The following is a 55,775-nucleotide window of genomic DNA, read 5'->3' as shown; positions in this document are numbered from 1 at the left end:
GGTCGGGCGCGTGGAGAACCTCTACAAGGAGGCCGGCAGCCGAGCCGAGGAAGTGCTGGACCGGGTGAACGGCCTGATCGGCCGGACCGGGAAGGCCGCCGAGGATACGGTGCCGGTGGTGGAGCCCGAGGCTCCCGTTACCGCTGATGTGCTCGACGCCGAGGTTGTCGAGCCGGCGCCCGAGCCCGCTCCGGAGCCCGCGCCGGCCGCGAAGAAGGCTCCCGCCGCCAAGAAGGCCCCGGCCAAGAAAGCCCCGGCCAAGAAGGCTGCCCCCAAGTCCATCTGACCTGGTGGTCCGGGCTCGCGCCCCCGTGCACCTGTGGTGTGCGGGGGCGCTGCTCTTATCATGGGGACATGGAACAGGTGTTTGGCTTGACCTGGTGGATCATGGCCGCGCTGTGGCTGCTGGCGATCAGCGCGACCGTTTTCGCGCTGGTGCACGCCGTGCGCCAGCGTTCCGATGCGTTCACCGCGGTAGACAAACTGACGAAACCGATATGGCTCGGCATCCTCGGCGTGGCGGCGCTGTTGCTGCTGGTCACCGCCCCCCAGCTGGGCTTGCTTGCGTTCATCTCGATCATCGCCACCGGCATCTACCTGGCCGATGTGCGTCCGAAGGTGGACGAGGTCCAGCGCGGGCCGCGCTGGTAGGCGCGTTGCCCGCCGCCTCCGGACGGCTGGAAATGGGGTGGGATACCCACCTTCCCGGGTAAGTCACCTGGCGTACCCGAATCCTGCGTATTACTGTGTCAATCAGTAACACAAAGGAGTGTCCATGCGCGCAACGATGCCGAAGGTCCTGACTGCCCTCACTCATCAGATCGATGGGCTGTTCGAGGTGCACCGGGCGGCCCTGCGCGCCCGCGGCGGATACCGGAACGCCGCGTTGAACCCGCCCGCCGCCGAGTACGAGGTCATCGAAGTGCGCGCCGCCGACGGCGCCCGGATCCGGGCCCACGCCTACGGCCCGCGGGATGCCCAGCCGGTGGTGCTCGTACACGGCTGGACCTGTTCGCTCGAGTACTGGAACCCGCAGATCAACGCCTTCGCGGGCGAATACCGGGTGATCGCCTTCGACCTGCGCGGGCACGGGGAGAGCGAATTCGGCGACCCCGAGCAGCTGGACTGCCATCTGCTGGCCGACGACCTCTGTGCGGTGCTGGACGCGGTGCTGCGGCCCGGGCAGCGGGCAGTTCTGGTCGGGCACAGCCTCGGCGCGATGACCTTGCAGGCCTGGGCCGGTAAGTATCCGCAGCGAGTCCTGGACCAGGCCGTGGCGGTGCTGCTGGCGAATACCGGGCCGCATTCGCTGGTCGCCGAGACCACCGTGGTCCCGTTCTTCAACCGGCCGCTACCACTGCTGAACCGGGTGGTGCCGTTGCCGATGTGGCTCGGGCGCGGCGGGCTGAGCGGCCGGATCGTTTTTCCGCCGGTAGCGCCCGTGCGATGGGTCTTCGCGCGGCAGATCATGAGCCTGGCCGCCGATCCCGAAGCGATCGAGTTCGGCATGAACATCGTGCGTTCCTGCCGGTCGTGGGTCCGTTCGGAGTTCGGCCGGTTGCTGGCCGAGATGGATCTCGGGGACGCTGCCCGCCACCTCGCCGTGCCGACCACAGTGGTCGCGGGCACCGCGGACGATATGACTCCGGCAGTGCATGCCGAACAGATCGCCGAATGGCTGCGGGAAGCGGGCAACCTCGCTCGGTTCGAGCTGCTCCCCACCGGACATCTCGGCAACCTGGAAGAGATCGATCGCTTCAACGAGATCCTCGGTGAGGTGCTCGCCTCCGTGCGGGCGCCCGCCGAAGCCGTGGGCTGAGCCCGCTCAGGAGAACACCACGGTGCGCTTCCCGTGCACCAGAACTCGGCTCTCCAGATGCCAGCGCAGACCGCGCGCCAGCACGACCCGTTCGATATCGCGGCCCTGGCGGACCATATCGCTCACCTCGTCGGCGTGGTCGACCCGGATGACGTCCTGTTCGATGATCGGGCCCGCATCCAGTTCCGCCGTCACATAGTGGCAGGTGGCGCCGATGAGTTTGACCCCGCGAGCGAACGCCTGATGGTAGGGCCGGGCGCCGACGAAGGACGGCAGGAAGCTGTGGTGGATATTGATCGCCCGCCCCGCCCAGTGTTCGCACAGTCGCTGCGGTAGCACCTGCATGAACCGGGCCAGCACCACCGCATCCGGATCGTGTTGGTCGACCAGTTCGCGGACCCGTTCGAAAGCCGGTCCGCGTTCGGCCGGGTCCTTGGAAAACGGCACATGGTGGAACGGGATCCCGTGCGCCTCGGTGATCCCGGCCAGATCCAGATGATTGCCGATCACCGCCTCGATCGTGGCCGGTAGTTCCCCCGAAGTCGCCCGGCCGAGCAGATCGTGCAGGCAGTGCCCCTCCTTGCTGACCAGCACCACTGCCCGCCGCCGGATCCCCGAATCGTGCACCTGCCATTCGGTCTCCGGACCGAGTTCGGCGGCGACGCCGTGGAACCGCGTCCGCAGCTCTTCGACGCCGAACGGCACGGTCGACGCTTTGATGGACTGGCGGGTGAAGAACCAGCCGGTGTCGAGATCGGAGTGGTATCCGGCCTCCAGAATGGAGCCCCCGAACCCGGCGATGAACGAGGTGATGGCGGCGATGATGCCGGGGCGGTCGGGGCAGCCCAGGGTCAGCACATATCGGCGATCGTCGGAGGCGCGAACAGCGGAAACCATGAGGTCAGCGTAATTGGCTGTGTTTCGGCGCGCTGGCGCGCAGGGTTTCGTAAGACTCGGCGCCGCCGCTGGGCGCGTCAGGCTCGGATGTCAGCACCTCCGTTCGCCTGCGACTACACCCCTTCTGTGGATCCGGTGGGTCAGCATGCGGTGGTTCGGGGCCCGTCTCGGATCTGGACTGACGGAGCGGGGGAGCGAAGCGGAGGAGCGGAGGAGGGAAGATTCGAGACACGAGGGGGCCCCGAACCCGCGCCGCCGGATGCGGCGCCAAAAACACAGCGCAACGACGGTGGGCGAACCCTGGTCGGCAAAATCATGGTCGCGGATCTAGAACCGCACAGTTCGGCTGGACCGGACACCGCCGCCGGGTGCGCAAAGCGGCGCAGAAACCCGTCTCAGAGGGTGTAGAAGGGCGCGGCGTAGCGGAACTCACCCAGGATCTGGGAGTCGTAGGCGGTGAGCGGCCGGACCTGGAAGTGACTTGCCCAGTCGGGCTGGTCGGGGATTATTCCCAGACGTTCCCCCGGCTGGAAGCCGAACCGCGGGTAATAGTCGAGGCTGCCGAGCAGCCCGATGAGGGGTTCGTCGAGCGCGTCGGCGGCGCCGATGGCAGCGTGCATCAGCGCCGAGCCGATGCCGTCCCGCTGCCGGTCGGCGAGGATCCCGATCGGGCCCAGCGCCAGCACCGGGAAGGGTCCCACCGTCGCGCGGGTGACACAGACATGGCCGACCACGGTCTCGTTGGCCACCGCGACCATGGACAGCGTCGGGATCCAGCCGGGATCGCTGCGCAACTCGTCCATCAGCGCGACCTCGGGCGGATCCTGCGCGAGCCCGGGGTAGTGAGCGGCGAACGCACTGCGATGTACGGCCGCCACGGCGGCGATATCGGCGAAACGTTCGCGGCGGATCAGCAACGTCGTCCTCTCCTAGTGCCGATGGCGAGTGTTCCACTGGCGTTGTCGGCGGTGTTCCATCGTGTGCTGTCGGCGAGTGTTCCCGACGAACCGGAGGCCCGCAACGGAATTCGCACCGGGTGTGCCAGACTCTCGTGCCATGGCCGATTCCGCAGCGCTGACCAGGTCCGAAGTGGCCGAAATGATCGACCACACACTGCTCGCCCCGGAAGCGACCAGCGCGGATGTTACCGCCCTGGTGGCGGAGGCCCGGGAGCTCGGGGTCTACGCGATCTGCGTTTCGCCGGCCATGCTGCCGGTGCGGGCGCCGGGTGTGGTGGTGGCGACCGTCGCGGGATTCCCGTCCGGCAAACATCATTCGCTGGTGAAGGGCGCCGAGGCTCGGCTCGCGGTGGATCAGGGCGCGGCAGAGGTCGATATGGTCATCGATATCGGGGCCGCGGTCGCCGGCGATTTCTCCGCGGTCCTCGCCGATATCATCGTGGTCCGCGAGGCGATCGAGCAGCGCGCCGTCCTGAAGGTGATCATCGAATCGGCCGCGCTCTCCGACGAGGCGATCGTGCAGGCCTGCCGGGCGGCCGAACAGGCGGGGGCCGATTTCGTGAAGACCTCCACGGGTTTTCATCCCGCCGGGGGCGCCGACCCGCACGCCGTGCGGTTGATGGCCGATACCGTCGGCGGGCGCCTCGGGGTCAAGGCCAGCGGTGGGATTCGTACCGCCGAGGCGGCCGCCGCCCTGATCGCCGCCGGCGCCACCCGCCTCGGACTCTCCCGCAGCCGCGCAGTTCTCGACGGCTTCCCGGAGTAACCAATCCCCTCCCGATCAACACATTTCCCCACCTCCCCGAATCGTCCACCCCCAATGGGCGGGGCCCGCCCCTGGTCTGGAGCGACGGAGCGGGGGAGCGAAGCGGAGGAGCGGAGGAGTGAAGACCAGGGGTTGATAGGGCCCCGCCCTCGAGACGCGGAGCGTCTCCAAAATTACAGCCCGCCCCTTCCCGGACGGTCTACGCCGAGAGTCCTTCGCGGATGGTCCACGCCGGAGAGGCGTTACCAGGACCACGACCCGCGCAGTCGGACTCGGCGCTGAACATTCAGCAGGAGGCGCTGCTGCCCTCGGGCGGCGGTGGCAACTCGGCCCGGCCGCCCTGCAGGTCGATTTCGACACCGTTGTCGGTGACCCGCAATTCCGTCGGCTGCAGACCCAGCGGGTAGACCTGCATACTCTCGGTCATCAGGTTCACCACTCCCTCGGCCAGATCGTCCGGCACCCCGATGCCCAAGAACTGCGCCTGACCGACCTCCAGTTGCACTTTCCCGTCCACGATCTGCGGCGTGATCCGGAGTTCACCCAGGCCGCCCAGCACCGCCATGGTGAGCTGACCGGAGGCCGGATCGGACCGGACCTCGCTGACGAGGCCCTGCAGCGTCTGGGCCATTCCCTCGTTGCTCCAGCTGACATCGGCGGTCGAGCTGCCGATCGTGCTACCGCTGTTACTGCCCTCCGGCATCTGGATATCGTGGAATTGCGCGTGCACCTGCATATCGACCGCGGGGCCGAATTCGGCGCCTTCGCTGTCGACATCCATCCGGGAGACCTTCCCGTCCACCATGGTGACGAGCAGTGGTTTGGCCCCGAAGCCGACGTTGATCTTCGAGCCCATCTCCTGCTCGAACTGGGTGCTGATACAGCTCGCGATCCGGTGCCGTGCATAGGCTTCACCGCCGACCAGCGCGGCGGCCACCAGCACAACAGCGGTGATCACGGCGATCAGGGCGGTGCGGCGGCTGACCTTCGGTACCGACAGGGTCTTGGTGGGCATGAGAGCGATTCTTCCGCATATTTCTGTGCCCGCTCTGAGGTCCGAGTATGGGCACATGGTGAACGTGACGACGTCAGCCGCGATAGTGGCGCCGGGTTTGTGAGATGGGACACAGTGCGGGTCCGCATGTCACGCGGGAGCGACGGTGGTCCAGGGGACGGTCAGCACGTTGTCGCGCACCCGGCGCCGTGGGTTGTGGACCGGCCACCCCTGTGCCCGGAGAAGATTCGCCGCCGCGCGCCAGCGCACCCGGGGCCCGTACACCGCCAGCGGCGCGGAATGGGCCCATGCCAGGTCGGCCGCCGACAACAGAGCGTGGACGGGTTCGCCGGGGATATTGCGGTGGATGAGTGCTTTGGGCAGTCGCTCGGCGAGGTCGGACGGGCGTTCGACGGTGAACGGGTCCCAGGCCAGGGTCAGTGTCCGGGGGCCGGTTCGATCGAGTACCACCCAGGCGCAGCGGCGCCCCAGTTCGTCGCAGGTGCCCTCGACCAGAACACCGTTCGGTGCCAGCCCCCGCAGGATCCTCGCCCACGCCTCGGCAACCGCCGATTCCGGATATTGGCGCAGCACATTGAAGGCGCGCACCAGGACCGGTCGCAGACCGGCCAATTCGAATCCGCCGCGGGCGAAACGCACTCCGTCGCGGTCGGGGACCACCCGCGCCGGGTCTATTTCCAGGCCCACCACGCGGATATCCGGCCGGATCGTGCGCAGCCGCGCGGCCAGCTCCAGCGTTGTCCACGGCTGGGCGCCGTAACCGAGATCGACCACCAACGGGTCCGCGACCCGGCGCAGTACTTCGGCGATCAGCGGGTCGTGGACGAGCCTGCGGTCGCTGCGGCGGAGCCGGTTGGTTCCCGTGGTGCCCCGGGTGACCGTGCCGAGCGGGACGGTCAGCTGCCGGTCTTTTGGTCGTCCAGCCACTTCTGGGTCACCTCGGCCTCGGCGCGGAACAGGTCGACCAGGTTCACCAGCATGAGCTGTTCGAGCCGCGGGCCCACCATCGGAATGAAGACCTTGGCCTCCGAGGACATCCGCATGGTGCAGCCGGTCTCGGTGGGGAACAGGCGCGTGGTGCCGGTGAGGCTGCCCGGGCCGGCCGGGATCGAGGCGGCGTATTTACCCTCGACCTCCGGGCCGAACGGTCCGAAGCTCTCTTTGCGGGTGATGACCATATCCTTGCGCATCACCGACTGAGCGACCTCGGGCAGCACCTCGCGCGGCAGGATGTGGTGCAGCACCACGTCGATGCCGTCCTCGCTCACATCGATGCTGATCACTTCGTTGGGCGAGTACTTCCGCATTTCGACCATCCGGGCTTCCCAGTAATCCTGGTTCGTCAGCGCCGCGTACAACTCCTTGGTGGTGTGCAGCGGGTAGCGGGCGGAATAGTCCAGTCGGCGAGCCATGCGCGGTAGGTTACCGCCCAGTTGCGTGCGGGCGATCCGGAGGCGGCCGGACAGCCTGCGCGAGTCAGGCCCGGAGCCGGTGGTGCCGCGTTACCACGCGGGGCCCTCGCTCGTGCTCGAGAACACATCCGCAGGGTCCCCGGTGCGGGTCGTTACTGCTGTTCGGTGATCCAGCTGTTGGTGAACGCGGTCTCCTCGACCAGCAGATCGGTGAGCCGCTCGCCGATGGCTTCCTCGATCTTGCGGCCGAACAGCGGAACCTTCACCTCGATCGTCCCGGAGACCTCGGCGACGGCGCCGGTGGGCTCGTCGGTGGCGATGATGGTGCCGCGTACTTCAGCGGGCGCCCCTTCGACCCGGGCTTCGAAGCTACCGGTGGTGCCGGACCAGAGCTCGGTCCGCGGGATGATCAGATCCCCGGGACGTACGGCGGTGATGGCGGGCGGCAGCGCGTCGGCCGGGATGGACTGCACCACTTCGATGCGTACCTGCTCGCCGTCCACATCGAGCGATACGAACCGGGCGTTCGGTCCGCCCACCGCGGCGATACGGTCCCTCCAGTACTTCTCCGTGCAGAACGCTTCGCGAACCGCGGCGACCGGATGAGAATAGTGAGCCGTATACGCCAGCGCTGTAGCCATGACCGGACACGCTACCGTCTGGTCGTGCGAACTTCTCGGGTTGTCCCCGCGGACGAACTGCGGCAGCTGCTGGCCGGAACGGGCGCGCAGGTGCGGTCCGCTGTCGCCCTGGCGGAGCTGACCACGCTGCGGGTCGGCGGCCGGGCGACGGTCGCCGAATGTTCCTCCACCGAGGCACTGGTGGCCACGGTGCGCGCCCTGGACGCCGCGGCGGTGCCGGTGCTGTTGCTCGCCGGGGGGTCCAACCTGCTGATCTCCGATGACGATATTCCCGGGGTCGTGGTCCGGATCGCCACCGAGGTGGTCGAGCTGGGTGCCGATACGGTGACCGCGGAAGCCGGTGCGAACTGGGACGCGGTGGTCGCGAAAACCGTGCGGGCCGGGTTCGGTGGACTGGAATGCCTGTCCGGGATCCCCGGATCGGCGGGGGCGACGCCCGTGCAGAATGTGGGTGCGTACGGGGTGGAGGTCGCGAACCTGCTGCGCCGGGTCCGGTTGCTGGACCGCGCAACCGGGCAAACCCACTGGGTGGCTCCCGGCGACCTCGCCTTCGGCTATCGCACCAGCCGCCTCAAACAGCGCGACGACGCGGTGGTTCTGGCGGTGGAGTTCGCCCTCGACCCGTCCGGTGCCAGCGCGCCCCTCGCGTACCGCGAACTGGCGGATCGTCTGGGTGCCGCGGAGGGCGAAAGCCGCCCGGCCGCCGCGGTCCGCGATACCGTTCTCGGCCTGCGTGCGGGTAAGGGGATGGTGCTCGATTCCGCCGACCACGACACCTGGAGCGCCGGCTCCTTCTTCACCAACCCGATCGTCCCCGCGGACCAGGTCGAACGGGTGCGCGCGGCCATCCGGCAGCAGCTCGGCGAGGTGCCGGTCCCGGAATTCCCCGCTGCCGCCGGGGTGAAGTTCTCCGCCGGCTGGTTGATCGAACGTGCCGGTTTCGGCAAGGGTTTCCCGGGTCCGGAGGCAGTCGCCCGGCTGTCCACCAAGCACACCCTGGCCCTCACCAACCGGGGCACCGCGACAGCCGCCGATATCGTCGCGCTGGCGCGCACGGTGCGCGACGGAGTGGCCGACCGGTTCGGCATCGTGCTGACACCGGAGCCGGTCACCGTCGGCACGGAGATCTGAGGACGATCCGCACGACAGCGCGGGCTACCTACAGCGAGTACGGCAGGATCGGCCGCGGCCGTTGCGATCAGGTCAGCTCCGGCGGGCGAAACGGCCCGGATCGGCCTGATCACGCGGTTTGACGATGATCTGGTCGAGGTTCACATGGGGCGGCCGGCTTGCCGCGAAGGCGACGATCTCGGCGATGTCCTGGGCGACCAGCGGGTCGATCCCCTCGTAGACCTTCGCGGCGCGGCCGGCGTCCCCGTCGAAGCGGACCAGCGAGAACTCGGTTTCGACCGCACCGGGCGCGATCTCGGTGAGCCGGACCGGCTGCCCGAGCAGTTCACCGCGCAGGGTGCGGTGCAGGACGGCCTGGGCGTGCTTGGCGGAGGTATAACCGGAGCCGTTGTCGTAGGCGTGGAACGCCGCGACCGAGGTGATCGTGACGATCAAGCCGTCGCCGGAGGCGATCAGTTTCGGTAGCAACGCCTTGGTCATCCGCAGGGTGCCCAGCACATTGGTCTCCCACATCCAGCGCCAGTCGTCGAGATCCGCCTCGGCGACCGTGGCCAGCCCCTTCGCGCCACCCGCATTGTTGACCAGGATATTCGCGCTGTCGATCGCCTCGGCGAAGGCCTGTACCGAGTCGTCGGAGGTCACATCGAGCGTGAGCGCCGTCCCGCCGATCTCCTCGGCCAGCTGCTGGAGCCGGTCGGCCCGGCGGGCGCCCACAAACACGTGGTAACCCTGTTTCGCGAGTTCCCGGGCGGTGGCTTCCCCGATACCCGAGCTGGCGCCGGTGACAACAGCGGTGCGAGTGCTCATGACCCGATCCTATGATGCGCCCATGGCTATCCAGGAAGTGCACAGTGTCGACGGGACCAGCATCGTTTACCGCACAGGCGGGGCCGTGGACGCGCAGCCGGTGCTGCTGGTGCACGGCTGGTCGGCGGATCTGCGCTGCTGGGGTCGGGTTTTCCAGGATCTCGCCGCGGATTTCCGGGTGATCGCGGTCGACCTGCGCGGCCACGGGTACTCCGGGGCGCCGGATACGGGTTACGACGAGCCGAAGAACTGGGCGGGCGATATCGCGGCCGTGCTGGCCGCCGAATCGATCGATTCGGGCGCGATCCTGCTGGGGTGGTCCTACGGCGGGATCGTCGTCAGTGACTATCTCGCCGAGTACGGCAGTAGCGCGGTCGCCGGGGTGGTCTTCACCGGGGCGATGGCCAATATCGGCCGGGGCGTGCCGGGTGCGGAGGTCGGCGAGGCGATGCAGCAGGCAATCCCGGATGCGTTCGAGGAGAGTCCGGGGCGGGCGATGCGCGGATTCACCGCGTTCGGCAGTGCCAATACCGGATCAGCCCGGGACAAGGGGGCCGACGCGCAGCGGTTGTTCGGCGCGAGCCTGGCGACACCGCCGTTCGTGCGGAAGGCACTGTTCTATCGGTCGGTGGACAACACCGAGACCTTGCGCGGGCTCGATGTGCCGGTGCTGGTCCTGCACGGTTCGGCGGACCCGGTGGTCCCTGTCGCCGACGGGCGCTATATCGCCGAGACCGCTCCGCTGGGCCGGGCATCGATCTGGGAAGGCGCCCAGCACGGCTTGTTCCTCGAGGACCCCGATTGCTTCGTGACCGAGGTCGCCGAGTTCGCCCGAGAGTGTGCCCCGAGATCCTGAGCTGTGTCTTCGGCGGAGCAGGGGTTCGGGGCCCCTCGTCTCGAATCTTTCTCCCCGCTCCTTCTGCGCCCCGGTCAGCCTTCGATGGCGTTTCACCTTCATGGTTCGGGGCCCGTCTCGATTCTGGAGCGACAGAGCGGGGGAGCGAAGCGGAGGAGCGGCGGAGTGAAGAATCGAGACCAAGGGGGCCCCGAACCCCGCGCCGCCGGAGGCGGCGCCAAAAACACAGTGTGATGACTTTCACCTTGGGGGAAGGAGCTGTCGGGCTGCCGCGTTGCACCGTGCAGTATGGACATCGTGAGTGAACGCCCGGACCGACGGCCGAACCGTATCGCCGTACTGACGGTGCACACCTCACCACTGGCTCAGCCCGGTACCGGGGACGCGGGCGGGATGAACGTCTACGTGCTGCAGACCGCCGAACAGCTGGCCCAGCGGGGGACAGAGGTGGAGATTTTCACTCGGGCCACCTCGTCGAATCTGCCGCCGGTGCAGGAAGCCGCGCCAGGCGTGCTGGTGCGCAATGTGGTGGCGGGTCCGTTCGAGGGCTTGGACAAGCACGATCTGCCGACCCAGCTCTGTCCGTTCACCGCCGAGGTGCTGCGGCAGGAAGCGCGGCAGGTGCCCGGCTATTACGACCTCGTCCATTCGCACTACTGGCTGTCCGGTCAGGTCGGCTGGCTGGCCAAAGATCGCTGGCGGGTGCCGCTGGTGCATACCGCGCACACCCTCGCCGCGGTGAAGAACGCCGCGCTCGCGGAGGGCGACGCTCCCGAACCGGCGACCCGGGAGATCGGCGAGAAGCAGGTGATCGCCGAAGCCGACCGGCTCACCGCGAATACCGCGCGGGAGGCCCGGCAGCTGGTCGAACTGTACGGCGCGCTGCCCGAACGTATCGATATCGTGCCGCCGGGTGCCGACCTGACCCGCTACCGCCCCGGCGACCGCGCGGCCGCACGCGTCGAACTCGGGCTGGCCGCCGGCGAGGAGATCGTCGCGTTCGTCGGTCGTATCCAGCCGTTGAAAGCGCCGGATGTGCTGGTCCGTGCTGTTGCCGAGGCACTGCGCCGCCGGCCGGGCCGGACATTGCGGGCGCTGATCGTCGGCGGGCCTTCGGGCACCGGTCTGGAGCGGCCCGATGCGCTCATCGAACTGGCCGCTCAGCTCGGTATCACCGACCATGTCACCTTCCTGCCGCCCCAGCCGCCCGAACGGCTGGTGCAGGTCTATCGGGCGGCGAATCTGGTGGCCGTGCCGAGCTACAACGAATCGTTCGGGCTCGTCGCGCTGGAAGCGCAGGCCAGCGGTACTCCGGTGCTCGCGGCGGCGGTCGGCGGGCTGGGTACCGCGGTCCGGCACGAGCACAGCGGCCTGCTGGTGGCGGGCCATCGCACGCCCGACTGGGCCGGTGCTTTGGAATACCTGCTGGACGATCCGGCGCGGCTGGCCGGGATGGGTCAGAGCGCGGTAGCGCACGCCGCAGATTTCTCGTGGGCGCATACCGCGGAGAAACTGCTCGACAGCTACACCGGCGCATTGTCCGGTCACGGTCGCGGTCCCACTATCCTCGGCGAGAACCAGGCCAGATCGCGGGCGCTGTGGCGGCGCCGGACGGGAGTGCTCAGATGAGCGAGCCGGAGACCGCACGGATCGTCGAGGAAACGCTGCGGGACCGCGATATCGAATACACGCGCCCCGGAGACGGGGCCTTCGTAGCGGTGCTTCCGGGCGAGCGGAAATTGAAGACCGCGGTAATGCTCACCGTGGGCGGGCACGGGGTGCGGTTCGAATCCTTCGTCTGCCGCAAACCCGACGAGAACTTCGAAGGCGTCTACAAATTCCTGCTGCGGCGCAACCGGCGGCTGTACGGCGTGGCCTACACGCTGGACAAGCTGGGCGATATCTACCTGGTCGGCCGGGCCGCCACACATTCGGTGACAGCCGAGGAACTGGACCGTATCTTCGGCCAGATCCTCGAGGCCGTGGACGGCGATTTCAACACCCTGCTCGAACTCGGTTTCGCCGAATCCATTCGCAAGGAATGGAAGTGGCGGGTGTCGCGTGGTGAATCCCTGCAGAATCTGCGCGCGTTCGAACACCTGGTGGACAGCTCCGAGAAACCCTGAGGCCGTCGTCGGTATCAGCGCGCAGGGCTCGGGACCGCCACCTTCTCGATGAGGCCGAGGAGTTCGGTTCGCCGATGACGGAGATCGTCGAACTCACCTGTGCCGCCGGAATCGCCTTCGTGGCGTTCCTCCCGCTCACCCTGGCGCCGCTGCCACCGGCCGGCGGGTGGCCGAAATCGCGGCCGCGCCCGGAATTACGGCTACCCGCCTGGCGCTGTCGTGGTTGTTGCACCGCGGCGAGCATCTGCTCGCGATTCCCGGAACCACCAGCGCCGCCCATCTGGGGCTGGGTCGTCGATACGCGTCCGCGTGAGCGAGAATCGGGTCGGCGGATCGGGATGTTCAGGAGGCGTGGGTGGCGGTTCTGGCGCTGGATATCGGGGCGACGAAATTCGCCGCGGGACTGGTCGACGATGCGGGACGAGTGACGGCGGTCCGGAGGGCCCCGGTGCCGGCCACGGGCGTCTGGGAGGTGTGCCGGGACCTGCTGCTGGCGGTTGCCGGCGGCGATACGGTGACGGCGGTCGGGATCGGATCGGCGGGGCCGGTGGACGTTCCGGCCGGCGTCACGGGTCCGCTCAATATTCCGGAGTGGCGCTCCGGCTTCGGGATCGTCGCCGCGGTCGAGGCGCTTTTCCCCGGCGCGACCGTGCGTTTCGCGATCGACGGCGCGTGCCTGGCTCTCGCGGAGCGAAATTCGGGCGCGCTTCGCGGCGTCCGCAACGCGCTGGCGATGACCGTATCGTCCGGTATCGGCGGCGGGATCGTCGTCGACGGACGAGTATCGCTGGGCCGCACCGGGAACGCGGGGCATATCGGGCATATCGTCGTGCCGGGCTGGGATGTGCCCTGCGCGTGCGGCGGCGTGGGCTGTGTCGAAGCGGTGGCGAGCGGGATGTCCTCGGCGCGGTGGGCGCGGGAACGCGGGTGGACCGGGGAGACCGGCGCCGAGCTGGCACAGGCGGCCCGGGCGGGCGAGCCGATCGCCGTGGCCGCGTTGGCGCGCGCCGGAACCGCGCTCGGCCAGGCGATCAGCTCCGCGGCCGGCCTGCTGGATGTGGACACGGTGGTGATCGGCGGCGGTTTCGCCCACTCCGGCGAGCCGCTCTGGCAGCCGCTGCGTGCGGCGGTCGAGCGGCATGCGGGTCTCGGTTTCCTGCGTGGTCTCCGAGTCGAGCTGTCCCGGCTCGACGACGGGGCGACGCTCGTCGGTGCGGCCGTTCTCGCGTCCTCGGCGGAAAACCCGTTCGGGGCTGTGCACCCGTAGCTGTCAGAGGCACGTACGGACAGGTGGTTCTCATCGGCCGAGGGCGGTCCGGGCCCACGCAAGACAGGCACGGCCTCATGGCAGGATGACCCGCATGACCTACACCCTCGTTTTGCTGCGCCACGGCGAGAGCGAATGGAACGCCCTGAACCTGTTCACCGGCTGGGTGGACGTGCATCTCACCGACAAGGGCGTCGCCGAGGGTAAACGGGCCGGTGAACTGCTGGCCGAGCACGGCATCCTGCCCGATATCGTCTACACCTCGCTGCTGCGGCGCGCGATCTCGACCGCGAATATCGCGCTCGACGCCGCCGACCGGCACTGGATTCCGGTGATCCGGGACTGGCGGCTCAACGAGCGGCACTACGGTGCGCTCCAGGGCAAGAACAAGGCGCAGATCCGCGACGAATACGGCGAAGACCAGTTCATGCTGTGGCGCCGCAGCTACGACACCCCGCCGCCGCCGATCGACTTGGACGACGAATACAGCCAGGCGGGCGATCTTCGGTACTCCGATATCGAGGTGCCGCGCACCGAATGCCTGCTGGACGTGGTGAACCGGATGGTCCCGTACTGGGAGTCGACCATCTCTCAGGAATTGCTGACCGGTAAGACGGTGCTGGTCGCCGCGCACGGCAATTCGCTGCGCGCGCTGGTCAAACACCTCGACCGGATCTCCGACGACGATATCGCCGGGCTCAACATTCCCACCGGTATCCCGCTGCGCTACGAACTGGACGAAGATCTCCGCCCGGTCCGACCGCGCGAGTACCTGGACCCGGAAGCCGCGGCCGCCGGTGCCGCCGCAGTCGCCAACCAGGGCGGCCGGTAGACGTTCGACGTCGAGCGCCGCAACCCGAAACGGTTGCGGCGCTCTTTTTTTCGGTCCCGCCTCCGGCGGGTCGGCGCCCGGGTGGCCAGGTTCTGCAGGCCTCCGTTGAATCGTCGTGGACATGGGGCGGAACCCGGGCCGGGAATGCTCATCGGACCGAGTGATGCGAGGGGGATGTCGACTTGGATTCTGTGTCCGGGGGGTTGCACTCTTTGTGAACCAGCACGGGAGTCTCGATTCTTTTTGTGAGTGGGTCACTAATTCTCGGCGTGGAACGCAATTCGTCGAAATGGGCACGATGAATTCTCGTTACTCGCGAGTAACGCTGTGTATGCTCTTGATCGTCCGACCAGTTCGAGAGGTGGATCACGGCCGATGAAGATCGTGTTACGCGCCACTGTGGTAATTGCCGCCGCGGTACTGCTGGGGCCATTGCTGGGCGGCGGTGCCGCCGCGGCGCCGGTGGCTACGGGACCCGATGGGGGCGCGGCCGGGGTGCAGTGGGCGGCGACCCATGACGGGCCGCAGCAGTACCCGAATATCAACATCACCTGGGATGTGCCGATCACCATGAGTGACGGCACGGTGCTGAAAGCGAATGTGTACCGGCCCGCCGATGCCGCGTCCCGGCCCGTCGACACGCGCACGCCCGTGCTGGTGAACATGACCCCGTACACCAAACTGGCGTCGAACCTCGTCGACCACATGGGATCCGTGCCGGGGCTGTCCGATGCCGTCAACCAGCTGGCCCGGGATATCGATATGACCGGAACCCCGCTGTCCGGGCTCACCGACCTCACCAAGGCGCTCGGCGGCGGCGCGATGCGGAACTTCGCCGTCGACCGGCAGTTGGTGAAGAGCGGTTACGTCCAGGTGGTGGTGGATGTCCGGGGTACTGGGTTCTCGCAGGGTGTATGGGACATGCTGCGGCAGCGCGAACAGCTCGACACCGTCGAGGTGGTCGACTGGGCCTCGCGCCAGTCCTGGTCCGACGGCAAGGTCGGGATGACCGGTATGTCGTATTCGGGTATCAACCAGTTGCAGGCCGCCGAACAGCATCCGCCCGCGCTGAAGGCGCTGTTCCCGGTGGTCCCGGGTAGTGACCTGGCCCAGGATGTGCTCATGCCCGGTGGCGGTTTCGGCTTCAACTTCATCCCGCTCTGGATGTCGCTGATCAACGCGACCAAATGGATGCCGGATGTGCAATCCATGGTTACCGGAACATTCGATCAGCAGTGGCTGCACGATCGGCTCTCGTCGCCGTTCACCTATCTCGATGTCTTTCTCAACGCCTACACCACACCTCGGGTCGAGGATCTGGATCCGCGGCTGCAGGAGATGATCCGCGGCGACAGCGCGGACCGGCAGGCCTGGCTGGGCGATCCCGCGCAGATCGACGTGCCGACCTTCGTGACCGGTGGCTGGCACGATCTGTTCACCTACTCGGAATCGCAGATCTACAACCAGATCGCGGTCCCGGCCGGGCAGAAACAGCTGCTGATGGGCGATACTTATCACATCAATTCGGGCAGCGAATCGGGCAAACCGGGGCTGCCGCCGCGCCTGGACGTCCTGCAGCGCGCCTGGTTCGACAAGTGGCTGAAAGGTATCGACAACGGTATCGACCGGTACGGCCCGGTGACCCTGCGGCAGCAGGGCGGGGGCTGGGTCACCCGGGACGGCTTCGGGGAGAGCGCTCCGGCCGATCAGCAGGCCGAGCACCGGCGGATGTACCTGTCCGCGGCGCCCAGCGGGACCGGCGGTCACAGCGTGCACGACGGATCGCTGAGCACGGTGGCCGGCAGTTCCGCGCGACTGACCGTCGCCCCGGGGCTCACCGGGGTGTGTTCGAACGATGCCGCGCAGGCGACCGCCGGGATCATCGCGATCATCAACGCCTGTGGCGCGGATTCCCGGATCCAGGAATCCAACGGGCTGACCTTCACCAGCGCGCTGGTCGGCGAAGCCGTCGATATCTCCGGGCCGATCGCGGTGCACCTGGAGACCGTGCAGGACGCGGCCGACGGCTATTGGTCGGTCACGGTCAACGACGTGGCTCCCGACGGGCAGTCCCGGGTGTTGTCGTCGGGGCAGCTGATGGCTTCGCTGCGCGAGATCGACGAGTCGCAGAGCAGCCGGTCGGCCAACGGCGACTACACCGATCCGCGTCCGTTCGTCACGCTCGAGAACCGCCGGCTCACCGTCCCCGGTGAGGTGACCACGCTCGATATCGCGGTTCCGGCGATCGAGGCGAGGCTGGAGCCGGGGCATCGGTTGCGGGTGGATGTCTATGCCGGCAATCCGCCGAAGGGTGTGCCGCCGCTGCCGATGCTCATCGATACCGGACTGAAGCCGCAGCATGTGCAGCTCGATCCGAACCGGCCGAGTTTCGTGAACGTGCCGGTACGCGGAAACCCGGGGTGGTGAATCCCCCGGCGGAAGGCTGACCGAAGCGAACCCCGTTGTGTCCCAGACACAACGGGGTTTTGGTCGGAACGGGGCCGGGCACGCCCGCGGCCGATCCCAAACCCGGCCCCTGCCGAACAATGCGTAAACACCGGGCGAACACCGCCGGAATCGGCCGTGACCTGCACGAAACTTCACCGACCCCGGGTTTGTTTGCGCGTCGTCGACCGTACGATTCCTGATGTGAGCGTTCCCCAGGCCGTACTGCTGGCAGTCCTGGCGGCTGTCGTCGGACTGGCTGTCGGTGGACTGGTGATCCCCTATGTGAACGCCCGGACAGCACAGCGCCGGCAGGCCGACTCCGGTCTCACCATGTCCCAGGTTCTCGACCTGATCGTGCTGGCCTCGGAGAGCGGTATCGCCGTGGTCGACGAGTACCGCGATGTCGTCCTGGTGAACCCGCGAGCCGAAGAACTCGGCCTGGTCCGCAACCGGCTGCTCGACGAACGCGCGTGGGGGGCGGTGGAGAAAGTACTGGCGACCGCTGAATCGGCGGAATTCGATCTCACCGCGGAAAAGCCCACGCCCGGGCGCGGCCGCATCGCGGTCCGGGGCCTGGCCCGGCCGCTCTCGCCCGAGGAGACCAGTTTCACCGTCCTGTTCGCCGACGACGATTCCGAACAGGCCCGGATGGAAGCCACGCGCCGCGATTTCGTCGCCAATGTGAGCCACGAACTGAAAACCCCGGTCGGGGCGATGAGCTTGCTGGCCGAGGCGCTGCTGGAATCGGCCGACGATCCCGACGCGGTCCGGCATTTCGGTGAGCGGGTCCTGGCCGAATCCAGCCGCCTCGGGAAGATGGTCACCGAACTGATCGCGCTGTCACGGTTGCAAGGTGCGGAGAAACTGCCCGAACTCGAGGTCGTCGACGTCGATACGGTGGTCAACCAGGCCGTGGACCGTTCCCGCACCGCGGCCGAAGCGGCCGGCATCACGGTCAGCACCGACCGGCCCAGCGGGCTCGAGGTCCGCGGTGACGAAACTCTGCTCATCACCGCGCTGTCGAATCTGGTGGAGAACGCCATCGCTTATTCACCGCGCGGCTCCCATGTCTCGGTCAGCCGGTCGGTCCGCGGCGCCTATGTGGCGATGGCCGTCACCGACCGCGGTATCGGTATCGCGAAAGACGATCAGGAACGCGTGTTCGAACGTTTCTTCCGGTCCGATAAAGCGCGGTCCCGCGCCACCGGCGGAACCGGCCTCGGCCTGGCTATCGTGAAACATGTGGCCGCCAACCACAACGGTGAGATAACTCTGTGGAGCAAGCTCGGCACCGGCTCGACATTCACCCTGCGCATACCCGCGCACCAGGAGACCGACGGTAACGGCGCCGACGGTCTGCCCGCGTTGACGAAAAGAGAACCCAGCCCGCGTCCAACCGGCCCGGGCCGATCGAATGGTGTGGAGGCACGCAGATGACGAGTGTGTTGATCGTCGAGGATGAGGAATCGCTGGCCGATCCGCTCGCCTTCTTGCTGCGCAAGGAAGGATTCGAGGTCACGATCGCCGGTGACGGCCCCTCGGCGCTCGCCGAGTTCGACCGCTCCGGCGCGGATATCGTCCTGCTGGATCTGATGCTGCCCGGGATGAGTGGCACCGACGTCTGCAAACAGCTGCGCACCCGCAGCGGGGTGCCGGTGATCATGGTCACCGCGCGCGACAGCGAGATCGACAAGGTGGTCGGGCTGGAACTGGGCGCCGACGATTACGTCACCAAACCGTATTCGGCGCGGGAGCTGATCGCCCGGATCCGGGCGGTGCTGCGCCGCGGTGCCGGCGACGAAATGGATTCCAACAGCGAAAACGGCGTCCTGGAAGCCGGCCCGGTCCGGATGGACGTGGACCGGCACACGGTATTGGTGAACGGCAACCCCGTGACTCTGCCGCTGAAGGAATTCGATCTGCTCGAATACCTGCTCCGGAACTCGGGCCGGGTCCTCACCCGCGGTCAGCTGATCGACCGGGTCTGGGGCGCGGACTATGTCGGCGATACGAAAACCCTCGATGTGCACGTCAAACGGCTGCGGTCGAAGATCGAGTCCGATCCGGCACGGCCGGAGCATCTGGTCACCGTGCGCGGCCTGGGGTACAAACTCGAAGCCTGAGCGAGTCAGGCCCGGAGGCGGTAGCGCAGCGTAACCACGGAGGGCCCGCGCTCGGGCTGAATGGGCAGAGCCTGAGCGAGTCAGGCCCGAGGCGGGAGCGCAGCGTATCCACGGAGGGCCCTCCGCTCGGGGCTGCATGGGCAGAGCCTGATCAGGGGAAGTAGACCCAGACGTTGCCGAACGGCGTATCGGTCCGGTGCAGCGGGGCCCAGCCCAGACCGTCTTCCTGGCTGCAGTCGTAGAGCGCCACGGTGATCCCGTTACCGCGGCAGACGATACTGCGCCGGGTCCCGTGCGGGCTGAGCACGAGCTGCTTACCCGAGTCCCGGGCGGCGAGCGCATTCGGCGCGCCGAGGGGGATGAACTCGGTGGTGTGGTCGGAGAACTGATGGGGGTCGGCGGCCGGCTCCGCGATGGCACCGCCCGCCGCGGCCGCGGTCACCGCCATTGCGATCAGGGTAGCTGCGAGAATTCTGGTGATGGCGCCACCTCCGGTGCGGTGGGTTATCGCAGGTCGAGTCCCTGAATACTATCGGTCCGGGGTGGAATTCCGGGGTGGGCGCGCCCGGGCATCGCGGCGGGCCTGCGTGGTCGCGGGATGTTCCGCGACGACCGGTGTGCCCTCCCGGCGCAGCAGTTGCCGTTCGAGTTCCCGGTAGGCGGGTTCGCCCAGTAATTCGATGAGCTCGGCGCGATAGGACTGCCAGACCGGCCGCTCCCCGATATGCGCGTCGGGGGAGCCCGAGCAGTACCAGTCGAGGTCCACACCGCCGGGCCCCCAGCCGCGGCGGTCGTATTCGGTGATCGTCGTCCGCAGGATCTGGACCCCGTCCGGCCGGGTCACCCAGTCCTGGGTCCGGCGAATCGGGAGTTGCCAGCAGACGTCGGGTTTGACCGTATGCGGCTCCAGGCCCCGGCGGACGGCCATGATGTGCAGCGCGCACCCGGCTCCACCCGGGAAATCCGGGCGGTTCAGGAAGATGCAGGCATCGTTGTACCGGCGGGTGCGCTCGGCCGGTTCGTCGTCGAGATCGTCGGTTTCCAGATAGGTCTTGCGGCTGATCTTTCCCTTGTCGTCACGGGCCTGATCCATCAGCTGCCAGTCGGCGGCGGTCAGCATTTTCACGGCTTTGCGCAGGCGTTTGCGATCGTCGTCATCGGAGAGGAACGCGCCGTGCGTGCAGCAGCCGGCATCCGGTTGCTCGGCCAGGATCCCCTGGCAGGCCGGGGTGCCGAATACGCAGGTCCAATGCGAGGTCAGCCAGGTCAGGTCGGCGGCGATCAGATGTTCCTCATCGGCCGGGTCCACGAACTCGAGCCACTCCCGAGGGAAGTCGAGCGGCACTTCCCGGCTCGGCCGCATCTTCGGCATCGGAAGATCGGTCGGAGCGGGGAGGGAGTCGTTCGTGGCTGCGCCAGACGTCACAACCCCTAACGCTAACACCACGACCAGGTCGATCGCTGTTCAGGTGGACCAAGTACCGTGTTCGTGTGCGTCTAGGTGTCCTCGATGTCGGCAGCAACACCGTTCACCTACTGGTGGTGGACGCACACAGGGGTGGTCATCCCATGCCGATGAGCTCCACCAAGGAGTCGTTGCGGCTGTCGGAGAGCATGGACGACGCCGGTCGGATCACGGCCGAGGGGGCGCAGAAACTCGTCGATACGGTGGCCGATTTCGCGAACCTGGCGGCGACGTCCGGCTGCGCGGAACTGATGGCGTTCGCCACTTCGGCGGTGCGTGAGGCGACCAATTCCGACGAGGTGCTGGCGCGAGTGCGTGCGGAGACCGGCGTGGATCTGCGGGTGCTGGCCGGGGCGGACGAGGCCCGCCTGACCTTCCTGGCGGTCCGCCGCTGGTACGGCTGGAGCGCGGGCCGGATCCTCAATCTGGATATCGGCGGCGGCTCGCTGGAGGTGAGCAGCGGCGTCGACGAGGAACCCGATGTCGCGTTGTCGCTGCAGTTGGGGGCCGGCCGGTTGACCCGCAAATGGCTGCCCGAGGATCCGCCCAGTAAGCGCCGGATCGCCATCCTGCGCGACTGGCTGTCCGCCGAACTGGTCGACCCGGCCAAACAACTGACCGAAACCGGAAAGCCCGATCTGGCGGTGGGCACCTCCAAGACCTTCCGGTCCTTGGCCCGGTTGACCGGGGCGGCCCCGTCGGGTGCCGGGCCGCGGGTGCGGCGGACACTGACGAGTTCCGGCCTGCGGCAACTGATCGCATTCATTTCCCGGATGACCGCTGCCGACCGCGCGGAACTGGAGGGGGTCAGCGCCGATCGGTCCCAGCAATTGGTGGCGGGAGCGCTCGTCGCGGAGGCCGCGATGCGTGCGCTATCCCTCGATACGCTGGAAATTTGTCCATGGGCGCTGCGCGAAGGGCTGATTCTGCGCAAACTGGATACCGATATGAATGGTGGACCACTGACAACGAACGCTCCGAATGCGGCGACCGGTAATGGTTCGGTGCCCGGTAGCGGTGCGTCGGCGGGCCCGGTCGAAACGGTGCCTTCATGAGCAGGAACTCCAATCAGCTGTCGGTAGCCGAACTCCTGGCCCGCAACGGTCAGACACCGGCATCCAGCGGCGGTGGGCGCAGACGGCGCGGCGGACGCGGGGTTTCGGTATCCGAACTGACCGGCGATCTACCGGCTGTCGATGCAGGCTCGGCGCACGCCGCACCCGAGGACACCGAGGAGCCGACCGGCGAACCGGCGCCCGCTGATAACGGATACGCACCGCAAGCCTATGCGGGCGAACAGTTTCCGGGCGCGGGTGAGCCGAGCCATTCGCCGATGTCCGGGCCGATCACGGTGTACAACCCGCTGGTCCCGTACCAGTCCGATACGCCCCCGGACGGCTCGCCTGCCCGGCTGGGCGATCCGGGCCCGTACGGCGCCGGGGCGGACGGCTCGGTCCCGGCGGAAGCCCCGGCGCGGAGCGGTCGGCGGCGGCGTCCCGAACCGGACGACGAGATAGCAGTCGACGGCTACCCGGGTGCCGCTCCCGCGACGGAAGGCCCGGCCGGACAGTCCTGGGAGGCCGGACCATCGTCTTCCGGTGGCGGTCGCGCCGCCCGCAGACGTGCCGCCGAAGCGGCGGCCGCGGCGGAAGCTGTCGCTGCCTCGCCCGAAGCGCCTGCGGGATACGGGCAGGAGCCCCCCGGTGGATACGGGCCGGAAGCATTCGGGGGATTCGGGCAGGAGACGCCCGAGGGATACAGGCAGGATGCGCCCGGGGGCTATGGCTTGCCGCCGGAACGGAACGGCTTCGGTGCCTTCCCGGCGCCGGCCGGGCCGGGAACGGACTTCGGGCGGCCCGATATGGGCCCGCCCTGGCCCGGTACGGACGGCGGGCCACCGCGTTTGGGTCCGCCCGCGCCCGCCACGGAGGCGTGGCCCGCGCCCGCCGAGGACTCGCGTCCCAAATTGGAGCGCAGGCGGCGCGGCGCGCGTCCGCTGCCCGATCCGGCACCCTGGCCGGAGCCCGGCGACGCGGCGAACCCGGATCAGGCCACCGCGGTGTGGTCCCTGGCGGAACAGAATCAGCCGTTGCGCTCCGGCCCGCTCGATATCGAGAACCCGCCCGCCGAGCCGCCCCCGCCCCTCGGGAAGGCAGAGCGGGGCGGGCGCCGCGGCAAACGAAACGGCCGCCCCGACCTTGCCCCACCGGCCGGCCCGGGCCCGCTGCCCCCGGATTACGGTGCGGACAACGGTTTCCGTGACACCGATATGTATGCGACGGATGTCCACGGGCCCATGCCCCCGATGCCAGGACCCATGCCACGCGAGCACGGGCCCGAAACGGGTGACTTCGAACCGGATTCCGATATCTATGCCGTCCCCGAGGACGAGACTCCCGCCGCGCCCCGCAAGATCGGTGGCCGTTCGGCACTCACCGGCAGGCTCGGTGCGGCAACCGGGAAATTCACCGCGACCCGCTCCCGCGCCGGCGGCGCCGGTCGCAGCCGGGACCGCGAGGAAGCGGTGGATCCACGCAAACAATGGATCATGCTGGGCGCCCAGAGCGTCGGTGCGGCCGTCGCCGGCATGCTGTTGTTCAAGGGTATGGAGCTGCTGTGGGAGATGCAGCCGCTGGCGGCGCTCGCTCTGGCCGTCGTGGTGATCCTCGGACTCGTGGCATTGGTGCGGATCCTGCGCCGCACCGACGATATTCTCAGTACCGTGATCGCCGTGGTCGTCGGTGTGTTCGTCACACTGGGACCGTTGGCATTTCTACTCAGTACGGGCTGAACGAGGCAGCGATGGCAGGTATTTCCCCCGCGGCCGGTTCGCGGGACGGCGGACGGTCCCGGGGGATCAAGGTCGGTCTCTCCACCGCTTCGGTCTATCCGCAGAACACCGAGGCCGCCTTCCGCTATGCGGCCGAACTGGGTTACGACGGGATCGAATTGATGGTGTGGGCCGAACCGGCCAGCCAGAACCTCGACACCGTGCGCGGTTATGTCCGCAAGTACTCGATACCGGTACTCGCGGTCCACGCCCCGTGCCTGCTGATCTCGCAGCGGGTCTGGGGCGCCGACCCGGTGGCGAAACTGGCGCGCAGTGTCCGCAGCGCGGAAATTCTCGGCGCGGATACCGTGGTGGTACATCCACCGTTCCGCTGGCAGCGCCGGTACGCGGAGGGATTCGCCGAACAGGTAGCGGAATTGGAGCGGCAGAGCTCGGTGTCGGTCGCGGTGGAGAACATGTTCCCGATGCGCGCCGACCGATTGTTCGGCCGCCGGGCCGGCGATATCCGGCGGCTGGAACGCCGTGGCGGCCCGGGCCTGGCGCTGACCGCGTTCAGCCCCACCTACGATCCCACCGATACCGGATACCAGCACTACACTCTCGACCTCTCTCATACAGCCACCGCGGGCACCGACCCGCTGACGCTGGCCGAACGCATGGGCTCCGGCCTGGTGCATCTGCATCTGGCCGACGGCCGCGGCGCCGCGCACGACGAACACCTCATCCCGGGCGAAGGGACCCAGCCGTGTGCGGAGGTCTGCGCCGCGCTGGTCGGCAATGGTTTCGCCGGGCACGCGGTCGCCGAGATCAACACCCAGGAAGCCCGCAGCACCGCGGCCCGCGCGGAGATGCTGAATCGCACTCTCGAGTTCGCCCGCACCCACCTGAATCCAGCGGTCAGCTCGCTGTGCTGAGTGTTGCCGGAGGCAACCGGCCGGTTGAATCGGGACAATCGGTAGTGTTTGTATAGAATAGCCCTTCCTCTCACACCCCCGCGAGGAACGACCCGTAGGCTGGTCCCCCAGGAACGTGGCACCGGCGGTGCCCAGTTGAGCGAGCGCCTTGGAGGTACAACCCCATACTCGACCGGATGTGCCCAGCGGCACCACCGAGCCCAGCGAGGCCCTCGGAAGTTCCCACAATCCCGATCGGACGTCCCCGGCGGCGCGCCGAAAACACAGGAGAGCGATGACGACGGAGCTGAGCACCGATATCGACCGGGTGCAGTCGGAGGCGCCGTTCAGCCGTGTCTGTGCGCTGACCGAGCTGGCCGCGGACGAACCGGGTGCGGGGCGGTATCGCGGGATCATCGACGATATCTGGACCATCGGGCCGAAGGTGCACGGTGGGACGATCGTCGCCGGTTCGGCCGCGGCCGCGACGCGGTGGTTGCGCACCGTGGAACCGGACCGGGCCGCTATGGCGCCGCTGTCGGGCAGCACCGATTTCCTGGGGGCACCGGAGCCCGGTGAGGTTCTCTACGAGGTGTCCATCCGCAAGGTCGGCCGGCAGATCTGTCTCGTGGACGTGATGCTCATCCAGCGCGGACGGCCGCTGGTGCGTACCGCGTTCACCTTCGGTCATCTGGACGGCCCGGATCGGATCCCGCTGCACGCTCCGGCGCTCACCGATCTACCGGTGGAACCGGCCGCCGATGCCATCGGCTACGAACCGGGTTCGTCAATGGGGCGGATCGTGCACGTGGCCCGCGGTATGGAGGCGTTCCTGGACCGCGAATGGGCGCCGTTCATCGAGAACGAGCACGGCGAACCGCGGCTGCGGATGTGGCTGCGGCCGCGGCCGAAGGATCAGGCGGACCCGGAGGTCGCGTCGTTCATCGCGATGATGGCCGCGGATATGTGCCCGCCGGTGCCCACGAACCTGGGCTATTTCGGCTGGTCCCCGACTGTTCAGATGACGACCTACCTGCGGCGCCGGCCGGCCCCCGGCTGGTTGCGCATCATCGCCACCACCCACGAGGTGGGCGGCGGCATGTTCGATTCGGACCAGATAGTCGTCGACTCCACCGGCACCCTGGTGGCGCAGAGCCGCCAGCTCGCCCTGCTCCCGTCTCCTAAACGCTGAACCCACCCCGCCGTTGCCCCCACCGCCACCGCGCCTTGGTGCAGCGGTTCACCTTCATGGTTCGGGGCCCGTCTCGATTCTGGAGCGACAGAGCGGGGGAGCGAAGCGGAGGAGCGGCGGAGTGAAGAATCGAGACAAAAGGGGGCGCCGAACCCGCGCCGCCGAGTACACAGCCCCCCGGACCCCGCGCGCGACGGCGCGCGATCAACAATGTCCCTATGACACGTATTGCGGTTATCGGCGGGGGCCGGATCGGCGAGGCCTTGATTGCCGGCCTGCTGGAGGCGGGGCGGGCCGTCAAAGACCTGGTTGTCGTCGAAACTCATGCCGATCGGGCGGAACTGCTCGCCGGCCGTTTCGGGGTGCGGGTGACCGATGTGGTCGCCGACGCGGCCACGGGCGCCGACCTGCTGGTGGTCGCGGTGAAGCCGGTCGATGTCGACGCGGTACTCACCGAACTGGGGAAAACGGATTTCGACGGTGACCGGGATCAGATCCTGGTCTCGCTGGTAGCGGGTGTTCCGACGGCCCGGCTGGAGGGCAAGCTGCCTGCGGGGTTCCCCGTGGTCCGGGTCATGCCGAATACCCCGATGCTGGTCGGCGAGGGAATGAGTGTGCTCGCGGCCGGGCGCTACGCGAAACGGGAGCAGCTGGATCTGGTGACCGAACTGCTGAGTTCGGTGGGCCAGGTGTGCGTGGTACCCGAAACGCAGATGGATGCGGTGACCGCGGTATCGGGCTCCGGGCCCGCCTACTTCTTCCTCGTGGTGGAGGCGATGATCGAGGCCGGGGTGGGGCTCGGGCTGACCCGGGACATTGCCACTCAGCTGGTCACCCAGACCATGCTCGGCTCGGCGGCCATGCTGGCGGAGTCGGGGCAGAGTGCCGTGGATCTGCGGGCGGCGGTCACCTCGCCGGCCGGAACCACCGCGGCGGCCCTGCGCGAGCTGGAGCGGTCGGGGCTGCGCTCGGCGTTCCTGGAGGCGCTGCACGCGGCCAAACAGCGTTCCGCGGAACAGGGAGCGTCCACAGAATGACCGGACGATTCCCAGCGTATGAACCTGTTTTCTCACTCCCGTCGCAGTAATCCCACTGGTCCCGCTAAGCTTCAAGGAGCACGTGCGTGTCTGTTCCGCCGGTGGGGAAGCCGGCGGCGCGGACGTGCCGGAGGTCAGTGGTGCGATGATGTCTTCTAACAAGATGTCCGCTAGTGGCGGCGGTGGTTCGTCGCCCGGACAATCGATACTCGGTGGCGGTACGCAATTTCTCACCGTCGCCGAGGTGGCAAATCTGATGCGAGTATCGAAGATGACGGTGTACCGGCTGGTGCACTCGGGCGAGTTACCGGCGGTCCGCGTCGGGAGATCGTTCCGCGTGCATGCCAAGGCGGTGCACGAATATCTGGAGACGTCCTACTTCGATGCCGGGTGAAGGCGGTTACCGGTCCCGTTCCGCGGGCCGGTAACATCAACCCTCGCTGTGTTGGATCGGCGGCGCTCGGCCTGCCCTCGGGCGGTCGGGCCCAGTCGCCGTGTCCAGGGCTGAGAGCTCAACCCCGAGCAACCGGGCGTACGGCCGGATAGTTGACGTAAGCGAGCGCGTGACGCGCCGAGGAGAGAACGCGAGGACACCCTATGGGTTCTGTGATCAAGAAGCGCCGCAAGCGCATGTCGAAGAAGAAGCACCGCAAGCTGCTTCGTCGCACCCGCGTGCAGCGGCGCAAACTCGGCAAGTAAGCGCGACCGAGCGTCGTACTCGGAAAAACCCGCTACCATTCGGTGGCGGGTTTTTCGTTGCGTTTCGGTCAGCTGAAGTTGGGGTTAGATCCCCGTTAAGGACGGCGGGGTTCGCGGTCGCGGCCACTAGTGTGGTAGGCGGAACATTTGAGCGGGGGTCCGATGCTCGAGGTGGGACGGTCCGGTGCAGGTGGACACTGATGCGAACGGCAGATACAAGCCGAAGGTGGTGCTGGTCACCGGTGCCAGTCGTTACTTCGGTGGCAGCGTCGTGTGCCGGCTGGTCGACGATCCCGATATCGAACGGGTTGTCGCAGTCGATGTACTGACCCCCGGCCCGCCGCTGCGCCGCCGAATGGGCCGCGCCGAATTCGTCCGCGCCGATATTCGGAATCCGCTCATTCGTAAAGTCATCGAACGTCACGGGGTCGATACCGTGGTACATACCGCGGTTCTGTCGCAACCCCCGTCCGGGGGCGGCCGGGCGGCGATGAAAGATATGAATGTTCTGGGCGCGATGCAGTTGTTCGCGGTCTGCCAGAAATCATCGACTGTGCGCCGGGTGGTGTTGCGCTCGAGTTCCGGGGTATACGGCGGCAGTGCCAAGGATCCCGCCAAATTCACCGAAGAAATGAGCGCGCGCACGCCGCCGGGCGGCTGGTTCGCCCGCGACATGATCGAGGTCGAAGGTTTCGTGCGCGGCCTGGCCCGGCGCCGCCCGGATATCAATGCCATAACGTTGCGCTTGGCGCCGATCATCGGCCCCGGCCTGGGTGGCCGCGCCGCGCAACTGCTGCGTTCGCCGATTACACCCACCGTGCTCGGCCGGGACGCGCGCATGCAGTTCCTGCACGAAGAAGACGCGGTCGCCGCGCTGGTTCACGCCACCGGAGCGGGGCCGGGCGGTACCTACAATGTGGCCGGAGACGGCGCCCTCGCGCTCTCGCAGGCGGTACGTCGCGCCGGCCGGATCGCGATGCCGGTACCGTGGTCAGTGTTCCGAACCGTCGGCCGGTCCCTGATGGGTCCGGTGATGCGTGATTTCAGCTCCGAACAGCTCGACTATTTCCTTTTCGGTTGTGGTCTGGACACGACGCGTATGCGCGCCGAACTGGGTTTCGAGCCGCGCTGGACGACGGTACAGGCGTTCGACGACTTCACCGGGGGCGCAGCGTTGCGGCCCGTAGTCGATCCAGCGTGGATCGACGCCGCAGAAAACAAACTGCTCGGCCTGTTGAGGGTCGGTACGGGAGCACATACATGAACGACGTCGCCAAAGTCATACGGCTGCAAGATCTTTCCTCCGTGCCGCGGCCACGGCCCCCGGCACGGGACTGGACCGGTTCGGAGGACCGGTCCGTCACATCATTGATCGACCGGCTGACCCCACCCGCCCCACCCACACCGCGTTCCGTGGGTGATCTGGTGCGCGACGCCGTCGGCAAGGGAATCGGGCGTACCGCCGAGTTCGCCCGTCGCCGGCTCGCCGGTGATTACCAGGTCGACGAATTCGGCTTCGACGAGCACCTCCTCGAATCGGTGCTGCTACCCGCTATGCGGCCCCTCGCCGAGAACTGGTTCCGGGTTCAGGTGAACGGAATGGAGAACATTCCGGAGGCCGGTGGCGCGCTGATCGTGGCCAACCACGCCGGCACCGTCCCGCTCGACGGGCTCATGCTCCAGCTCGCGGTGCACGACCATCACCCCAAGCAGCGCGCGCTACGCCTGCTGGCGGCCGATCTGGTCTTCGAAATGCCGATGGTGGGTTCGCTCGCCCGCAAGGCCGGGCACACCCTGGCCTGCCGTCCCGACGCCGAACGCCTGTTGCGGTCCGGCGAGATCACCGGTGTCTTCCCGGAAGGATTCAAGGGTGTCGGCAAGCAGTACGCCGACCGATACAAACTCCAGCGTTTCGGTCGCGGTGGATTCGTCGCCGCCGCGGTGCGCACCGGTGTGCCGATCATCCCGTGCTCCATCGTCGGGTCCGAAGAGATCTATCCGAAGCTCGCCGATGTCAAGCCGCTGGCCCGGCTGCTCGGCCTGCCGTACTTCCCGGTGACCCCCACGTTCCCGCATCTGGGCCCGCTGGGCGCGATCCCGCTGCCCTCGAAGTGGTACATCGAATTCGGTACCCCGATCACCACCACCCAATACGAATCCGAGGACGCCGACGACCCGATGCTCATGTTCGAGGTCACCGACCAGGTCCGCGAGACGATCCAGCAGACCCTCTACAAACTCCTGATCAAGCGCCGCAACGCCTTCATGGGCTGAGATTGCGTTATCGGCGCCGGAGCGCGCGGGGTTTCGACCTCCGCGGCCGGGCCGAAACCCCCGAGGGCGTCGCTGAACTCGGCGGTGCCGCCGGGCACGTTTGCGGTCGGCGGGCGTGGTCAGTGGTTGCGGCGACGGGTGACTGCCGCCGCCACCGCGCCGCCGGCCGCGCCGAGAGCCAACGCTGTCGGAACTCCGATCTTCGCGGCTTTTCGTCCGGTGCGGAAATCGCGGATCTCCCAGCCACGGGCCTTGGCGACTTCGCGTAGATCGGAATCCGGGTTGATGGCCACCGCGGTGCCGGTGAGCGAAAGCATCGGCACATCGTTGTGGCTGTCGGAGTAGGCGGTGCAACGTTTGAGATTGAGGCCTTCGCGAATGGCCAGCGCGCGGACCGCGTGCGCTTTTCCGAGGCCGTGCAGAATATCGCCGACCAGACGGCCGGTGAACTGGCCGTCGACACTTTCGGCCACCGTGCCGAGGGCTCCTGTCAAACCGAGCCGTTTGGCGATCACCTGGGCCAATTCGACCGGGGTCGCGGTGACCAGCCAGACCTGCTGACCGGCGTCCAGGTGCATTTGTGCCAGCGCGCGGGTACCCGGCCAGATCTTGTCGGCGATGATCTCGTCGTAGATTTCTTCGCCGAGTGCCGCCAGTTCGGCCGTGGAACGGCCGGCGATGAATTCCAACGCTTTTTCTTTACCGGTGGCCATATCGGTGCTGTTCTCTTTGCCGGTGATCCGGAACTTCACCTGCTTCCACGCAATATCCACCAGATCGGCGCTGCGGAAATACTTGCGTGCGGCCAGGCCGCGGGCGAAATGCACGATCGAGGCGCCCTGCACCATCGTGTTGTCCACGTCGAAGAATGCCGCGGCGGTGAGATCGAGCGGCACCTCGGGAGCGCCGGTATCGGCCGCACCGGCCCGTTCGGCGTCTTGTAGGGCCAAGGCGGCATCGGCGCTCGCCTCACCGGCGACGTTGGCGCGGACCTCCTCCTCGCTGGGCCCGAACGGGCTGCGCGAGATACGCGCCAGCTGCTCGGTAAGGCCCTGCCCGAGCGGCCCCAGATTCCAGCGCACCGGAAGTTCCCCGAACCGGCCCGCGATGAATCCGGTTTTCCCCACCTTCGATCGTTCCGGCACCAGTACCTCCGCCTGTTCGCGCGAATCACGTCCACACTAACCGGACGGGCGCCCCGGGACGCACCGCAGTGGCACGGAGGGGCCGGCGGGGCGGGTTGAATATCGGTTATGACCAACCCGACGGGCCATGAGGTGACACTGCTTACTCGCGCCGGCTGCGCGCTGTGCGACCGGGCGCTGGACCAGCTACGAGAGATTTGCGCGGAATTCGATCTCACCCCCCGCGTGGTGGATGTGGACGAGGCGGCCGGCACGGATCCTGCGCTGCGCGCGGAATACGGCGACCGGCTCCCCGTTGTCCTGCTCAACGGCCGGGAGCACAGCTATTTCGATGTCGACGAAACGCGCTTGCGCAGCGACCTCGGTCGCTGACGCCGCCTCCGGGCCTGACTCGTTCATGCTCTGCCTATTGCGCATGAGCGAGATCGGCGATCGGTCCGCATGGTTGGGCCGAGGCCGGAGCGAAGGCGGAGGTATCGCACTACGGCCTCCGGGCCTGACTCATGCGGAATTGCGGCCGCTGATCGTACAAGGCCGGGCCGCGACACAAAATGAGGCGAATTTCACCGACTTTGTGCATGGGTTCACAAGCAGTTACGGTGGTGGCACGCGAACCGCAGGCCGGGGCGAGTATCCGGCCGCCGGTAGCAGGTGAATCAACCCGATATCCGACCCCCGGCGCATGAACAATGGCGGAGGTCGCCGACCACCCGGGCCGTCTTCCGGCCCGCACGAGGAGCCGAGGACGTGACAGAGCACCATGAGACGCGCGGCGTCTCCGGCGATGCTCCCATCACTACTCGCACACCGCAGAAGGACATCCCCCAGGCTACGGTGGCCCGCCTCGCCACGTATCTCCGGGTGCTCGCCCTGCTGACCGATGACGGTGTCGCCATCGTATCCAGTGAGGAGCTGGCTGTCGCGGCGGGTGTCAATTCGGCCAAACTGCGCAAGGATCTGTCCTTCCTGGGCCCCAACGGAGTTCGCGGTGTCGGCTACGACGTGGCCCGGCTGCGGGCCCGGATCGAAGATGTTCTGGGCCTGGCCGACGGGCATCGGGTGGTCCTGGTCGGCGCGGGCAATCTGGGTCGTGCGCTGGTGGGTTACCGCGGCTTCCGGCGGCGGGGGTTCGCCGTGGTGGGGATTTTCGACAACGACCCCGAGGTGATCGGCGGGGAGGTCGAGGGGCTGCGGGTGCGTGACGCCACCGACCTGGCCGCCGAGATCGCGCTGCTACGCCCCACCATCGCGGTGATCGCGGTGCCCGACGACAGCGCCCAGCAGGTCTGCGACGAACTGGTCGCGGCCGGTATGCAGTCCATCCTGAGTTTCGCCCTGTGCCCGCTGACCGCGCCCGCCGGTGTCGAGTTACGGCGGGTGGATCTCGCGGTGGAGATGCAGATGCTCTCCTTCGAGCGGGTCCGCAATGCCGAGGCGGATGAGTCCGCCGACGGTGTGACCACGGCAGATGTGGCGGAGACCGCCCCCGGACCGGCGAATGAAACCGGCGCCGGCGGTGTTGTACCGAGCAGTGCCGTACCCACCGCCCGCACCTTGAACGGCTCCGGCCGGATCGCTCGCCGGGTGCCCGCGCATCCGACGCCGGGCCCCGCCGGGCTTTCCCATTGCGCGGCGCAGGCCGCCCAGACGACCTCGCATACGGCAACGGAGCCAACCAGCAAGGGATCGGTGGTCACACCATGAGCGTTCTTCTCGTCGGGATCTCCCATCGCAGCGCACCCGTTGCGATGCTGGAGAAGGTGGCGATCACCGATGCCGATCGGCCCAAACTGATCGACCGCATGCTGGCCTCGAGCCATATCTCCGAAGCGATGATCGTCTCGACCTGCAACCGGGTGGAGATCTACGCGGTGGTCGACGCGTTCCACGGCGGTCTCGCCGATGTCGGCGAACTGCTGACGGCGCATTCCGGTCTGCCGATGCCCGAACTCACCCGCCACGCCTACGTTCGCTACAGCGAGGCCGCCGCCGAGCATCTGTTCGCGGTCGCCAGCGGGCTGGATTCGATGGTGGTCGGTGAACAGCAGGTCCTCAGCCAGATCCGCAGTGCCTACACCACCGCCGACGCCCAGCAGGCCGTCGGGCGCACCCTGCACGAGCTGTCGCAACAGGCGTTGCGGGTCGGCAAGCGGGTGCACTCGGAGACCGGTATCGACCGGGCCGGCGCCTCGGTGGTGTCGGTGGCGCTGGACCGGGCGACCACGGTCCTGGGATCACTGGCCGGCCGGACGGCGGCGGTGATCGGTGCCGGCGCGATGGGCGGGCTGTCCGTCGCGCATCTGTCGCGCGCCGGAATCGGGCAGATCCTGGTGGTCAACCGCACGATCGAACGGGCCGAACGCCTGGCCGCGACCGCGGAATCGCACGGTGTGGCGGCGCAGGCCTACGAACTGGGCCGGCTCACCGAGGCGCTGTCGGCGGCCGATGTGGTGATCACCTGCACGGGTGCGGTCGGTTCGGTGGTGACCCTCGCCGACGCGCACAACGCGCTGTCGGATCGGGAACGCCGCACCGGGCAGCCGCTGGTGTTCTGCGATCTCGGATTGCCGCGCGATGTCGATCACGCGGTAGCGGGGCTACCCGGTGTCACCGTGATCGATATCGAGACTCTGCAGCACGACCCCGCCGCGGGCGCGGCCGCCGACGATACCGCCGCGGCACGCGCCATCGTGGCCGACGAACTCGCCAAGTATCTGGCCGGTCAGCGGATGGCCGAGGTCACGCCGACCGTAGCGGCGCTGCGGCAGCGGGCCGCGGAAGTGGTCGAAGCCGAACTGCTCCGGCTGGACTCCCGCCTGCCCGGACTGGCCGATCCGGCCCGCGACGAGGTGGCCCGGACGGTCCGCCGAGTGGTCGACAAGCTGCTGCACGCGCCGACGGTGCGGGTGAAACAGCTGGCCACCACCCCGGGCGGCGACAGCTATGCCGAGGCCCTGCGCGAACTGTTCGAACTCAAACCCGGAGCGGCCCAGGCGGTGGCGGCACCGATGGAGATCAGCCGCGCGGAACACAACGGTGCCGGCTGGATGGGACTGGACGGCGAGGTCGCGCTCGCCGACGATTTCACCCCCGGCGGCCACGACGAACAGGAGCAGTCGACATGACGATCCTGCACGGCGAAGGCGCGGTACCCGCCGCGGAACCGGGTGGCCGGCCGGTGTACCGGATCGGTACCCGCGGCAGCCTGCTCGCCCGTACCCAGGCCGGTGATGTGCGGGACGCGCTCATCGCGACCGGGCAACCGGCGGAACTCGTGGTGATCGAAACGCCGGGCGATCTGTCCACCGGGCCGGTCGAAGATATCGGTGTCGGTGTCTTCACCAGCGCGTTGCGCGCCGAACTGGCCGCCGGGACCATCGATATCGCGGTGCATTCGTATAAGGACCTGCCCACCGCCGGTGACGACCGTTTCGTTCTCGCCGCCGTGCCGGTGCGCCAGGATCCGCGGGACGCGCTCGTCGCCCGGGACGGCATGGTGCTCGGTGAGCTACCCCCGGGCGCGGTGGTCGGTACCTCCGCTCCGCGCCGGGTCGCACAACTGCGCGCACTCGGGCTGGGTCTCGATATCCAGCCGCTGCGCGGCAATCTGGACACCCGGCTGCGCAAGGTCGCCGAGCGGGAGCTGGACGCGGTGGTCGTCGCCCGCGCCGGACTCGCCCGCATCGGCCGGCTGGATGCCGTCACCGAAGCTTTGGAACCCGTGCAGATCCTGCCCGCACCCGCTCAGGGGGCGCTGGCCGTGGAATGCCGGGCCGCCGATACCGAACTGATCGAGTTGCTGGCCCACCTCGACGATCACGGCACCAGAACCGCCGTGACCGCCGAACGGGCCCTGCTCGCCGAACTCGAGGCGGGCTGCACTGCGCCCGTCGGAGCGATCGCCGAAATCGTCGAGTCTCTGGACGACGACGGGCGAATCGTCGAGGAGCTGTCGTTGCGGGGCTGTGCCGCCGCACTCGACGGTTCCGATGTGATACGGGCCTCGACGGTGGGAGCACCGGAGCAGGCCGCGGAACTCGGCCGCGCACTGGCCCGCGAGCTGCTGGATCTGGGCGCGCACGAGCTACTCGCCGCCGAACCCGGCACCGCGGATTCGTCCGCCGCGCCGGCCGGTAACAACACCACCCCGGTGGGAACGAGCACCGCCGCAGCGGAGTCGGGCGCCGCGACCGAACAATCGAGCGGCACTGCCGCAACACGATCGAGCGGCACTGCCGCAGCGGGAACGCGCACCGCCACGGACTTCACCGAACCCAGTCCCATGGAGAACAACCGATGAGTCGAGCCAGCAAGAAGCATCCGGGGCGGATCCTGTTCGTAGGATCGGGCCCGGGGGACCCGGCATTGCTGACCACCCGATCCCGCGAAGTGCTGTGCCGGGCCACCCTTGCGTTCACCGATCCCGACGTGGACGCCGGAGTACTCGCCCTGATCGGCACCGAGGTCGAAGCCGACCCCGACGGGGAGCACCCCGTGGATGTGCGGCCCGCCCTCGGCGATCCTGCCGAGGTCGCCAAGACCTTGATCGCCGAGGCCAGGAACGGCCACGATGTGGTGCGCGTGGTCTCCGGTGACCCGCTCACCACCGACGCGGTGATCGCCGAGGTCACCACGGTCACCCGGTCGCATATCGTTTTCGAGGTGCTACCCGGCCTGCCGTCCGGATCGACGGTGCCGAGCTATGCCGGTATCGCGCTGGGCTCCGGGCACACCGAGGCCGATGTGCGCGGCGAGGTGGATTGGCCGGCGCTGGCCGCGGCCCCCGGCCCGCTGGTGCTGCACGCGACCTCCGGTCACCTTGCCGAAACGGCGAGCGCGCTGGTCGAACACGGTATGGCGCCGCAGACCCCGGTCGCGGTCACGGTCCGCGGCACCACCCGGCAGCAGCGCACCATCGAGGCCACCCTGGCCACGTTGAACAGCGCCGCCTCCGAACTGGTCGGCCCGCTGGTCGTGACGATCGGCAAAGCCGTCGCACAGCGGTCGAAGATGTCCTGGTGGGAGTCGCGGGCGCTCTACGGCTGGACCGTTCTGGTGCCGCGCACCAAGGATCAGGCCGGCGAGATGAGTGAGCGGCTGGTCACCCACGGCGCCATCCCGAAGGAAGTCCCGACCATCGCGGTCGAACCGCCCCGCAGCCCGGCGCAGATGGAGCGCGCGGTCAAGGGTCTGGTGGACGGCCGCTACCAGTGGGTGGTGTTCACCTCCACCAACGCGGTCCGCGCGGTCTGGGAGAAGTTCGCCGAATTCGGACTGGACGCGCGGGCGTTCTCGGGCGTGAAGATCGCCTGTGTGGGCGAGGCCACCGCCGAGAAGGTCCGCTCGTTCGGAATCAACCCGGAACTGCTGCCCAGCGGGGAACAGTCCTCACTGGGCCTGCTCGCCGACTTCCCGCCCTACGACGACGTCTTCGATCCGGTGAACCGGGTGCTACTCCCGCGCGCTGATATCGCGACGGAAACGCTCGCGGAGGGCCTGCGCGAACGCGGCTGGGAGATCGACGATGTGACGGCCTACCGCACGGTCCGCGCCTCGCCGCCGCCCGCCGAAACCCGCGAGATGATCAAGACCGGCGGTTTCGACGCGGTCCTGTTCACCTCGAGCTCCACGGTCCGGAACCTGGTGGGTATCGCCGGCAAACCGCACGCCCGCACGATCGTGGCCTGCATCGGCCCGAAAACGGCGGAAACGGCGGTCGAATTCGGCCTCCGCGTCGATGTGCAGCCCGAGGTGGCCCAGGTCGGCCCCCTGGTGGAGGCGCTGGCCGAACACGCCGCCCGGCTCCGCGCCGAGGGCCTGCTCCCCCCGCCCCGGAAGAAGAGCCGCCGCAGCCGGTAGCAGAACGGCACACCGGAACCCCCGACGCCGGAGGCGGCGCCGGAAACCCAACACCTAGACTCCAACTTATGAGCGGAATCGAGCGTCCGCGGCGTTTGCGGCGTACGCCGGCACTGCGGCGGCTGGTTGCCGAGACCAGTCTGGAGCCGCGGCATCTGGTGTTGCCGATGTTCGTCGCGGACGGATTGTCCGAACCCCGGGAGATCGGCTCGATGCCGGGCGTTTTCCAGCATTCGCCGGATTCGCTGCGCAAGGCCGCGGTGGAGGCCGTCGAGGCCGGGGTCGGCGGGTTGATGTTGTTCGGGGTGCCGAAGGCCGAGGACAAGGATGCCGTCGGCAGCCAGGCCGCCGATCCGGACGGCATCCTCAACCGGGGGCTGCGGGCATTGGCCGCCGAGGTAGGCGACGCGACCGTCGTGATGGCCGATACCTGCTTGGACGAGTTCACCGATCACGGCCATTGCGGGGTGCTCGACGCCGCGGGCGCGGTCGACAACGACGAGACACTCGTCCGCTATGTGGAGATGGCGCTGGCGCAGGCCGAGGCGGGCGCCGATCTGCTCGGTACCAGCGGAATGATGGACGGTCAGGTCGGCGCGATCCGGGAGGCCCTGGACGACGCCGGCCGGACCGATACCGCGATCCTGGCGTATGCGGCGAAATATGCCTCGGCCTTCTACGGACCGTTCCGGGAGGCGGTGTCCTCGTCGCTGCAGGGCGACCGGCGTACCTACCAGCAGGACGCCGCCAACCGGCGGGAGTCGATCCGCGAGCTGGAGCTGGATCTGGAACAGGGCGCGGATATTGTCATGGTCAAACCGGCCATGGCGTACCTCGACATCTTGCGCGATGTCGCGGACCGTTCGCCGGTTCCCGTTGCCGCGTACCAGATCTCCGGTGAGTATTCGATGATCACCGCGGCCGCCGAGCGCGGTTGGATCGACCGGGAGGCCGCGATACTGGAATCGCTGACCGGTATCCGCCGTGCCGGTGCGGATATCGTGCTCACGTATTGGGCGACGGAGGCCGCACGCTGGCTGGGCTCGAGCGCGGGCCCTGTATGGTCGCGATCCGCCGCCTCCGGGCCCGAGACGCCCGTGCCGTCGTGAACCCGCCGGCGGATATCGTCACCGCTCGGCAATTGTGGTGGGGCGTAATCGGTTTGGGCGTCGTCGGATTGTTCGTATCGCTGGTCGATACGCTGCTGAACCGGCAGCGGTTCGGCGCCGAATTCCAGGAGCGGATGCAGGCCGCGGATACGAATCTAGCCCCGGCGACGGTCGATCTGCTGGTGACCATGGGCGCCGTGCTCGGAGCGGTTTTCGGGTCGGTGATCGCCGCGCTGGGCGTGCTGGTCGTCCATCAGCTGGGCAAGGGCAAAGTGTGGGCGCGCACGCTGCTGACCTTCGTCGGAATCTGGCTGGTGATCATGGGCGTGGCCAGCCTGTTCTCCATCGGCGCGGTGGAGGATATCGGCCCGCTGGTGTCCGGGGCGGCATCGATCGTGCAGGCGGTCATGGCCGCCGGGGCCATCTATCTGTGCCAGCGACCCGAATCCGTGCAGTGGTTCACTCCGCGTCCGCCGGGTGATCCCGGAAAGCCGGGAAATCCCCGAGTTCGATGAGCAGGGACCAGAGCCCTGCTGTCCGGCGGTCTGACCAGCCGGTTGATGCCTACCACCGGTAGGCGTCGCATCCATATAACGAACATCGAGTTTGTTCCCGGTATTCCGGCATGTATGGTGAGGGCTGTCACAGAGGACATGCGAACCGGTGGTCGCGGGTACTCGTCCGTTAGGGCGAAATCCCGGGCCGGTTTTCCCGGGGATCGGAGGCAACGATGCGAGTGGTGATCCAGCAGCCACAGAGTATCCGGCGGGATATGCTCGTTTTGAGTCTGTTGATCCTGTTCGGTGTTCTCACCGTCGCGGTCCTGCTGATTCCGAGCATCGTCGGCTGACCCGAGTGGTTGCCGTTTCCGGTTCGCGTACGTATGCCTGATCGAATCGATACCGCCGCCGAATCCGGCGCGGTGTTGTTCTCCGAGCCCGGTGCCCGTTGGCGTGCTGTGGCGTACGGGCCACTGATCTGTTTGCTGCTGCTGGGTGCGGAGCTCGCCGCCGGCGTCACTCCGCACTGGTTCGCGCTGCTGTTCTGCGCGGCATTGATCACCGGGTTCGGGGTTCTGCAGGTGTATGCGGCGCGTGCCCACGTGAGTGTCGAACTGACCGACGAGTTCCTGCGCAACGGCGCCGAGACGACTCCGGTCCGGTCGATCGCGGCAGTACTTCCGGCCGATGCCGACGAGCCGTGGGAAGACGGCCGGGCGCTGGGTGAACTGACCGGTGTGCCGCGCCGGCGTACCGCGATCGGCTTGCGCCGGACCGACGGCGAGCTGGTGCGCACCTGGGCGAAGGATCACCGTGCCCTGCGCGCCGCGATCGAGGAAGCCATAGCGTCCCCGGCCGCGGGTCCGGTGGGCGACACAGCCGGCGACGATTGATTATCGGAGTCCGCGCGGGCAGCATCAGGTGGTCACGGTAGGCCCTGTTGTCTCCTGTGAAGCCCTCGATCCGGGATCGTCCGGTGCCCGGCCGCCGAAGATATGAGGAGACCTGTGAACCGTTCGCTCGTCGTACCGGCTGTCGATATCACGGTGGCGGTTATCGCAATCGGGTTGGCCGCGCTGTGCTGGGCGCTGGGTGTACAGACCACCGATCTTCCGGCCACCGGGGATTACCCCGCCTACACCGCGACCCGTTACGTCGCTCCGTGGTTGTTCCTGGCGATGCTGCTGGTGGCCGGCGCCGGGCTGGCCGTTGTCGACGCCGCGGCGCGCCTCATCCGAACCCGATAACCCCGCGCGGGGCCGCCCGGCGTGGTGACGCTGCGCTGATCTACGCCCTGGTCAGTCCCATTGCTGGTAGATATCGAAAACGCGGCCGTGCGGGGCTCCGGGAACGTGGACGAACACGATGACCGAGCCGCCGTTGTCCACCGACTCCAGCATCACCTGCCGGAGCGAGGCGTGCACACCACCCTGTTCGTCGCGGTAGAGCCGGGTCTCGCTGTTCAGGCCGGCGCCGATCCGCGACGGCGGGACGATCTGGTCGACCACCGCCGGGAGGGGTCCTGCGGCCAGCGCCGCGGTTTCGGCGGAGTTCAGCACCAGCCCGGCGCGCGCGTTCTCGGTATCCACGACCGGCTCTGCCGCCGCGGCAGTACCCGCACCGAGGCCGGTCGCCAGGACGCCGCAGGCGACCGAAACAACAGCCAGCGCCGCACCACTGATGGCATTTCGCAAAACGACCTCCCCGGCCGGTGATTCACATTTTCGATTCTGTGTCTGGCGAGCATGCGCTCGTCGCAACAGACAGTACGCACTGCCGGCTAACCCTTGGTGTATTTGGGGCGGCATGTACGGAACCGGCGGCGGCGTGGATCACCTATGCACACCCTGTCGTCGACGTCTCCGGGGGAGGCTGCCAAACTGGAGGCCGTGAGTTCTCTGCGCGTGGCCGGTACGGCGGTGCCGGCCTCCAGTCAGCTTTTCCAGCGAGCCGAAGCGGTTGTCCCCGGTGGTGTCAATTCCCCGGTGCGCGCCTTCGGTTCGGTGGGTGGTACGCCGAGGTTCATCTCGTCGGCCCGGGGCTGCCATCTGGTCGACGCGGACGGTAACGATTATGTCGATCTGGTGTGCTCCTGGGGTCCGATGATCCTCGGGCATGCCCATCCCGCGGTGGTCGAGGCAGTTCGGACGGTCGCGGGGGACGGGCTGTCCTTCGGCGCGCCGACGGCGGCCGAGGTGGAGCTGGCCGAACTGATCGTCGAGCGGGTCGCTCCGGTGCAGAAGGTGCGGCTGGTGAACTCGGGGACCGAGGCGACCATGAGCGCGGTGCGCCTGGCTCGTGGGTACACCGGACGCCCCAAGATCATCAAGTTCGCCGGGTGTTATCACGGCCATGTCGACGCCCTGCTGGCGGACGCGGGCTCGGGGGTCGCGACCTTCGCGCTGCCGACGTCGCCGGGCGTCACCGGCGCACAGGCCGCCGATACGATCGTGCTGCCGTACAACGACCTGACCGCGGTGCGCGCGGCATTCGAGGAGAACCCGGGCGAGATCGCCGCCGTGATCACCGAGGCCGCCTGCGGAAATATGGGCGCGATCGCGCCGCTGCCCGATTTCAACGCCGGGCTGCGCCGGATCACCGCCGACAACGGTGCGCTGCTCATCATGGACGAGGTGATGACCGGGTTCCGGGTGAGCAGCGCGGGCTGGTACGGGCTGGAATCGGTGGCGGCCGACCTCTACACCTACGGGAAGGTGATGAGCGGCGGACTGCCCGCCGCGGCGTTCGGCGGCCGCGCCGAAATCATGGACCGGCTCGCTCCGCTCGGCCCGGTCTACCAGGCGGGCACCCTGTCCGGTAACCCGGTGGCGGTGGCGGCCGGATTGGCCACGCTGCGGGCGGCCGACGATCAGGTGTACGCGGCCCTGGACCGTAACAGCGAACGGCTCGGCATTCTGCTCACCGAAGCCCTCACCGGCGCGGGCGTCGCACACCAGGTGCAGTTCGCGGGCAATATGGTGAGCGTGTTCTTCGCCGAAACCCCGGTACTCGACTATGCCGCCGCCAAGGCGAGCCAGACCTGGCGCTACCCGGCCTTCTTCCATGAGCTGCTGGACCGCGGGGTGTACGGCCCGCCCAGCGCTTTCGAAGCCTGGTTCGTCTCCGCGGCGCTCGACGACGACGCCTTCGACCGGATCGCCGCCGCCCTGCCGGCCGCTGCGGCAGCTGCCGCGAGCGCTACACATGAAGGATCGGGCGCGTGAGCCGGCCCGAATCCGAACGCGCGGCCGACCGCGGCGAACCGGCGGATCCTGCCGTCTCCGCGATGGCCGGTGACGTTTCCGGCACCGCCGGTGCGGTCGCCGCGCAACCCCCCGCTTCCGGCGCTGTCGCCGCCGAATCGGTGGAAACCATCGTGCACGTACTCCGCCACGGTGAGGTACACAATCCGCGGGGCATTCTGTACGGCCGGTTGCCCGGTTTCGGGCTGTCGGTGACCGGCCGTGCCCAGGCGGGTGCTGTCGCGCGGGCGCTGGCCGATCACGATATCGCCCTCGTCATCGCCTCACCGCTGCAGCGCGCACAGGAGACCGCGGAACCGATCGCCGGCCGGCACGGGCTCGCCGTCCGCACCGATGAGAACCTCATCGAGGCGGGGAACACCTTCGAGGGTCTGCGGGTTTCGGTCGGTGACGGCGCCCTGCGTAAACCCCGGCACTGGTGGAAGTTGCGCGACCCGTTCACCCCGTCGTGGGGTGAACCGTATCTGCAGATCGCGCATCGCATGCTCGCCGCGGTGAACAAGGCACGGGTGGAGTCGACCGGCCGCGAAGCGGTGCTGGTTTCGCATCAGCTACCGGTGTGGACGTTGCGCCGGTTCCTGCAGGGCCAGCGGCTGTGGCACGATCCGCGCAGCCGCCAGTGCGGTCTGGCGTCGCTGACCTCGCTGGTGTACCGAGGTGACACCCTGGTCGATATCGTCTACTCCGAGCCCGCGGGCGGATCGGATCCCACGGTGCACGGCGCATGAGCGGGTCAGGAGCATGACGAAGGGGGCCTCGGCGGTCCGGGGTCGGCTGTTGCCGGCGCTCGCCGCCCTGCTGTGTCTGGTCGCGGCCTCGGCCTGCTCGACCGGTACCGATGCCGTGGCGACCGGCGGCGGTACTTTCGAATTCGTTTCGCCCGGTGGACAGACCGATATTTTCTACGACCCGCCGTCCACGCGTGGCACCATCGGGGATCTTTCCGGGCCCGACCTGATGTCCGACGACGGCAAGACCGTCTCGGTGGACGATTTCCCGGGCCAGGTGGTCGTCATCAATCTGTGGGGACAGTGGTGCGGCCCGTGCCGCGCCGAAGTGCCCGCGCTGGAACAGGTCTACGAGCAGACCAAGGATCTCGGGGTCGCTTTCCTCGGGATCAATGTCCGGGATACTCAGGACAAAGCTCGCGATTTCGTTATCGATAACCACGTCGGATATCCGTCGATCTACGACCCGCCCATGCGCACACTGCTGGCGCTCGGTGGTGATTTCCCGACCAGTGTCATCCCCACCACATTGGTGCTGGATCGGGACCATCGGGTGGCGGCGGTGTTCTTGCGCGCCTTACTCGCAGAGGATCTTATGCCGGTGGTGCAGCGCATCGCCGCGGAGGGAGCATCATGAGAAGTCTTCGGTCCCGAGGCGTCCGCCGGTACGGGGCGACCCGTCCGCCGCGCGGCGTACGTGCCGAGGTACTGGTGAAATCGTCGCTGGGCTCCTGGGAGCTACAGCCGGCGACCACCCCCGGTGGCGACCGGAAGGTGTCGAATTCGCGGCCGTCCGGCGCGCGCGGTTCGACGGCGCCGGGTGGTCGTGCCGACGACCGGCGCGCGAACAACGCCGAAGGGGAATCGGAGCGTAGTTCGCGTTGACGGTGCTGGCAGGAGTGGGGGAGTCATTTCAGCAGACAGCGGCCACCGGTCCGCTGCTGCTGGCCCTCGGCGCCTGCCTGCTGGCCGGCCTGGTGTCGTTCGCCTCGCCGTGCGTGGTGCCGCTGGTGCCGGGGTATCTGTCCTATCTGGCCGGGCTGGTGGGTGCGCAGGCACCGCCGGTGACGGTCGAACAGGCCCGGCGTGGCCCTGCTGTTCCGGCCGCTCGCGCCGCGACGGCGGTACTCACCGAAACCGGCGGGGAACCCGCGGCGGCCGCGCCGCCGGAGACCGGACGGTTGCGGGTCGCCGGTGCGGCCGGGCTGTTCGTCGCGGGTTTCACCGTGGTTTTCGTCCTGGCCACGGCCACCGTTTTCGGGCTGATCCAAACTCTCAACGTCAATCGTGAATTGCTGCAGCGGCTGGGCGGTGTGGTCACCATCGTCATGGGCTTGGCCTTTATCGGCCTGATTCCGGCGCTGCAGCGCGATACTCGGATGGAGCCGCGCCGGCTCGCCGGTATCGCCGGGGCGCCACTGTTGGGCGCCGTATTCGCGCTCGGCTGGACACCGTGCCTGGGGCCGACTCTCTCGGGCGTGATGGCGGTGGCCGCGGGAACAGAGGGGACCACTGCCGTCCGCGGCGTGGCCCTGATCGTGGCCTACTGCCTCGGTCTCGGACTGCCGTTCGTGGTGCTGGCCTTCGGTTCGGCGAGCGCGCTGCGCGGGGTGGGCTGGCTGCGGCGCAATTCGCGGACCATTCAGGTGATCGGTGGAATTCTGCTCGTCGCGGTCGGTGTGGCCCTGGTGACCGGGGCATGGGACCTGTTCATCAGCTGGGTGCGCGACGGTTTCGTCGCCGAGGTGACATTGCCGATATGACCGCGACCGACCATCCCGAGGCGACCGTTCGTCCGCCCCGGCAATCTCCGCTGGGCCGTGCCTGGGCCCTGCTCCGCAACGGCTGGCGGGGCTTGACCAGTATGCGTACCGCCCTGGTCCTGCTCTTTCTGCTGGCGCTGGCCGCGATTCCCGGTGCCCTGCTGCCGCAGCGGAGCCTCAACGAGCAGAAGGTCGCGGAGTACATCGCCGATCGTCCGGTCCTCGGCAAGTGGATGGACCGGTTCGAGCTGTTCGACGTGTTCTCCAGTTTCTGGTTCACCGCGGTATACGCCCTGCTGTTCATTTCGCTGGTGGGCTGCATTCTGCCGCGCACCGTGGATCACTACCGGGCGCTGCGGACGCCGCCCGTGCGGGTGCCGCGCAATCTGGCCCGGTTACCGCACCACCATCGTGTCGTCGTCGAGGGGACTGCCGAAGAGGTCACGGACCGGGCGCGGGTGGGTTTGCGCGGCTGGCGGACCGAGGTCCGCTCCGGCGAGCACGGCGGTGAGATCACGCTGTCGGCGGAGAAGGGATATACCCGCGAACTGGGCAATCTGGTCTTCCATCTCGCGCTGGTGGGGCTCTTGGTGGCCATCGCGGTGGGCAAGCTGTTCGGCTACGAGGGCAATGTGATCGTGATCGCCAACGGCGGGCCGGGCTTCTGCACCACGTCGCCGGCGGTTTTCGATTCGTTCCGGGCCGGCAACATCAACGACGGCACCGGGATGAACCCGATGTGCGTGAAGGTGAACACTTTCCGGGCCGACTATCTCGACAACGGTCAGGCCGAGATGTTCAGCTCCGATATCTCGTATCAAGAGGGTGCGGACCTGGCGACGAACACCTGGCGGGATACAACCATCAAGGTGAATCATCCGCTCAGGGTCGGCGGGGACCGGGTCTATCTGCAGGGCCACGGGTACGCCCCCACGTTCACCGTCACGTTCCCCAACGGCGAGACCCGCACCGAGACCGTGCAGTGGGCGCCCAGCGATATGACCACCTTCCTGTCCAGTGGTGTGCTGCGGATCGACCCGCCCGGTGGGATGTATGCGACCGATGCCGAGCGGCGGCAGAACCAGATCGCGATCGAGGGCCTGTTCGCACCGACCGCGAGTTTCCACGGCACGCTGCTCACCTCGGTGTTTCCGGGGATGACCGATCCGGCGGTCGCGGTGGATATCTATCGCGGGGATACCGGTTTGGATACCGGCCGGCCGCAGTCGATCTTCGCGCTGGACCAGGAGATGGTGCGACAGGGCCGGCTTGCCAAAGAAGCGCGGGTGAACCTGCGTCCCGGCGAGTCCACCACGTTGCCGAATGGCACCCAGGTTCGGTTCGACGGTGCCGAGGAATTCGCGAATATCCAGGTCTCGCACGACCCCGCCCAGCAGTGGGTGCTGGTGAGCGCGGTGGTGATGATGGCCGGACTGCTGGTCTCGCTGCTGATTACCCGGAGGCGGGTCTGGCTGCGGGTGACTCCGGAGGGTACCGTAGACCAACGACGCGTCGTAGTAGAGATGGGCGGGCTGGCCCGCACCGACCAGGCCGGCTGGGGCGGGGAGTTCGATCGCCTGCGGCACCGCCTGCTGGACACGTCCGACAGTTGAACGCGGGCCCGGTAGGACACAGCGCGCCCGGCAACATAAAGCCGGCGCAAGTGTCCATCGGGCACCGCGGTACGAGCACGGGAGAACAATGATGCCGATCGACGACACTCTCGCCGGCTACAGCGACCTCGCCTTCAAATCGGCGATCGTCGTGTACACGCTGGTGCTGGTGCTACTGATCGTGCAGTACGCCTCCGCCCGCACCCGGCAGGTGACCGAACGGGAACTGGTCACGGCCGGTGGGGTCGCCGCGGGTAGCGATGTGCCGGGCAAGATCAGCGAAGCGCCCCGCCGGCCGCTGTCCGAGCGGCTCGGCAATATCGCGTTCTCGGTGCTCTTCGTCGCCGCCGGACTGCATATCGCGTCCATCGTGCTGCGCGGATTCTCGACCGGGCGTTTCCCGCTCGGCAATATGTACGAGTTCGTGTCCATGGCAACGGCTACCGCCGCGGTGGTGGGTCTTGTTCTCATGCGCGATCCGCGCTACCGCGGGATGTGGGCGTTCCTGCTCGTACCGATGCTGATCCTGATGTTCCTCGCGGGCACCGTGCTCTACTCCGATGCGGCCCCGGTGGTGCCGGCGCTGCGCTCGTTCTGGTTGCCGCTGCACGTCACCATCGTCAGTATCGGCAGCGGGGTGTTCCTGGTTTCCGGTATCGCCAGCTTGTTGTTCCTATACCGGTTGCGGCAGCCCGAGGGTGCGGAATCGAGCAACATTCTCGGCGCGATCGCGCGCCGGCTCCCCGATGCCCGCACGCTGGACCGACTCGCCTACCGCACGACGATCATCGGGTTCCCGCTCTTCGGCGCCGGCGTTATTCTCGGCGCTATCTGGGCCGAGGCGGCCTGGGGCCGGTTCTGGGGCTGGGACCCGAAGGAGACGTGCTCGTTCATCGCCTGGGTGCTCTACGCCGCGTATCTGCACGCGCGTGCGACGTCGGGCTGGCGGGACACGAAAGCCGCGTGGATCAATATCGCCGGATTCGTGGCAATGCTGTTCAACCTCTTCATCATCAACCTGGTCGTTTCGGGCCTGCACAGTTACTCCGGCTTGACCTGACCCGACACGGCGTTTGCCCACAGTAATGATCGTTACTCGGCTGCAATGCTCAGTTGCTATTGTTCGGTCGGGTAATAGCTGAACTGGATACAACCCCGGTAGTTCTGGAAATCGGGTGTACGGTCATTTCCCCTCCACCACGCGGATAAAGCCGCGTCGAACAGTGAGGAGAACGGCAGTGGATTCGGAGAATTTCAGTTCGGATACCGGCATCGACGCCGATTGTTGTGCGTCCGAGACCGCGAACTCCGCGCTCATCTGTGGTCTGGAGCCCGATTCCCTGGTCAGATTGGTGCGCACCGCGGTGGGATTACCTGCCGATGCGCTGGACCGTCTGGCCGGGGTCGCCGATAAATTGCGGGCGGTGGAAGGGTTGCCGCAGGTCGACAGCACGGCTGATTGAGGCGCGGCGCGAATACCGCCTGACGCCCTACCGAGTCGTATCGTCAGCGCTCGGTGATCACTGTTCGCTGGATTGCCCGGCAATCACTTGTTCGATCGATTGCCCGGCGATCAGTGTTCGGTGGATTCCGGATCGCCGTCGGTACGTTTCTGCTGGTGCGTGATACGCCACAGGAATTCGGGATCGTCATCCGGTCCCATCACCCGCCTACGGGCCGGTCCCGGGGCCGATATGGGGCGTCCTGGGCCGAATGCTTTCCAGCACAGCACCGCGATCGCCACGATCGCGATGAGGGCCAACACGTACATCACGTGGCTCACCTCCTCTATCGAGGTTAGCTCCCGGAGCCGGCGGTGGGGGCACTCGCCGGTCTCCGGAGGGGAGAATCACCGCTCCGGGGTCTGTTCTCGGCCGCGCAATCGCTGTGCGGCCGAGGGCTCCGGCCGGTTCGGGTCGCCGCACGGAGACGGGTGTCAGACGCCCTGCACGGTCGCTTCGGTGGTGAGCGATTCGAGCAGCCGCATCACCTCGGATTCGCGAAACCGGCGATGTCCGCCCGGGGTACGCAGGGAACCGAGGCGCCCCGCATGTGCCCAGCGGGTAACGGTCTTGGGGTCCACGTGGAACAGGGCGGCAACCTGGCCGGGGGTCAGCAGGTTCTCCTGGGCCCCGACGGCAATCGCGGTCATGGCAAACCTTTCTGTTTCGTCACGTTTTCTCATCGGATTCCGACATAGTGGCACCGCGACCCCCGGGTGTTCGAACCACCTACTGTTGGTAAAGCGGAGGTAATGGACAAATCGGATGCGCCGGTGCGGCGGTAACCGGCGGTTCGCTTACGCTGGTCAGGTGAGTGAAGCGAACCCCTCCGAGGAATCGACCACCCCGCCCGGTACGTCACCGGGCCGCCGGCTCGCCCGCAACCTGGCGCTGTACACGCTGGCTCGGTTGGTGCTGGTCGCGATACTCACCGCCGTGATCGTGGCCGGTGCCCGGCTGGTCTCGGTGGAGGTGCCGCTGATCGTGGCCGTACTCTTCGCCATCGTGATCGCCATGCCGCTGTCGCTCACTCTTTTCAAGGGCCTGCGCGCGCAGGTGAATTCCGATATCGCCGCGGTCGACGAACGCCGACGGCAGGACAAAGCTCAATTGCGGGCGCGGTTGCGCGGGGATACGGGTCCGGCTGGAGCACGGGAGTCCGGTTCCGCCGGATCGCGTGACTCCGAACCGGGCGATTCGGACCCGGACGAGTCCGGTCCCGCGGAACGGCCGAAGGGGGAGACGGGCCCGCAGGAAACGGGCGGCTCCGGCGGCACAGCGTGAAGTCCTGTGCGCGCGGCAACCCGCGGGACTGGGCCGATAACGCTGTGCGGCTCATCGACGCCGACGCGCAGCGCAGCGCCGACACTCATCTGGTGCGCTATCCACTTCCCGCGGAGTGGAATGTGCAGCTGTACCTCAAGGACGAATCGACCCACATCACCGGGAGCCTGAAACATCGGCTGGCCCGATCGCTGTTCCTGTACGCGTTGTGCAACGGGTGGATCACCGAGGGGACCACCGTCGTGGAGGCGTCCTCGGGGTCGACCGCAGTGAGCGAGGCGTATTTCGCGCAGCTGCTCGGCCTGGATTTCGTCGCGGTGGTACCGGCGGGCACCTCGGCGCGGAAAATCGCCCTGATCGAAGCGCAGGGCGGCCGGTGCCATTACGTGCAGCGGCCACCGGACATGTATGCCGAGGCGGCACGGCTGGCGGCCGAATGTGGCGGGCACTATCTGGATCAATTCACCAATGCCGAACGGGCCACCGACTGGCGGGGAAACAACAATATCGCCGAATCGATCTTCGACCAGCTCACGCTGGAAACCAACCCGGTACCGGAGTGGATCGTCGTCGGCGCCGGCACCGGCGGTACCAGTGCGACCATCGGCCGATATCTGCGATATCGCCGGCACGCGACGCGGCTCGCGGTGGTGGATCCGGACAATTCCGCGTTCTACGGCGCCTACGAGACCGGCCTCCGCGACTACACGACCGGTATGCCGTCCCGGATCGAAGGGATCGGCCGGCCCCGGATGGAACCGTCCTTCGTGCCGGAGGTGGTGGACCGGATGATCCACGTACCGGACCCCGCCTCGATCGCGGCGGCCAGGTTCGCGAGCCGGGGGCTGGGCCGGCGGGTGGGCGGGTCCACGGGCACCAACTTCTGGGGCGCGTGCGCGCTGATCGGCGAACTGCTGACCGCCGGGCGCGGCGGCAGTGTGGTCACGCTGCTGTGCGATGGGGGCGACCGCTACGCCGATACCTACTACAGCGACGAATGGATCGACCGCCAGGGCTGGGACCTCACCTCCCCGACCGCTGTCCTCGCCGAATTCCTCGACACGGGCCGGTGGAACGCCTGACACCGGTGACGCCGGTCTCCCGTCGCGCACAGCACATACGATGAGTCCGGTATGGACCTCGATCCGGGCCGCTCCGGCGGCCGAACTCCCGTGATTCCGGCGCCGGCGGACGACCCCCTCGTGGTCACCCTGCTGGGCCGGATCGCGCTGCGCCGCGATACCGCGCTGATACCGCTCCCGGGAGCGCGGGCGCGGTCGCTGCTGGTCGCGCTCGGCCTGCGGCCGGGCCGAAGCCGCAGCGCCGCTGCCCTGATCGACGAGGTCTGGGGCGACGAGCCCCCGCGTGCCCCGGCGAACGCCCTGCACACCCAGATCTCCCGGTTGCGGGCCGCCCTGCCCGACGGGGTGCTGGAAGCCGGGCCGGGTGGTTACCGGCTCGCCCTGCGTGCCGAACAGGTGGATCTCACCGCGGTGGAGCAACTGGTGCGGCAGGCACGCGGCTCCCTCGACGCCGGAGCGGTGGACGCCGCCCAGCGGGCCGTCGACCGGGCACGCGCGCTGTGGTCGGGTGAACCGGGCGCGGATCTGCCTCCGGGCGGTCTTGCCGATCAGTTGGCTGCTGTTGCCGCGGAACAGGCGGCGGCCCTCGACGATATCGAGCGGGCGGCCCGGGAAGCCGCCGGAGATCTCGGCGCGGCCATCGCGATAGCCCGGCGCCAGGTGCGTGCCCGGCCTACCGACGAGGCGCTGGCCCGTACCCTCATGCGCTTGCTCGCCACCGCCGGGCGCGATAGTGAAGCGCTGGATGTTTTCGCGGCCTTGCGCGCGCGACTGAGCGCGGAACTGGGAGCCGATCCCGGCGCCGCGAGCACGGAACTGAATACCGCCATCCTCCGCGGCCGGTTCGCGCCGCAGGCGCCCCGGGACGCAGTCGCACCTGCCCCGGCACCCGCCGCGGGCACACCGGTCCCGCCTGCTGAGGGCACACCCGTCCCACCCGGTGCGGGAACTCCCACACCGGTGACCGTCGGTGTTCGCGCCGCGCCCAACGCGCTCCTCGGGCGGGCGGACGATCTGGCCGAACTTTCCCGGCTGCTGCGGGTTTCGCGGGTTACCACAGTGCTCGGGCCCGGTGGCGCAGGCAAGACCCGGGTCGCCAATGAACTCGCCCGGCAGGTGGCCGGGTTGCAGCCGGTTGTCCTGGTGGAGCTGGCCTCGGTCCGGCCCGGCGGCCCGGAGACCGAAACCGCGGTCGATATCGAGTCGGCCATCGCCGCCGCACTGGGCCTCGGTGAGATCCGGCGCGACCATGCGTTGCCGCAGTCGGGCCCACCACCCGATACGCGCCGGCGGCTACGCGATGCGCTCTCGGCCCGCCGGATGTTGCTGGTGCTGGACAACTGCGAGCATCTGGTCGAGGCCGCGGCGACCGTGGTAGCCGATCTGGTGGGTGTGTGCCCGCAGCTGACGGTGCTCACCACCAGCCGGGCGCCCTTGGCGATCACCGCCGAGACCGTGTATCCGCTGGCACCGTTGGCGATAGATCCCGCCGGATCGCCGGCCACCGACCTGTTCGCGGCCCGGGCGCGGGCGATCCGGCCCTCGGTGCGGCTCGATATGGACGTCGTGGCCCGCCTCTGCCGGACCCTGGACGGCCTGCCGCTGGCCATCGAGCTGGCCGCCGCCCGCGTGCGGACCATGAGCGTGGAAGATATCGAGCAGCGGCTGGATCAGCGGTTCGCGCTGTTGCGCACCGGGGACCGGACGTCACCGCAGCGGCATCGCACCCTGCACGCGGTGATCGCCTGGAGCTGGAACCTGCTCGAACCGGCCCAGCAGATCACGCTGCGCCGGATGTGCCGATTCCCGGCCGGGTTCACGCTCACGGCGGCCGAGACGGTGGTGGGCGGACCCGAGGTCACCGATATCGCGGCGGCGGTGGACGGCTTGGTGAGCCAATCGTTGCTGACCGTGGTGGAGGACGAGAGTGCCGATCCCGGCGCCGCGCTGGGGATTCGCTACCGGATGCTGGAGACGGTCCGCGAATTCGGCGAGCAGGAGCTGGCCGCGGCGGATACGGGACCGGGGTCCGAGTTCGATCTGGTGGAGCGCGGGATGGCGCGCTGGGGGCGGGAATTCGCGGTGCGGATGGCGCGCCGATACCGCGCCGGCGACCAGCTGGGGTCGGCGCTGATCACGGCGGCGGAGCTGGACAACCTGGTCGCTGTGCTGCGCCGTGCCGACGCGTGCGGCGACCGGGACACCCTGTACGCGGTGTTCGCCGTGGCGGCGATGCGGTGGGTGGCGCACGGCGCACATTCCGAGCTGATGGGCTGGATTCCGCGGATGCTGGAGCTGGCGCCGCCGCCGCGCAGCCGCGGTGTGTACGCGGAACTGGAAATGTTCGGCCATACGGTGACCGCGCTGCATCTGGCCTTCATGACCCCCAGCCTGCGGCAGCTCGCGGTGGTACGGATCCGGGTCCGCGCCTTGCTGCGCGCCGAGACGGAAATGAGCGAACCGGCGCGGTTCATCGGGCTGCTGATGTCCGGTCCGCCGGACACCCTCCGGATGGCCCGATTGCTGGCACGCGGTACCCGCTCGCCGGACCGGCAGACCCGGAGCATCGCGCTGATGGCCAGGGCGAATATCTGGGAGAACATGGGCCGGATCCACGGTTCGCGCCGGGATGCCCTGGCCGCCGTGCCGGTCCTCACCGATGCGGAGGTGTGGAGCCGGGCGATGCTCGCGCAGCATCTGGGCTCGCTGGCCGGTCAGTCCGCGCGTTATCGCGAATCGGTGCGGCATTACGAAGAGTCGGCCGAATTACTGGGCCGCATACGCGCTTTCGAGGAAAGCCTGGAAGTGCATTCCTATCTGGCGGTATCGCTGGCCGCGAGCGGCGACCCGGTCCGCGCGCGCCGCGAACTCGATACCGCGCTCGGACTTTCCGGATCCGGTGCGGCGAGCCTGGAATTGATCGACGACCCGGGTATCCGGCGCAATCATCGGTTGGCCCTCGTTGCCGCGGGCGTGGCCGGAATCGAGCTCGCCGAGGGCGATATCGATGCGGGGCTGAGCCATTTCCGGCGTGCGCTGGAGTTACAGGGCTGGCCGGACCAGGGATTCGACGCGGGCCCCGGCACGCTCCTGATATGTTCCGCCGCCCTGGACGCACATGTTCTGTTCGAGCGCACCGACGTGGTCGCGCGGATCGTGCCCGAGTTCGTCGATATCGCGCGCCGCCGGCTGGGCTATGTGCTGGATATGCCGCAGCTCGGTACGGTGGCCTGCGCGCTCGGGTCGAGTCTGCTGGCGCTCGGCGTGCACACGGCGACCGGGATCGAGCTGCTGGCGTTGGCACCGGTGGTGCGACCGCGGCAGGACTATCCGGTGATGCAATGGGCGCGCCACCACGAGTTGTGGCAGGACCGAATCGGTGCCGATCGTTTCGGCGCGGCGGTCGCCGCCGCGCGCCGGTGGCGTCGCGCGGCGGCGGGTCAGCGAATCGCGCAGCTGCTCCGGGAAGTGGACGTGCGAACGCCGGACCCGTTCGTACGGCCCACGGCCGAGAACGGATCCGGGGAGAAGTCATGCCCGGCGCATGTACGCGCGCACGGTCAGCGGCGCGAATACCGCGATGATCACCGCGGCACCCACCAGTGACCAGACCACGTGCATACCGATATGCCCGTTGTTCATCAGGTCCCGGCACGCCCACACGAGATGCGAGACCGGGTTGACGTCGATGAACGCTTGTAACCAGCCCGGCATCGTTTCCTTCGGGACGAAGGCCGGCGAGGCGAAGGTCAGCGGGAACATGACCAGCATCGAGTAACCCTGCACGGCAGAGGCTTTGTTGGCGATGACGCCGAAGAATGCCCAGATCCAGCTGGTGGCGAAGGAGCAGACGACGACCAGCGCGACAGCCGCCACGACCCCCGCGGCATTCGGTCGCAAGCCCATGAGCAGACCCATCACCACGGTGAGCACCGAGGCGATACCGTAGCGGATCATATCGGCGGTGAGTGCGCCGGAGAGCGCCGAGATCCGCGCTATGGGCAGGGATTTGAACCGGTCGAAAACTCCCTTCTCCATATCTTCTTTGAGCTGCACTCCGGTGACCACCGAGGTCATCACCACGGTTTGCACCAGAATGCCCGGGATGATCACCGGCAGATAGCTCTGCACGTCGCCGGAGATCGCGCCGCCGAAGATGTAGGTGAACATCAGCGTGAAGATCACCGGCTGGATCACGACGTCGAACAGTTGCTCTGGGTTGTGTTTGATTTTCAGCAGGCCGCGATAGGCCATGGTCAGGGTGTTGTCCACGGTCCGGCGCAGGCCGATCCGGGCCGTCGGCCGGGGCACCACGGGCGCCGGCAGAGTCTGGGGTTTTTCGAGGGTGGTGGTCATGCCGCCGTCCGTTCGGTATCGGTATCGGCCGGGTGGCCGGTGAGGGTGAGGAATACTTCGTCGAGGCTGGGTTTGGTCACGGTGATCTCGTCCACCGCGATACCTTGTTCGCGCAGCCGGATCAGCAGTTCGGTGGTGTCGTTGGGATCGGGGAGCGCCGCGGTGAGCCGCCCGGCCTCCGGTGTGCTCTGCGGTTCGGTGCCCAGGACCTCGCCGATGATCCGGCGCGCGGATTCGAGCTGGGAGCGCTGGGCAAGCGTCAGTTGCAGTGCCGAGCCGCCGATCGAGGATTTGAGTTCGTCGGCGGTGCCGTCGGCGATCACCCGGCCGTGGTCGATCACCGCGATCCGGTCCGCCAGCTGATCGGCCTCGTCCAGATACTGGGTCGTGAGCAGCACCGTGGTACCGCCGCGCACCAGTTTGCGGATGGTTTCCCACATCTGGGCGCGGGTGCGCGGGTCCAGGCCGGTGGTGGGTTCGTCGAGGAACAGCAGCGGGGGTGTGGCGATGAGACCCGCGGCCAGGTCGAGCCGGCGGCGCATACCGCCGGAAAAGTTCTTCAGCGGTTTTCCGGCGGCCTCGGACAGACCGAACTCATCCAGCAGTTCGGCGGTGCGGCGCCGGGCCGCGGACCGGCTCAGCCCGAGCAGCCGGGAGAAGATCATCAGGTTCTCGGTGGCGGTCAGATCCTCGTCGACCGAGGCGTACTGGCCCGTGACGCCGATGAGTGAGCGGACGGTGGAGGGTTCGCGGACCACATCGTGGCCGAAGACGCGAGCGCTGCCGCCGTCGGGGCCCAGCAGGGTGGCCAGCATTCGGATGGTGGTGGTCTTCCCGGCGCCGTTCGGACCGAGTACGCCGTAGACGGAGCCCTGGGGCACCGCCAGGCTCACTCCGTCGACGGCGCGCTGGGTGCCGAACACCTTGACCAGGCCGGTCGCCTCGATGGCGAGCGGCGCCGCTGATACGTGATTCGTCATGTGACCTACGGTCCCCGGTCGGTCTTGCACGGCTCTTGCACGACGATTGCGGCGGCTTTCGTCAATTTTTATTGACAGGGGACGTTTCGTCAATCAAAATTGACATATGACGGAAGCAACCACACTGGCCGCGGCAGCGGGTAGCCCGGACCCCGCGGTGGGCCTGCGGGCGGTCCTGGCGCTCCGCCGGCTGCTCGACCGGCTGGAAACCATCCAGGTGGGCAACGCGCGGGACCAAGGCTGGTCCTGGCAGGCCATCGCGGACGCCCTCGAGGTCAGCAAGCAGGCGGTCCATCAGAAGTACAACCGGAAAGGCAGGAGTCGATAGATGTTCGAGAGATTCGCCAAGAGCGCCCGGTCGGCAGTCGTCGCGGCCCAGGAATACGCGCGTGAACTACATTCGCCGGATATCCGGGTCGAGCATCTCCTGCTCGGTCTGCTGGAAGAGGCCGAACCGGCACTGGGCACACTGCTGGAACGCAACGGAGTCACCCACGACACCGCGCTGCAAGAACTCACCACCGCGACCCGGGCCGAACCGCTCGGTGTGGAAGACGCCGAGGCGCTGCGTTCCATCGGCATCGACCTCGACGCGGTACGCGAAAGCCTGGAGGCGAACTTCGGCGCCGACGCGCTCGACCGCGCCGTCCCGCCGGACGAATCCCGGAGTCATCGCATGCGGTTCGGGCATATCCCGTTCAGTTCGGAGGCCAAGAAAGTCATCGAACTCTCGCTGCGGGAAGCGGTGGCGCGCAAAGAGAAAACCATCGAAACCGGGCACATCCTGCTCGCCATCCTGCGTGCCCCGAACCCGGTCACCACCGGACTCCTCGGCGGACCCGACGGGCTCACCGACTTACGGCCGCAGGTGCACACCCTCCTCGACCGCGCGGCCTGATCCGGCGCTACCGACCTCCGAACGTGCCGATCGGCAGCATCGAAGCCGGCGAGCCATTGGCGACTTCGACCGAGCTGGACCTGACATACCCAGCGGCGCCGCCGGTGCCGGCGAGTCATTCGGAGGTTTCGGACCCGCGCCGAACCCAACGCGCCCAGTGGCGGCGCCTCGTTTCACGACGCGCTCGAAGGTCCCCTGAGCGCCCCGATCGAACGTGCCCAGTGGCGGCGCCGAGTTCAGCGA

General features: G+C 68.0%; 59 protein-coding genes and 1 pseudogene (1 of these 60 running past the window's edge). 45 read left to right on the top strand and 15 right to left on the bottom strand.

From position 1 onward, the window contains the following. The 3 genes from ACIA75_RS01360 to ACIA75_RS01350 all read left to right on the top strand — a co-directional run. On the top strand, positions 1-286 hold the 3' portion of the coding sequence (locus tag ACIA75_RS01360; RefSeq protein WP_397098661.1) for a heparin-binding hemagglutinin. 386 nt of this gene lie to the left of the window's left edge; 286 of the gene's 672 nt are visible here — the last part of the coding sequence; the start codon falls outside the window, past its left edge; the stop codon is at positions 284-286. Positions 287-354: 68 nt separating this feature from the next. Continuing rightward, a complete protein-coding gene (locus ACIA75_RS01355; protein WP_397098659.1) occupies positions 355-651 on the top strand; it encodes a DUF2516 family protein in 297 nt (98 codons plus the stop codon). A gap of 124 nt (positions 652-775) precedes the next feature. Further along, the gene (locus ACIA75_RS01350; RefSeq protein ID WP_397098656.1) at positions 776-1,819 is read left to right on the top strand and encodes an alpha/beta fold hydrolase; all 1,044 of its coding nucleotides are present in this window, start codon (positions 776-778) and stop codon (positions 1,817-1,819) included. 6 nt (positions 1,820-1,825) lie between these two features. Here ACIA75_RS01350 and purU read toward each other — a convergent pair whose 3' ends face one another. Together purU and ACIA75_RS01340 are read right to left on the bottom strand one after the other, a co-directional pair. Then, positions 1,826-2,716 (bottom strand): formyltetrahydrofolate deformylase, encoded by an 891-nt coding sequence (gene purU, locus ACIA75_RS01345; protein WP_397098654.1) that lies wholly within the window; start codon positions 2,714-2,716, stop codon positions 1,826-1,828. 395 nt (positions 2,717-3,111) lie between these two features. Further along, entirely contained in the window at positions 3,112-3,633 is a 522-nt protein-coding gene (locus tag ACIA75_RS01340; RefSeq protein WP_397098651.1) for a GNAT family N-acetyltransferase, read from the bottom strand. A 139-nt stretch (positions 3,634-3,772) separates the two neighbouring features. Between ACIA75_RS01340 and deoC the strand changes: the two genes are divergently transcribed. Further along, positions 3,773-4,441, top strand: coding sequence for a deoxyribose-phosphate aldolase (gene deoC / locus ACIA75_RS01335; protein WP_397098648.1), 669 nt, complete (start codon positions 3,773-3,775; stop codon positions 4,439-4,441). A 286-nt stretch (positions 4,442-4,727) separates the two neighbouring features. On the opposite strand, the gene ACIA75_RS01330 is transcribed toward deoC, so the two are convergent. From ACIA75_RS01330 to ACIA75_RS01315, 4 genes are all read right to left on the bottom strand, one after another. Next, a complete protein-coding gene (locus ACIA75_RS01330; protein WP_397098646.1) occupies positions 4,728-5,456 on the bottom strand; it encodes a DUF2993 domain-containing protein in 729 nt (242 codons plus the stop codon). A gap of 129 nt (positions 5,457-5,585) precedes the next feature. Then, complete coding sequence (locus ACIA75_RS01325) at positions 5,586-6,383, bottom strand: class I SAM-dependent methyltransferase (RefSeq protein ID WP_397098644.1); 798 nt, start codon at positions 6,381-6,383, stop codon at positions 5,586-5,588. After that, a complete protein-coding gene (locus tag ACIA75_RS01320; protein WP_397098641.1) occupies positions 6,353-6,868 on the bottom strand; it encodes a DUF2505 domain-containing protein in 516 nt (171 codons plus the stop codon). The genes ACIA75_RS01325 and ACIA75_RS01320 overlap by 31 nt, the downstream gene beginning before the upstream one ends. A 152-nt stretch (positions 6,869-7,020) precedes the next feature. Next, positions 7,021-7,509: a DUF2505 domain-containing protein gene (locus ACIA75_RS01315; protein WP_397098638.1), complete on the bottom strand. Its 489-nt coding sequence runs from the start codon at positions 7,507-7,509 to the stop codon at positions 7,021-7,023. 57 nt (positions 7,510-7,566) lie between these two features. On the opposite strand from ACIA75_RS01315, the gene ACIA75_RS01310 reads away from it, so the two are divergent. Continuing rightward, complete coding sequence (locus ACIA75_RS01310) at positions 7,567-8,640, top strand: UDP-N-acetylmuramate dehydrogenase (RefSeq protein ID WP_397100829.1); 1,074 nt, start codon at positions 7,567-7,569, stop codon at positions 8,638-8,640. A 72-nt stretch (positions 8,641-8,712) separates the two neighbouring features. Here the strand turns inward: ACIA75_RS01310 and ACIA75_RS01305 are convergent, their stop codons facing one another. Further along, positions 8,713-9,447 (bottom strand): SDR family NAD(P)-dependent oxidoreductase, encoded by a 735-nt coding sequence (locus ACIA75_RS01305; RefSeq protein WP_397098636.1) that lies wholly within the window; start codon positions 9,445-9,447, stop codon positions 8,713-8,715. A gap of 22 nt (positions 9,448-9,469) precedes the next feature. Between ACIA75_RS01305 and ACIA75_RS01300 the strand changes: the two genes are divergently transcribed. The 9 genes from ACIA75_RS01300 to ACIA75_RS01260 all read left to right on the top strand — a co-directional run bounded on the left by ACIA75_RS01300 (position 9,470) and on the right by ACIA75_RS01260 (position 19,099). Then, on the top strand, positions 9,470-10,303 hold the full coding sequence (locus ACIA75_RS01300) for an alpha/beta fold hydrolase (protein ID WP_397098634.1): 834 nt from the start codon (positions 9,470-9,472) through the stop codon (positions 10,301-10,303). A gap of 288 nt (positions 10,304-10,591) precedes the next feature. Then, complete coding sequence (gene mshA, locus ACIA75_RS01295; RefSeq protein ID WP_397098632.1) at positions 10,592-11,932, top strand: D-inositol-3-phosphate glycosyltransferase; 1,341 nt, start codon at positions 10,592-10,594, stop codon at positions 11,930-11,932. Continuing rightward, complete coding sequence (locus ACIA75_RS01290) at positions 11,929-12,429, top strand: YbjN domain-containing protein (RefSeq protein ID WP_397098630.1); 501 nt, start codon at positions 11,929-11,931, stop codon at positions 12,427-12,429. The genes mshA and ACIA75_RS01290 overlap by 4 nt, the downstream gene beginning before the upstream one ends. A gap of 166 nt (positions 12,430-12,595) precedes the next feature. Next, a complete protein-coding gene (locus ACIA75_RS01285) occupies positions 12,596-12,742 on the top strand; it encodes a hypothetical protein (RefSeq protein ID WP_397098628.1) in 147 nt (48 codons plus the stop codon). A gap of 42 nt (positions 12,743-12,784) precedes the next feature. Further along, positions 12,785-13,696: an ROK family protein gene (locus ACIA75_RS01280; RefSeq protein ID WP_397098626.1), complete on the top strand. Its 912-nt coding sequence runs from the start codon at positions 12,785-12,787 to the stop codon at positions 13,694-13,696. A 94-nt stretch (positions 13,697-13,790) separates the two neighbouring features. Further along, on the top strand, positions 13,791-14,528 hold the full coding sequence (locus ACIA75_RS01275) for a phosphoglyceromutase (protein ID WP_397098624.1): 738 nt from the start codon (positions 13,791-13,793) through the stop codon (positions 14,526-14,528). Positions 14,529-14,903: 375 nt separating this feature from the next. Then, the gene (locus tag ACIA75_RS01270; protein WP_397098622.1) at positions 14,904-16,955 is read left to right on the top strand and encodes a CocE/NonD family hydrolase; all 2,052 of its coding nucleotides are present in this window, start codon (positions 14,904-14,906) and stop codon (positions 16,953-16,955) included. 222 nt (positions 16,956-17,177) lie between these two features. After that, positions 17,178-18,413, top strand: coding sequence for a sensor histidine kinase (locus ACIA75_RS01265; RefSeq protein WP_397098620.1), 1,236 nt, complete (start codon positions 17,178-17,180; stop codon positions 18,411-18,413). Beyond that, a complete protein-coding gene (locus ACIA75_RS01260; RefSeq protein WP_397098618.1) occupies positions 18,410-19,099 on the top strand; it encodes a response regulator in 690 nt (229 codons plus the stop codon). Before ACIA75_RS01265 ends, ACIA75_RS01260 begins: the two co-directional genes overlap by 4 nt. Positions 19,100-19,250: 151 nt before the next feature. Here ACIA75_RS01260 and ACIA75_RS01255 read toward each other — a convergent pair whose 3' ends face one another. Together ACIA75_RS01255 and ACIA75_RS01250 are read right to left on the bottom strand one after the other, a co-directional pair. Further along, positions 19,251-19,547 carry a hypothetical protein gene (locus ACIA75_RS01255; protein ID WP_397098616.1) on the bottom strand — a complete coding sequence of 99 codons (297 nt, stop codon included), beginning with the start codon at positions 19,545-19,547 and terminating at the stop codon, positions 19,251-19,253. A gap of 81 nt (positions 19,548-19,628) precedes the next feature. Beyond that, a complete protein-coding gene (locus tag ACIA75_RS01250; protein WP_397100827.1) occupies positions 19,629-20,462 on the bottom strand; it encodes a hypothetical protein in 834 nt (277 codons plus the stop codon). Between the two features lie 128 nt (positions 20,463-20,590). Between ACIA75_RS01250 and ACIA75_RS01245 the strand changes: the two genes are divergently transcribed. From ACIA75_RS01245 to ACIA75_RS01205, 9 genes are all read left to right on the top strand, one after another. Continuing rightward, positions 20,591-21,619, top strand: coding sequence for a hypothetical protein (locus ACIA75_RS01245; protein ID WP_397098614.1), 1,029 nt, complete (start codon positions 20,591-20,593; stop codon positions 21,617-21,619). Next, on the top strand, positions 21,616-23,355 hold the full coding sequence (locus ACIA75_RS01240) for a hypothetical protein (RefSeq protein WP_397098612.1): 1,740 nt from the start codon (positions 21,616-21,618) through the stop codon (positions 23,353-23,355). Before ACIA75_RS01245 ends, ACIA75_RS01240 begins: the two co-directional genes overlap by 4 nt. Before the next feature lie 11 nt (positions 23,356-23,366). Further along, a complete protein-coding gene (locus ACIA75_RS01235; RefSeq protein WP_397098610.1) occupies positions 23,367-24,269 on the top strand; it encodes a sugar phosphate isomerase/epimerase family protein in 903 nt (300 codons plus the stop codon). A 274-nt stretch (positions 24,270-24,543) separates the two neighbouring features. Further along, on the top strand, positions 24,544-25,440 hold the full coding sequence (locus tag ACIA75_RS01230) for a thioesterase family protein (RefSeq protein WP_397098608.1): 897 nt from the start codon (positions 24,544-24,546) through the stop codon (positions 25,438-25,440). Positions 25,441-25,658: 218 nt separating this feature from the next. Beyond that, on the top strand, positions 25,659-26,477 hold the full coding sequence (proC, locus tag ACIA75_RS01225) for a pyrroline-5-carboxylate reductase (protein ID WP_397098606.1): 819 nt from the start codon (positions 25,659-25,661) through the stop codon (positions 26,475-26,477). A gap of 145 nt (positions 26,478-26,622) precedes the next feature. Next, on the top strand, positions 26,623-26,871 hold the full coding sequence (locus tag ACIA75_RS01220; RefSeq protein WP_397100825.1) for a helix-turn-helix domain-containing protein: 249 nt from the start codon (positions 26,623-26,625) through the stop codon (positions 26,869-26,871). A 203-nt stretch (positions 26,872-27,074) separates the two neighbouring features. Then, positions 27,075-27,176 carry a 30S ribosomal protein bS22 gene (locus ACIA75_RS01215; protein ID WP_003402602.1) on the top strand — a complete coding sequence of 34 codons (102 nt, stop codon included), beginning with the start codon at positions 27,075-27,077 and terminating at the stop codon, positions 27,174-27,176. Positions 27,177-27,366: 190 nt separating this feature from the next. Then, positions 27,367-28,440 carry an NAD-dependent epimerase/dehydratase family protein gene (locus ACIA75_RS01210; protein ID WP_397098604.1) on the top strand — a complete coding sequence of 358 codons (1,074 nt, stop codon included), beginning with the start codon at positions 27,367-27,369 and terminating at the stop codon, positions 28,438-28,440. Beyond that, a complete protein-coding gene (locus ACIA75_RS01205) occupies positions 28,437-29,450 on the top strand; it encodes a lysophospholipid acyltransferase family protein (protein ID WP_397098602.1) in 1,014 nt (337 codons plus the stop codon). Before ACIA75_RS01210 ends, ACIA75_RS01205 begins: the two co-directional genes overlap by 4 nt. Positions 29,451-29,569: 119 nt before the next feature. Here ACIA75_RS01205 and ACIA75_RS01200 read toward each other — a convergent pair whose 3' ends face one another. Then, complete coding sequence (locus tag ACIA75_RS01200; RefSeq protein WP_397100823.1) at positions 29,570-30,520, bottom strand: HAD family hydrolase; 951 nt, start codon at positions 30,518-30,520, stop codon at positions 29,570-29,572. Positions 30,521-30,703: 183 nt separating this feature from the next. On the opposite strand from ACIA75_RS01200, the gene ACIA75_RS01195 reads away from it, so the two are divergent. The 9 genes and pseudogenes from ACIA75_RS01195 to ACIA75_RS01155 all read left to right on the top strand — a co-directional run bounded on the left by ACIA75_RS01195 (position 30,704) and on the right by ACIA75_RS01155 (position 39,310). Further along, entirely contained in the window at positions 30,704-30,967 is a 264-nt protein-coding gene (locus tag ACIA75_RS01195; protein ID WP_397098600.1) for a glutaredoxin family protein, read from the top strand. Positions 30,968-31,342: 375 nt separating this feature from the next. After that, positions 31,343-32,299, top strand: coding sequence for a redox-sensing transcriptional repressor Rex (locus ACIA75_RS01190; RefSeq protein ID WP_397098598.1), 957 nt, complete (start codon positions 31,343-31,345; stop codon positions 32,297-32,299). After that, positions 32,296-33,720 (top strand): glutamyl-tRNA reductase, encoded by a 1,425-nt coding sequence (locus ACIA75_RS01185; RefSeq protein WP_397098596.1) that lies wholly within the window; start codon positions 32,296-32,298, stop codon positions 33,718-33,720. Before ACIA75_RS01190 ends, ACIA75_RS01185 begins: the two co-directional genes overlap by 4 nt. After that, positions 33,717-34,895 carry a hydroxymethylbilane synthase gene (gene hemC / locus ACIA75_RS01180; RefSeq protein WP_397098594.1) on the top strand — a complete coding sequence of 393 codons (1,179 nt, stop codon included), beginning with the start codon at positions 33,717-33,719 and terminating at the stop codon, positions 34,893-34,895. The genes ACIA75_RS01185 and hemC overlap by 4 nt, the downstream gene beginning before the upstream one ends. Continuing rightward, positions 34,892-36,454 carry a uroporphyrinogen-III synthase gene (locus tag ACIA75_RS01175; RefSeq protein WP_397098592.1) on the top strand — a complete coding sequence of 521 codons (1,563 nt, stop codon included), beginning with the start codon at positions 34,892-34,894 and terminating at the stop codon, positions 36,452-36,454. The genes hemC and ACIA75_RS01175 overlap by 4 nt, the downstream gene beginning before the upstream one ends. A gap of 68 nt (positions 36,455-36,522) precedes the next feature. Beyond that, positions 36,523-37,494, top strand: a pseudogene (gene hemB, locus ACIA75_RS01170) (porphobilinogen synthase); the annotation flags it as partial. Positions 37,495-37,559: 65 nt separating this feature from the next. Further along, complete coding sequence (locus ACIA75_RS01165; RefSeq protein ID WP_397098590.1) at positions 37,560-38,078, top strand: hypothetical protein; 519 nt, start codon at positions 37,560-37,562, stop codon at positions 38,076-38,078. A gap of 368 nt (positions 38,079-38,446) precedes the next feature. Then, entirely contained in the window at positions 38,447-38,956 is a 510-nt protein-coding gene (locus tag ACIA75_RS01160) for a hypothetical protein (RefSeq protein WP_397098588.1), read from the top strand. A 114-nt stretch (positions 38,957-39,070) separates the two neighbouring features. Beyond that, on the top strand, positions 39,071-39,310 hold the full coding sequence (locus ACIA75_RS01155; RefSeq protein ID WP_397098586.1) for a hypothetical protein: 240 nt from the start codon (positions 39,071-39,073) through the stop codon (positions 39,308-39,310). A 51-nt stretch (positions 39,311-39,361) separates the two neighbouring features. Here the strand turns inward: ACIA75_RS01155 and ACIA75_RS01150 are convergent, their stop codons facing one another. Then, the gene (locus tag ACIA75_RS01150; protein WP_397098584.1) at positions 39,362-39,757 is read right to left on the bottom strand and encodes a hypothetical protein; all 396 of its coding nucleotides are present in this window, start codon (positions 39,755-39,757) and stop codon (positions 39,362-39,364) included. A gap of 195 nt (positions 39,758-39,952) precedes the next feature. On the opposite strand from ACIA75_RS01150, the gene hemL reads away from it, so the two are divergent. The 8 genes from hemL (at position 39,953) to ACIA75_RS01110 (ending at position 46,893) form a co-directional block, all read left to right on the top strand. Continuing rightward, positions 39,953-41,287, top strand: a complete 1,335-nt coding sequence (hemL, locus tag ACIA75_RS01145) for a glutamate-1-semialdehyde 2,1-aminomutase (RefSeq protein ID WP_397098582.1) — start codon at positions 39,953-39,955, stop codon at positions 41,285-41,287. Further along, positions 41,284-42,054, top strand: coding sequence for a histidine phosphatase family protein (locus tag ACIA75_RS01140; protein ID WP_397098580.1), 771 nt, complete (start codon positions 41,284-41,286; stop codon positions 42,052-42,054). Before hemL ends, ACIA75_RS01140 begins: the two co-directional genes overlap by 4 nt. A 13-nt stretch (positions 42,055-42,067) precedes the next feature. Further along, positions 42,068-42,691, top strand: coding sequence for a TlpA family protein disulfide reductase (locus ACIA75_RS01135; protein ID WP_397098578.1), 624 nt, complete (start codon positions 42,068-42,070; stop codon positions 42,689-42,691). After that, the gene (locus tag ACIA75_RS01130) at positions 42,688-42,939 is read left to right on the top strand and encodes a hypothetical protein (protein ID WP_397098576.1); all 252 of its coding nucleotides are present in this window, start codon (positions 42,688-42,690) and stop codon (positions 42,937-42,939) included. Before ACIA75_RS01135 ends, ACIA75_RS01130 begins: the two co-directional genes overlap by 4 nt. Continuing rightward, on the top strand, positions 42,936-43,817 hold the full coding sequence (locus tag ACIA75_RS01125; RefSeq protein WP_397098574.1) for a cytochrome c biogenesis CcdA family protein: 882 nt from the start codon (positions 42,936-42,938) through the stop codon (positions 43,815-43,817). The genes ACIA75_RS01130 and ACIA75_RS01125 overlap by 4 nt, the downstream gene beginning before the upstream one ends. Then, entirely contained in the window at positions 43,814-45,430 is a 1,617-nt protein-coding gene (locus ACIA75_RS01120; RefSeq protein ID WP_397098572.1) for a cytochrome c biogenesis protein ResB, read from the top strand. The genes ACIA75_RS01125 and ACIA75_RS01120 overlap by 4 nt, the downstream gene beginning before the upstream one ends. Positions 45,431-45,521: 91 nt before the next feature. After that, a complete protein-coding gene (ccsB, locus tag ACIA75_RS01115) occupies positions 45,522-46,490 on the top strand; it encodes a c-type cytochrome biogenesis protein CcsB (RefSeq protein ID WP_397098570.1) in 969 nt (322 codons plus the stop codon). A 178-nt stretch (positions 46,491-46,668) separates the two neighbouring features. After that, on the top strand, positions 46,669-46,893 hold the full coding sequence (locus ACIA75_RS01110) for a hypothetical protein (RefSeq protein ID WP_397098568.1): 225 nt from the start codon (positions 46,669-46,671) through the stop codon (positions 46,891-46,893). A gap of 110 nt (positions 46,894-47,003) precedes the next feature. On the opposite strand, the gene ACIA75_RS01105 is transcribed toward ACIA75_RS01110, so the two are convergent. Next, entirely contained in the window at positions 47,004-47,204 is a 201-nt protein-coding gene (locus ACIA75_RS01105; protein ID WP_397098566.1) for a hypothetical protein, read from the bottom strand. A 162-nt stretch (positions 47,205-47,366) separates the two neighbouring features. Continuing rightward, complete coding sequence (locus ACIA75_RS01100; protein WP_397098564.1) at positions 47,367-47,582, bottom strand: BldC family transcriptional regulator; 216 nt, start codon at positions 47,580-47,582, stop codon at positions 47,367-47,369. A gap of 160 nt (positions 47,583-47,742) precedes the next feature. Here ACIA75_RS01100 and ACIA75_RS01095 point away from each other — a divergent pair, with 160 nt between their 5' ends. Genes ACIA75_RS01095 through ACIA75_RS01085 form a run of 3 tightly spaced genes read left to right on the top strand, consistent with a single transcriptional unit; the run spans position 47,743 to position 52,904 of the window. Further along, positions 47,743-48,216, top strand: a complete 474-nt coding sequence (locus ACIA75_RS01095) for a DUF4229 domain-containing protein (protein WP_397098562.1) — start codon at positions 47,743-47,745, stop codon at positions 48,214-48,216. Next, positions 48,213-49,298, top strand: a complete 1,086-nt coding sequence (locus ACIA75_RS01090; RefSeq protein ID WP_397098560.1) for a PLP-dependent cysteine synthase family protein — start codon at positions 48,213-48,215, stop codon at positions 49,296-49,298. The genes ACIA75_RS01095 and ACIA75_RS01090 overlap by 4 nt, the downstream gene beginning before the upstream one ends. 51 nt (positions 49,299-49,349) lie before the next feature. Beyond that, positions 49,350-52,904 carry an AfsR/SARP family transcriptional regulator gene (locus ACIA75_RS01085; RefSeq protein ID WP_397098558.1) on the top strand — a complete coding sequence of 1,185 codons (3,555 nt, stop codon included), beginning with the start codon at positions 49,350-49,352 and terminating at the stop codon, positions 52,902-52,904. Here ACIA75_RS01085 and ACIA75_RS01080 read toward each other — a convergent pair. Together ACIA75_RS01080 and ACIA75_RS01075 are read right to left on the bottom strand one after the other, a co-directional pair. Then, on the bottom strand, positions 52,830-53,654 hold the full coding sequence (locus ACIA75_RS01080) for an ABC transporter permease (protein ID WP_397098556.1): 825 nt from the start codon (positions 53,652-53,654) through the stop codon (positions 52,830-52,832). The two genes, ACIA75_RS01085 and ACIA75_RS01080, sit on opposite strands and share 75 nt — an antisense overlap. Next, positions 53,651-54,634 carry an ATP-binding cassette domain-containing protein gene (locus ACIA75_RS01075; protein WP_397098554.1) on the bottom strand — a complete coding sequence of 328 codons (984 nt, stop codon included), beginning with the start codon at positions 54,632-54,634 and terminating at the stop codon, positions 53,651-53,653. Before ACIA75_RS01075 ends, ACIA75_RS01080 begins: the two co-directional genes overlap by 4 nt. A 106-nt stretch (positions 54,635-54,740) precedes the next feature. Here ACIA75_RS01075 and ACIA75_RS01070 point away from each other — a divergent pair, with 106 nt between their 5' ends. Both ACIA75_RS01070 and ACIA75_RS01065 read left to right on the top strand, forming a co-directional pair. Beyond that, positions 54,741-54,962 carry a helix-turn-helix domain-containing protein gene (locus ACIA75_RS01070; protein WP_280414090.1) on the top strand — a complete coding sequence of 74 codons (222 nt, stop codon included), beginning with the start codon at positions 54,741-54,743 and terminating at the stop codon, positions 54,960-54,962. Then, on the top strand, positions 54,963-55,532 hold the full coding sequence (locus tag ACIA75_RS01065) for a Clp protease N-terminal domain-containing protein (protein ID WP_397098551.1): 570 nt from the start codon (positions 54,963-54,965) through the stop codon (positions 55,530-55,532). Positions 55,533-55,775 lie beyond the last annotated feature (243 nt).

This window comes from Nocardia sp. NPDC051750 (assembly GCF_044453135.1).
GTDB lineage: Bacteria > Actinomycetota > Actinomycetes > Mycobacteriales > Mycobacteriaceae > Nocardia.
Note: the sequence above shows the minus strand (reverse complement) of the source record. Positions and strands in the feature narration are given on the sequence as shown.

Excerpts from the sequence above, each read along its gene's own strand:
- ACIA75_RS01355 (WP_397098659.1), top strand. The coding sequence starts at position 355 with ATGGAACAGGTGTTTGGCTTGACCTGGTGGATCATGGCCGCGCTGTGG.
- ACIA75_RS01350 (WP_397098656.1), top strand. The coding sequence starts at position 776 with ATGCGCGCAACGATGCCGAAGGTCCTGACTGCCCTCACTCATCAGATC.
- purU (WP_397098654.1), bottom strand. The coding sequence starts at position 2,716 with ATGGTTTCCGCTGTTCGCGCCTCCGACGATCGCCGATATGTGCTGACC.
- deoC (WP_397098648.1), top strand. The coding sequence starts at position 3,773 with ATGGCCGATTCCGCAGCGCTGACCAGGTCCGAAGTGGCCGAAATGATC.
- ACIA75_RS01330 (WP_397098646.1), bottom strand. The coding sequence starts at position 5,456 with ATGCCCACCAAGACCCTGTCGGTACCGAAGGTCAGCCGCCGCACCGCC.
- ACIA75_RS01320 (WP_397098641.1), bottom strand. The coding sequence starts at position 6,868 with ATGGCTCGCCGACTGGACTATTCCGCCCGCTACCCGCTGCACACCACC.
- ACIA75_RS01315 (WP_397098638.1), bottom strand. The coding sequence starts at position 7,509 with ATGGCTACAGCGCTGGCGTATACGGCTCACTATTCTCATCCGGTCGCC.
- ACIA75_RS01305 (WP_397098636.1), bottom strand. The coding sequence starts at position 9,447 with ATGAGCACTCGCACCGCTGTTGTCACCGGCGCCAGCTCGGGTATCGGG.
- ACIA75_RS01300 (WP_397098634.1), top strand. The coding sequence starts at position 9,470 with ATGGCTATCCAGGAAGTGCACAGTGTCGACGGGACCAGCATCGTTTAC.
- mshA (WP_397098632.1), top strand. The coding sequence starts at position 10,592 with ATGGACATCGTGAGTGAACGCCCGGACCGACGGCCGAACCGTATCGCC.
- ACIA75_RS01290 (WP_397098630.1), top strand. The coding sequence starts at position 11,929 with ATGAGCGAGCCGGAGACCGCACGGATCGTCGAGGAAACGCTGCGGGAC.
- ACIA75_RS01275 (WP_397098624.1), top strand. The coding sequence starts at position 13,791 with ATGACCTACACCCTCGTTTTGCTGCGCCACGGCGAGAGCGAATGGAAC.
- ACIA75_RS01270 (WP_397098622.1), top strand. The coding sequence starts at position 14,904 with ATGAAGATCGTGTTACGCGCCACTGTGGTAATTGCCGCCGCGGTACTG.
- ACIA75_RS01260 (WP_397098618.1), top strand. The coding sequence starts at position 18,410 with ATGACGAGTGTGTTGATCGTCGAGGATGAGGAATCGCTGGCCGATCCG.
- ACIA75_RS01255 (WP_397098616.1), bottom strand. The coding sequence starts at position 19,547 with ATGGCGGTGACCGCGGCCGCGGCGGGCGGTGCCATCGCGGAGCCGGCC.
- ACIA75_RS01250 (WP_397100827.1), bottom strand. The coding sequence starts at position 20,462 with ATGCGGCCGAGCCGGGAAGTGCCGCTCGACTTCCCTCGGGAGTGGCTC.
- ACIA75_RS01240 (WP_397098612.1), top strand. The coding sequence starts at position 21,616 with ATGAGCAGGAACTCCAATCAGCTGTCGGTAGCCGAACTCCTGGCCCGC.
- ACIA75_RS01235 (WP_397098610.1), top strand. The coding sequence starts at position 23,367 with ATGGCAGGTATTTCCCCCGCGGCCGGTTCGCGGGACGGCGGACGGTCC.
- ACIA75_RS01230 (WP_397098608.1), top strand. The coding sequence starts at position 24,544 with ATGACGACGGAGCTGAGCACCGATATCGACCGGGTGCAGTCGGAGGCG.
- proC (WP_397098606.1), top strand. The coding sequence starts at position 25,659 with ATGACACGTATTGCGGTTATCGGCGGGGGCCGGATCGGCGAGGCCTTG.
- ACIA75_RS01220 (WP_397100825.1), top strand. The coding sequence starts at position 26,623 with ATGATGTCTTCTAACAAGATGTCCGCTAGTGGCGGCGGTGGTTCGTCG.
- ACIA75_RS01215 (WP_003402602.1), top strand. The coding sequence starts at position 27,075 with ATGGGTTCTGTGATCAAGAAGCGCCGCAAGCGCATGTCGAAGAAGAAG.
- ACIA75_RS01205 (WP_397098602.1), top strand. The coding sequence starts at position 28,437 with ATGAACGACGTCGCCAAAGTCATACGGCTGCAAGATCTTTCCTCCGTG.
- ACIA75_RS01195 (WP_397098600.1), top strand. The coding sequence starts at position 30,704 with ATGACCAACCCGACGGGCCATGAGGTGACACTGCTTACTCGCGCCGGC.
- ACIA75_RS01185 (WP_397098596.1), top strand. The coding sequence starts at position 32,296 with ATGAGCGTTCTTCTCGTCGGGATCTCCCATCGCAGCGCACCCGTTGCG.
- hemC (WP_397098594.1), top strand. The coding sequence starts at position 33,717 with ATGACGATCCTGCACGGCGAAGGCGCGGTACCCGCCGCGGAACCGGGT.
- ACIA75_RS01175 (WP_397098592.1), top strand. The coding sequence starts at position 34,892 with ATGAGTCGAGCCAGCAAGAAGCATCCGGGGCGGATCCTGTTCGTAGGA.
- ACIA75_RS01160 (WP_397098588.1), top strand. The coding sequence starts at position 38,447 with ATGCCTGATCGAATCGATACCGCCGCCGAATCCGGCGCGGTGTTGTTC.
- ACIA75_RS01135 (WP_397098578.1), top strand. The coding sequence starts at position 42,068 with ATGACGAAGGGGGCCTCGGCGGTCCGGGGTCGGCTGTTGCCGGCGCTC.
- ACIA75_RS01130 (WP_397098576.1), top strand. The coding sequence starts at position 42,688 with ATGAGAAGTCTTCGGTCCCGAGGCGTCCGCCGGTACGGGGCGACCCGT.
- ACIA75_RS01120 (WP_397098572.1), top strand. The coding sequence starts at position 43,814 with ATGACCGCGACCGACCATCCCGAGGCGACCGTTCGTCCGCCCCGGCAA.
- ccsB (WP_397098570.1), top strand. The coding sequence starts at position 45,522 with ATGCCGATCGACGACACTCTCGCCGGCTACAGCGACCTCGCCTTCAAA.
- ACIA75_RS01100 (WP_397098564.1), bottom strand. The coding sequence starts at position 47,582 with ATGACCGCGATTGCCGTCGGGGCCCAGGAGAACCTGCTGACCCCCGGC.
- ACIA75_RS01085 (WP_397098558.1), top strand. The coding sequence starts at position 49,350 with ATGGACCTCGATCCGGGCCGCTCCGGCGGCCGAACTCCCGTGATTCCG.
- ACIA75_RS01080 (WP_397098556.1), bottom strand. The coding sequence starts at position 53,654 with ATGACCACCACCCTCGAAAAACCCCAGACTCTGCCGGCGCCCGTGGTG.
- ACIA75_RS01075 (WP_397098554.1), bottom strand. The coding sequence starts at position 54,634 with ATGACGAATCACGTATCAGCGGCGCCGCTCGCCATCGAGGCGACCGGC.
- ACIA75_RS01070 (WP_280414090.1), top strand. The coding sequence starts at position 54,741 with ATGACGGAAGCAACCACACTGGCCGCGGCAGCGGGTAGCCCGGACCCC.
- ACIA75_RS01065 (WP_397098551.1), top strand. The coding sequence starts at position 54,963 with ATGTTCGAGAGATTCGCCAAGAGCGCCCGGTCGGCAGTCGTCGCGGCC.